The sequence below is a fragment of the Erysipelothrix aquatica genome, from assembly GCF_009828775.2.
GTDB lineage: Bacteria > Bacillota_I > Bacilli_A > Erysipelotrichales > Erysipelotrichaceae > Erysipelothrix > Erysipelothrix aquatica.
On record NZ_WTSY02000019.1, the window covers coordinates 1 to 41,247 of the forward strand.

The 41,247-nt window shown below is 38.7% G+C and carries 40 protein-coding genes and 11 tRNA genes; 43 read left to right on the forward strand and 8 right to left on the reverse strand.

What is annotated here, in order from left to right; translation table 11 throughout:
* Window positions 1-211 precede the first annotated feature (211 nt).
* The 4 genes from GVV20_RS06405 (at window position 212) to GVV20_RS06420 (ending at window position 4,214) form a co-directional block, all read left to right on the forward strand.
* Entirely contained in the window at window positions 212-1,582 is a 1,371-nt protein-coding gene (locus GVV20_RS06405) for a multicopper oxidase family protein (RefSeq protein ID WP_159740631.1), read from the forward strand.
* A gap of 127 nt (window positions 1,583-1,709) precedes the next feature.
* Window positions 1,710-2,672: an ABC transporter ATP-binding protein gene (locus GVV20_RS06410; protein WP_159740630.1), complete on the forward strand. Its 963-nt coding sequence runs from the start codon at window positions 1,710-1,712 to the stop codon at window positions 2,670-2,672.
* Window positions 2,669-3,448: an ABC transporter permease gene (locus GVV20_RS06415; RefSeq protein WP_159740629.1), complete on the forward strand. Its 780-nt coding sequence runs from the start codon at window positions 2,669-2,671 to the stop codon at window positions 3,446-3,448. The genes GVV20_RS06410 and GVV20_RS06415 overlap by 4 nt, the downstream gene beginning before the upstream one ends.
* 1 nt (window position 3,449) lies before the next feature.
* A complete protein-coding gene (locus GVV20_RS06420; protein ID WP_159740628.1) occupies window positions 3,450-4,214 on the forward strand; it encodes an ABC transporter permease in 765 nt (254 codons plus the stop codon).
* Between the two features lie 18 nt (window positions 4,215-4,232).
* Here the strand turns inward: GVV20_RS06420 and GVV20_RS06425 are convergent, their stop codons facing one another.
* Complete coding sequence (locus tag GVV20_RS06425) at window positions 4,233-5,156, reverse strand: GNAT family N-acetyltransferase (RefSeq protein ID WP_159740627.1); 924 nt, start codon at window positions 5,154-5,156, stop codon at window positions 4,233-4,235.
* Between the two features lie 28 nt (window positions 5,157-5,184).
* Window positions 5,185-6,600 (reverse strand): pyridoxal phosphate-dependent decarboxylase family protein, encoded by a 1,416-nt coding sequence (locus GVV20_RS06430; RefSeq protein ID WP_159740626.1) that lies wholly within the window; start codon window positions 6,598-6,600, stop codon window positions 5,185-5,187.
* Between the two features lie 107 nt (window positions 6,601-6,707).
* Between GVV20_RS06430 and GVV20_RS06435 the strand changes: the two genes are divergently transcribed.
* On the forward strand, window positions 6,708-7,580 hold the full coding sequence (locus tag GVV20_RS06435) for a LysR family transcriptional regulator (RefSeq protein ID WP_159740625.1): 873 nt from the start codon (window positions 6,708-6,710) through the stop codon (window positions 7,578-7,580).
* Window positions 7,581-7,600: 20 nt separating this feature from the next.
* Here the strand turns inward: GVV20_RS06435 and GVV20_RS06440 are convergent, their stop codons facing one another.
* The 3 genes from GVV20_RS06440 to GVV20_RS06450 all read right to left on the reverse strand — a co-directional run bounded on the left by GVV20_RS06440 (window position 7,601) and on the right by GVV20_RS06450 (window position 9,555).
* Window positions 7,601-7,834, reverse strand: coding sequence for a hypothetical protein (locus tag GVV20_RS06440; RefSeq protein ID WP_159740624.1), 234 nt, complete (start codon window positions 7,832-7,834; stop codon window positions 7,601-7,603).
* Entirely contained in the window at window positions 7,834-8,430 is a 597-nt protein-coding gene (locus GVV20_RS06445) for a TetR/AcrR family transcriptional regulator (RefSeq protein ID WP_159740623.1), read from the reverse strand. Before GVV20_RS06445 ends, GVV20_RS06440 begins: the two co-directional genes overlap by 1 nt.
* Window positions 8,431-8,541: 111 nt before the next feature.
* Window positions 8,542-9,555 carry an NTP transferase domain-containing protein gene (locus tag GVV20_RS06450; RefSeq protein ID WP_159740622.1) on the reverse strand — a complete coding sequence of 338 codons (1,014 nt, stop codon included), beginning with the start codon at window positions 9,553-9,555 and terminating at the stop codon, window positions 8,542-8,544.
* 115 nt (window positions 9,556-9,670) lie between these two features.
* Between GVV20_RS06450 and GVV20_RS06455 the strand changes: the two genes are divergently transcribed.
* The 5 genes from GVV20_RS06455 (at window position 9,671) to GVV20_RS06475 (ending at window position 13,530) form a co-directional block, all read left to right on the forward strand.
* Window positions 9,671-10,105, forward strand: a complete 435-nt coding sequence (locus GVV20_RS06455) for a GNAT family N-acetyltransferase (RefSeq protein WP_159740621.1) — start codon at window positions 9,671-9,673, stop codon at window positions 10,103-10,105.
* Between the two features lie 113 nt (window positions 10,106-10,218).
* The gene (locus GVV20_RS06460; protein ID WP_159740620.1) at window positions 10,219-11,481 is read left to right on the forward strand and encodes a hypothetical protein; all 1,263 of its coding nucleotides are present in this window, start codon (window positions 10,219-10,221) and stop codon (window positions 11,479-11,481) included.
* 12 nt (window positions 11,482-11,493) lie between these two features.
* Entirely contained in the window at window positions 11,494-12,627 is a 1,134-nt protein-coding gene (locus GVV20_RS06465) for an SPFH domain-containing protein (protein ID WP_159740619.1), read from the forward strand.
* Complete coding sequence (locus GVV20_RS06470; RefSeq protein WP_159740618.1) at window positions 12,614-12,970, forward strand: hypothetical protein; 357 nt, start codon at window positions 12,614-12,616, stop codon at window positions 12,968-12,970. Before GVV20_RS06465 ends, GVV20_RS06470 begins: the two co-directional genes overlap by 14 nt.
* Before the next feature lie 2 nt (window positions 12,971-12,972).
* Window positions 12,973-13,530, forward strand: a complete 558-nt coding sequence (locus tag GVV20_RS06475; RefSeq protein WP_159740617.1) for a hypothetical protein — start codon at window positions 12,973-12,975, stop codon at window positions 13,528-13,530.
* Between the two features lie 87 nt (window positions 13,531-13,617).
* Here GVV20_RS06475 and GVV20_RS06480 read toward each other — a convergent pair.
* Window positions 13,618-13,694: transfer RNA gene (locus GVV20_RS06480), tRNA-His, on the reverse strand.
* A 188-nt stretch (window positions 13,695-13,882) separates the two neighbouring features.
* Between GVV20_RS06480 and GVV20_RS06485 the strand changes: the two genes are divergently transcribed.
* From GVV20_RS06485 to GVV20_RS06495, 3 genes are all read left to right on the forward strand, one after another.
* On the forward strand, window positions 13,883-14,767 hold the full coding sequence (locus tag GVV20_RS06485; RefSeq protein WP_159740616.1) for a LytTR family transcriptional regulator DNA-binding domain-containing protein: 885 nt from the start codon (window positions 13,883-13,885) through the stop codon (window positions 14,765-14,767).
* A 124-nt stretch (window positions 14,768-14,891) separates the two neighbouring features.
* On the forward strand, window positions 14,892-15,740 hold the full coding sequence (locus GVV20_RS06490) for an ABC transporter ATP-binding protein (protein ID WP_159740615.1): 849 nt from the start codon (window positions 14,892-14,894) through the stop codon (window positions 15,738-15,740).
* The gene (locus tag GVV20_RS06495; protein ID WP_159740614.1) at window positions 15,727-16,446 is read left to right on the forward strand and encodes an ABC transporter permease; all 720 of its coding nucleotides are present in this window, start codon (window positions 15,727-15,729) and stop codon (window positions 16,444-16,446) included. Before GVV20_RS06490 ends, GVV20_RS06495 begins: the two co-directional genes overlap by 14 nt.
* Window positions 16,447-16,493: 47 nt before the next feature.
* On the opposite strand, the gene GVV20_RS06500 is transcribed toward GVV20_RS06495, so the two are convergent.
* A tRNA-His gene (locus GVV20_RS06500) sits at window positions 16,494-16,570 on the reverse strand.
* 103 nt (window positions 16,571-16,673) lie between these two features.
* On the opposite strand from GVV20_RS06500, the gene GVV20_RS06505 reads away from it, so the two are divergent.
* The 5 genes from GVV20_RS06505 to GVV20_RS06525 are packed head-to-tail and all read left to right on the forward strand — an operon-like array spanning window position 16,674 to window position 21,095.
* Window positions 16,674-17,510 carry a DegV family protein gene (locus tag GVV20_RS06505; RefSeq protein WP_159740613.1) on the forward strand — a complete coding sequence of 279 codons (837 nt, stop codon included), beginning with the start codon at window positions 16,674-16,676 and terminating at the stop codon, window positions 17,508-17,510.
* A 12-nt stretch (window positions 17,511-17,522) separates the two neighbouring features.
* Entirely contained in the window at window positions 17,523-19,163 is a 1,641-nt protein-coding gene (argS, locus tag GVV20_RS06510) for an arginine--tRNA ligase (protein ID WP_159740612.1), read from the forward strand.
* A 54-nt stretch (window positions 19,164-19,217) separates the two neighbouring features.
* The gene (locus GVV20_RS06515; protein ID WP_159639469.1) at window positions 19,218-19,577 is read left to right on the forward strand and encodes a GntR family transcriptional regulator; all 360 of its coding nucleotides are present in this window, start codon (window positions 19,218-19,220) and stop codon (window positions 19,575-19,577) included.
* Window position 19,578: 1 nt separating this feature from the next.
* Window positions 19,579-20,280, forward strand: a complete 702-nt coding sequence (locus tag GVV20_RS06520) for an ATP-binding cassette domain-containing protein (protein ID WP_159637402.1) — start codon at window positions 19,579-19,581, stop codon at window positions 20,278-20,280.
* Window positions 20,274-21,095 carry a hypothetical protein gene (locus tag GVV20_RS06525; protein WP_159740611.1) on the forward strand — a complete coding sequence of 274 codons (822 nt, stop codon included), beginning with the start codon at window positions 20,274-20,276 and terminating at the stop codon, window positions 21,093-21,095. The genes GVV20_RS06520 and GVV20_RS06525 overlap by 7 nt, the downstream gene beginning before the upstream one ends.
* Window positions 21,096-21,139: 44 nt before the next feature.
* Here the strand turns inward: GVV20_RS06525 and yfcE are convergent, their stop codons facing one another.
* Window positions 21,140-21,676 (reverse strand): phosphodiesterase, encoded by a 537-nt coding sequence (gene yfcE / locus GVV20_RS06530; RefSeq protein WP_159740610.1) that lies wholly within the window; start codon window positions 21,674-21,676, stop codon window positions 21,140-21,142.
* Window positions 21,677-21,791: 115 nt separating this feature from the next.
* Here yfcE and GVV20_RS06535 point away from each other — a divergent pair, with 115 nt between their 5' ends.
* From GVV20_RS06535 to pflB, 25 genes are all read left to right on the forward strand, one after another.
* Window positions 21,792-22,502 carry a hypothetical protein gene (locus GVV20_RS06535; RefSeq protein WP_159740609.1) on the forward strand — a complete coding sequence of 237 codons (711 nt, stop codon included), beginning with the start codon at window positions 21,792-21,794 and terminating at the stop codon, window positions 22,500-22,502.
* Window positions 22,468-24,360 (forward strand): LCP family protein, encoded by a 1,893-nt coding sequence (locus tag GVV20_RS06540; RefSeq protein WP_159740608.1) that lies wholly within the window; start codon window positions 22,468-22,470, stop codon window positions 24,358-24,360. The genes GVV20_RS06535 and GVV20_RS06540 overlap by 35 nt, the downstream gene beginning before the upstream one ends.
* A gap of 84 nt (window positions 24,361-24,444) precedes the next feature.
* Window positions 24,445-26,406 (forward strand): LCP family protein, encoded by a 1,962-nt coding sequence (locus GVV20_RS06545; protein ID WP_159740607.1) that lies wholly within the window; start codon window positions 24,445-24,447, stop codon window positions 26,404-26,406.
* A 135-nt stretch (window positions 26,407-26,541) separates the two neighbouring features.
* Window positions 26,542-27,426 (forward strand): diacylglycerol/lipid kinase family protein, encoded by an 885-nt coding sequence (locus GVV20_RS06550; RefSeq protein WP_159740606.1) that lies wholly within the window; start codon window positions 26,542-26,544, stop codon window positions 27,424-27,426.
* Window positions 27,427-27,473: 47 nt separating this feature from the next.
* Complete coding sequence (gene trxA, locus GVV20_RS06555; RefSeq protein WP_159637344.1) at window positions 27,474-27,782, forward strand: thioredoxin; 309 nt, start codon at window positions 27,474-27,476, stop codon at window positions 27,780-27,782.
* Between the two features lie 131 nt (window positions 27,783-27,913).
* Window positions 27,914-28,447 (forward strand): helix-turn-helix domain-containing protein, encoded by a 534-nt coding sequence (locus GVV20_RS06560; RefSeq protein ID WP_159649730.1) that lies wholly within the window; start codon window positions 27,914-27,916, stop codon window positions 28,445-28,447.
* 11 nt (window positions 28,448-28,458) lie between these two features.
* A complete protein-coding gene (potA, locus tag GVV20_RS06565) occupies window positions 28,459-29,508 on the forward strand; it encodes a spermidine/putrescine ABC transporter ATP-binding protein (protein WP_159649729.1) in 1,050 nt (349 codons plus the stop codon).
* Window positions 29,508-30,353 carry an ABC transporter permease gene (locus GVV20_RS06570; RefSeq protein ID WP_159649728.1) on the forward strand — a complete coding sequence of 282 codons (846 nt, stop codon included), beginning with the start codon at window positions 29,508-29,510 and terminating at the stop codon, window positions 30,351-30,353. The genes potA and GVV20_RS06570 overlap by 1 nt, the downstream gene beginning before the upstream one ends.
* A complete protein-coding gene (locus GVV20_RS06575; protein ID WP_159740605.1) occupies window positions 30,353-31,159 on the forward strand; it encodes an ABC transporter permease in 807 nt (268 codons plus the stop codon). The genes GVV20_RS06570 and GVV20_RS06575 overlap by 1 nt, the downstream gene beginning before the upstream one ends.
* Entirely contained in the window at window positions 31,156-32,205 is a 1,050-nt protein-coding gene (locus tag GVV20_RS06580) for an ABC transporter substrate-binding protein (protein ID WP_159740604.1), read from the forward strand. The genes GVV20_RS06575 and GVV20_RS06580 overlap by 4 nt, the downstream gene beginning before the upstream one ends.
* Before the next feature lie 405 nt (window positions 32,206-32,610).
* Window positions 32,611-32,684, forward strand: a tRNA-Cys gene (locus GVV20_RS06585).
* 4 nt (window positions 32,685-32,688) lie between these two features.
* A tRNA-Leu gene (locus GVV20_RS06590) sits at window positions 32,689-32,775 on the forward strand.
* Between the two features lie 47 nt (window positions 32,776-32,822).
* A tRNA-Arg gene (locus GVV20_RS06595) sits at window positions 32,823-32,899 on the forward strand.
* A 7-nt stretch (window positions 32,900-32,906) separates the two neighbouring features.
* Window positions 32,907-32,983: transfer RNA gene (locus GVV20_RS06600), tRNA-Pro, on the forward strand.
* A 26-nt stretch (window positions 32,984-33,009) separates the two neighbouring features.
* Window positions 33,010-33,086, forward strand: a tRNA-Met gene (locus GVV20_RS06605).
* A 28-nt stretch (window positions 33,087-33,114) separates the two neighbouring features.
* Window positions 33,115-33,191 (forward strand) — tRNA-Ile (locus GVV20_RS06610).
* Window positions 33,192-33,212: 21 nt separating this feature from the next.
* Window positions 33,213-33,301: transfer RNA gene (locus tag GVV20_RS06615), tRNA-Ser, on the forward strand.
* A gap of 62 nt (window positions 33,302-33,363) precedes the next feature.
* Window positions 33,364-33,440: transfer RNA gene (locus GVV20_RS06620), tRNA-Met, on the forward strand.
* A 2-nt stretch (window positions 33,441-33,442) separates the two neighbouring features.
* Window positions 33,443-33,518 (forward strand) — tRNA-Phe (locus GVV20_RS06625).
* Window positions 33,519-34,693: 1,175 nt separating this feature from the next.
* Window positions 34,694-35,725, forward strand: a complete 1,032-nt coding sequence (locus tag GVV20_RS06630) for a hypothetical protein (protein ID WP_159741172.1) — start codon at window positions 34,694-34,696, stop codon at window positions 35,723-35,725.
* Window positions 35,726-35,849: 124 nt separating this feature from the next.
* On the forward strand, window positions 35,850-37,247 hold the full coding sequence (locus GVV20_RS06635) for a Y-family DNA polymerase (RefSeq protein ID WP_159741173.1): 1,398 nt from the start codon (window positions 35,850-35,852) through the stop codon (window positions 37,245-37,247).
* Window positions 37,204-37,575 (forward strand): hypothetical protein, encoded by a 372-nt coding sequence (locus GVV20_RS06640; protein WP_159741174.1) that lies wholly within the window; start codon window positions 37,204-37,206, stop codon window positions 37,573-37,575. The genes GVV20_RS06635 and GVV20_RS06640 overlap by 44 nt, the downstream gene beginning before the upstream one ends.
* 94 nt (window positions 37,576-37,669) lie before the next feature.
* On the forward strand, window positions 37,670-38,143 hold the full coding sequence (locus GVV20_RS06645) for a hypothetical protein (RefSeq protein ID WP_159741175.1): 474 nt from the start codon (window positions 37,670-37,672) through the stop codon (window positions 38,141-38,143).
* A gap of 10 nt (window positions 38,144-38,153) precedes the next feature.
* Entirely contained in the window at window positions 38,154-38,633 is a 480-nt protein-coding gene (locus tag GVV20_RS06650) for an LURP-one-related/scramblase family protein (protein WP_159741176.1), read from the forward strand.
* 337 nt (window positions 38,634-38,970) lie between these two features.
* Window positions 38,971-41,208 (forward strand): formate C-acetyltransferase, encoded by a 2,238-nt coding sequence (gene pflB / locus GVV20_RS06655; protein WP_159741177.1) that lies wholly within the window; start codon window positions 38,971-38,973, stop codon window positions 41,206-41,208.
* Window positions 41,209-41,247: the final 39 nt, after the last annotated feature.

Genomic DNA, 41,247 nt, shown 5'->3' on the forward strand with positions numbered 1-41,247 from the left:
TAGCACCTTTCTTGGAGTGTAGTAACCTAAGTATATCGTGTTTGTCATCTATGTCTTTTATTATGTTCGAAATTAAGCATTAAAAAGTGTTGATGATTTCTCACCAACACTAGAATATGTAGAACCTGAAAATTTGAAACGACTTTAGCCGTTTCTTTTTTATGTCATACTTTTGCCCTATTTGATGTGTATGCTATTGGCGAGGTGAACTATGAAAAAAATAACGACAATATTATTACTAATGGTTTTGCTAGTGGGGTGCACCCAAAGCCAAGAAACGGAGCCTATAGAAGCACCAAAGCAAGCGGTTCAAACAAAGGAACATGATCCATATCGAATTGATTATGATACAGTCTCTGAAACAGATACAACGCATGACATCAAAGTGATTGAAACAACGCAAACATTCAATTCGCAAACTTTGAATCGTTATATGTATACCGATAAGGACAATAATGACTATCCTGCTGGTTATCCGATAGTTGTAAAGAAAGATACTGCACTAACATTGAATGTGGAGAATCAAACGCAAACAGATACGAATATTCACTGGCACGGTTTATCCTTGCCCAATGATCAAGACGGTCCTGCTTTACTGATAAACCGTCAACAGACTTTTCAATATCAGTTCACGCCTGACTATCAAGGGACCTACTGGTACCATTCGCATAATCGTCCAGTTCGAGACCAAGTTGATTTTGGGATGTATGGACCGTTGGTTATTTTGGAACCAGAAGATGCAAAGTATACGATAGATCAAATCCTAGTGATAGATGACTGGGCTGTAAATCAAGTCAGTGGACATATGCAAATCGAAGGTGATACAGATACAGTTAATGGCAAAACAGGATCTGAAATTGAGCCGATTTCTTTTAATAATACGGATTTAGTAAAGTTACGATTTATTCAGGCAGCAACTGCGAAGAGTACAGTCATCAACTTTCCATTTGAGGTTAATGTAACGCATACAGATGGGATGCCTCTTGAAACGCCTTTTAAAACAACCGTATTGGAAATTGCACCAGGAGAGCGCTATGATGTTGAATTAACCCATAAAGGAAATACAGATGAGACATTTGCAATCACCAATGATCGTAATCAAGGCTTTAAGATTCCTTTGATTTATGCGGCAAATGAGGATGGTAATCCTCATACAATCACAAATCAACAACCATCGCTTTATCAAATCGATGAAACTGCAATTCCACAACAACCCAATGTATCAATACGAATGGGTTCAACCATGAGTCGTGGCATGGGTCATGAGTGGACATTAAATGATGAGGTTTTCCCCAATACGGAATCGTTCAATCTGCAAAAAGATACTGTTTACCGTATACGTTTTACCAATGAAAATCGTATGAACAACCATCCGATGCATATCCATGGTGCTCATTTTAAAATCTTAAGTGTGAATGGTGAAGCTGTTGAAAAAACAGTGTGGAAAGATACCGTTGATGTGCCAGCGGGGAGCTATATAGATGTTGCCATCCAATTTAAAAACCCTGGTGAGTGGATGCTCCATTGTCATATTTTGGATCACGAAGACGGTGGTATGATGACAAGTATTATTGTGGAATAAAAAGATCTTGAGTGGGTTACTAAAAATATAGTAACAAGCTTAAATTTATGATATGATACTTCCACTATGGGTCCGCTTCTCGGTGTGTAATGACCCTTAATTTTGATTTAGAAATTAAGGAGGCATTATGATACAAATAGAGCATATTTCTAAAACTTATAAAGTACCTATCCGCGAGGGTGGCATCAAAGAAGCAATCCGTGCCCTTTACAATCGTCAGTACCAAATCATTCAGGCTTTAGACGATATTAGCTATACCATTCCCAAGGGTCAAATTGTTGGTTACATCGGTCCAAATGGAGCGGGGAAAAGTACGACGATTAAAATAATGACAGGTATTCTACAACCAGATACTGGATCATGCACCATCAACGGTCGTGATCCTTTTCGTTCGCGAAAAGAGCATGCCCAACAAATTGGGGTTGTATTTGGCCAACGGACACAGTTATGGTGGGATATTCCTGTTATTGATTCGTTTGAACTACTCAAAGATATCTATGCGATTTCGGATGAAGATTATCGGCAGCGATTGGCGGAGTTGTCAGCCCTTTTAGAGCTTGAACCCCTGTTAAAAATACCTACTCGACAATTAAGCCTTGGGCAACGTATGCGATGTGATATCGCAGCCGCACTTATTCATAATCCAAAGGTGCTATTCTTAGATGAGCCAACAATCGGGTTGGATGCACCTTCAAAAATAGCAGTTCGCCAATTTATTAAATCAATCAATAAACGCTTTGAAACGACAATCGTTTTAACAACTCACGATATGCAAGATATCGAATCGTTAGTCGACCGAATTATATTAATAGGTAAAGGGCGTATTTTATTTGATGGTACGATGCGCATGCTTAAAAATCAGTATGAACTTGAAAAGCAAATCAAGATTCGTTTCAATGGCATGCTCATGGAGCATTCGAGCTATGTTATCGAGTCGCAAGACGACCAAGCAGCAACGCTTCGTGTTATCGGTGCCGTCAGTGATGCGGTCCGCGTTCTAAGTGATACAGTTGATATCGTGGATATGGAAATTGTAAGCACATCTTTAGATGATATTATCGTCAAGGCGTACGAGGCATATCAAATATGAAACTGTATCTATCGTTTTTTAAAATACGTTTTAAAGCGGGTCTTCAATACCGTGCTGCAGCCCTATCGGGAATGATAACCCAATTTGCATGGGGCTTTATGCTTATTGTGATGTTAGGGGTCTTTAACGGTAGTACGATGACACCCACTGATTTATCAACGTATGTGTGGCTTAATCAAGCGTTACTTGCCTTAACTGCGATTTGGGCACTGGATAGTAGTGTATTCGAAACGATTGAAAATGGTGATGTCGCTTATGAAGCAGTCAAACCGGTGAATCTCTACACACTGTGGTTTGTTCGCAATGTGGCCCATCGGCTGTCTCGTTGTGCATTACGATTTGCGCCAATTCTTCTGATTGCAGTGTGGTTACCAGAACCCTTTACATTACGGTTACCATCAACACCTACCCACTTCTTAGGGTTTCTTCTCTCACTAGCACTTACAGTCACAATTGAAGTCGCGATAACAATGTGGATGTATGTCTTTGTTATGCATACGAAGTCATCACTGGGCATCCGAACATTCTTTGTTGCTTTGTTTGAAATGTTTTCTGGAAGCAGCATTCCCTATGCGTTCTTTCCGATTGCATTCCAAAACATCCTCAAATTAACCTTCTTTTATGGTTTGCAAACAGCTACATTTAATCTATATCTTGGGCTTGCAGATCCTCTTTCAACACTGAGCATTCAATTCTTTTGGGCCTGTGTCCTGATTGGTACGGGGTATGTTGCAATGCAGTACAAACTCAAGTCATTCGAAATTGTGGGAGGATAATATGAAACTGTATTTTAAAATTGTTGCAATGCATATTAAGTCACAATTACAACATCGAACTGCATTTCTTGCGTTATCTTTAGGGCAGGCTTTGTTAACATTCAGTGGCATTTTTGCAGTTATTATTTTAGCGACCAATGTTACGACCGTTGCGGGGTTCAGTACACCAGAAATTTTGCTTGCGGGTGCAGTTGTAACTTTATCATTTGCAATTGCAGAATGTGTCTTTCGAGGGTTTGATACATTTCCGCGGTTGTTGGGGAACGGTCAATTTGATCGTATCCTCGTCCGACCTCAAAATGTGTTGCTTCAGGTCATAGGGAGCACAATGGAATTAAGTCGGTTGGGAAGAATTGTGGTTGCGAGTATTATTCTTGTGGTGGTCTCTCAGACTGTAGTGCTGTACCATATCTGGTTACTGGCAATCATGGTTGTGTCTGGGGTCGTTCTTTTTGGTTCTTTATTTATAATTTATGGATCCTGTAGTTTCTTTACGACTGATTCTTTGGAAGTGTTTAATATATTAACGGATGGTGGTCGTGAGTTTGGACAAGTGCCATATGGTTTGTATGGAAAAAATATTCTGAAAGTACTGACGTTCATCCTACCTTTGGCATGTTTTCAGTATTATCCATTATTGGTTGTGCTTGGACGCGATGTTCCGACATACTTTCAATGGACACCGCTTGCGTGCTTTCTTTTCGTAATTCCTGCATTGTTAATGTGGCGCTGGGGTCGCCATCACTACCGATCAACGGGCTCATAAAAAAAGACTGGTATCACATTATTGTGATTGCCAGTCTTTTAATAAATAACCAAAGTAGTGAATATCATACCAAACATCATCATAGCGGAATGCTTCCCGTTTAGTTCCTTCATGCGTGAAGCCTAGTTTCTCATAAACATGACGGGCTCTCGGGTTGAAGTCAAAGACATCCAACTCAATACGATGGAGTCCTAAGGTTCCGAATGCATAGTCTAATAGAAGTTGAATTGCTTCGCTTCCATAACCAAAGTTTGCATGTGCTGGGTCCATAAGAATTCGAAGATTGCAAATATTCAGGATTTCGTCCCATTCGTTCAAAACGATTTCCCCAACAACAATTCCGTTTGCGACAATGGCTAAATCAAGTCTGTCTGTTGCACTAGGTAGTGATTGATACCATGTTGTATACCGTTGAAGATCTGCTTCGGTTGGTGCTTTTTGAGCATCCTTTGATGTAAAGGCACTTCCGGTTAAAAAGGTCACTTCGGGAATGTTGATGATTTCAATCATTCGTGGAATATCCTCAGTTTGAAAACGACGAAGTTGAATATTTTTACCGATTAGTGTTGGTTTATTTTCGAAAATAGTTTCGGTTGTTTCGCCATCAATCCGTTTTGATAACGTTAAGATGTCATCGATGGATTGAGCTCTTATATCCATCGACAGTATTGTTTGAAAGACTGATAATTCTTCTGCACTTAAAACATTAAATTCTGTCGGATAAGTGGGTGCAGTGTCCGGTACTTCAAGATACTGTTGTTTGAGGACGAGATAATGATACATCAAATTGGGTTCAATATGAGCGCCGTGTTTGATGCGTGTATCCAGTAAATCGCCAATGGTTTTTTGGTGAATTTCTCCGAAAGGGAAAACGTGCTTGAAGTAATCTTGAGCATCTTGCTCTTGTTGCTGTTTGGTTCGAAATAGTTTTTGTAAGTCCATAAGGTCACCTCTGCCTTAAGTATACAAATTATGCACTATACGCTGCAACATATTCTTGTGCATATGTATTTAAGCGATCGAGTGTACTTATAATGTCATGTTCAGATGTTGCAGGGTTGGTGCTGCACATACGAACTACTGTTTTTGATTCCAACTCAGTTGTGAACACGCCCGCATAACCAGAATCAACGATTGACTTAGCGATGCTTGCATTTAATGCATCGTTTGTTTCTTTTGAAGACTCTGGATGGTTGTAACGGAAGTTAATGATTGCGAAATGTGGTCCAGAGACAAGTTCCCAGTTTTCCATGGTACTAAGTGTTAAGGCGCCAAGTTCGGCTAATGTTTGCCCATAGTCAACACGACGGCTAAACTCATCCGTACCAAGAACTTGCAAGGTAAGCCAAAGTTTTAAGGCACGAGCAGGGCGAGTCAACTCAATTCCAAGTGATGAAAAGTCAACCGATCCGCCATCAATATCTTGAAGATATTCCGGTGTTGCACTAAAACTGTTGAGAAGGTCTTGTTTATCTTTGACGATAATCATGGCACAACTATAAGTTTGGAAAAGCAATTTATGAGCATCCCAACTGACGCTATCCGCACGTTCAATACCTTCTAGATGATGACGTTGTGTCGCGGATAACAAGAACGATGCACCGTAGGCACCATCAACGTGGAGCCAAATGCCATATGATGCTGCAATATCAGCGATGGCATGAAGTGGGTCTACAGTACCTGTGTTGGTTGTTCCTGCGGTTGCAATTATTGTCGTTGGGACAAGGCCGTTCGATAGATCTTGTTCAATCATTGTTTGAAGCTGATGGGCGTCTATTTGGAACGCACTATTTGTGGGAACAAAACGTAATTGTTTGCGCGTATACCCGATGATGTACAACGCTTTTTCTACGGAATGGTGAGTTTGGTCGGAAAGGTATACAACACCAAGATGACGATTGTCTTCGGATAATACCTTATCACGGCCAACAATAACGCCTGTCAAGTTGGCCATTGAACCGCCTGAGACAAAGACACCACCCGCTTTTTCAGAAAATCCAATCTGTTGGGCTAACCATTGGATGACGTTTTCTTCGATAGTACTTGCAGATGAACTGTTAATCCAGTTACTTGCATGGACATTAAACGCTTGCGTCATGACATCGCCTAACCATGACAATTTTGATGCAGGTCCGGGGATAAACCCAAATGCACGAGTATGGTCTTGCTTTAGAATGTGTGGGTAAACGTCTGTGAGTAATTCTTGAACGACTGCATCGACGCTTCGTCCTTCTTTGCTAAAGGTTTGGTTGGCGAAGTATGCAATGATGTCGTCAGGTGCAACACTACGCGCCGGCGCATCAGTTGTATCATTAAAATAGGTGTTGATAAACGCAAGCGCTGCCTCATAGACTGCTTGGTCTTCAGTTAGATTTAAATTTTTCATGGGGGAACTCCTTTACAATGCTTTCGATTAAATATACCATGTCCGTATACATAAGAAAAATTAAACAAATTAATGTGACATATAAATTGCATTTATAGGAGGTGCTTATGGATTTACGACACATTCAATCTTTTGTTAAGGTTGTGGAAAAACAAAGTTTTAGTAAGGCAGCTCAAGAACTAGGTTACACACAAGCAGCTATTACGATACAAATTAAGCAACTCGAAGAAACACTCGGTACGAAGTTGTTTGACCGTATTCATCGCAAAGTTCGGTTAACAGAAGATGGGGAAGCATTTATCTTTTATGCGAATGATATTTTACGTACTTTTAACCGAGCACGATCATTCAAAAATGATGAAGAGTCAGTAAAGACGATCATCCGTGTTGGAACCGTAGGGTCATTGGGAAGTCATTTTTTCCCGGATTTTATATATACATTCAGTCAACAGTATCCGTTGGTTGAATTAAAAATAATTATAGGCACGACTAAAAGTTTGACAGATATGATTCACCGCAACGAGATAGATATCATGTACACGATTGACGAACTCATTTATGAGCCCGAACTTGTAAACATGATGCGAGAACCGGAGCCCATTTACTTTGTGACAAAAGATCCAAACATTAAAGCACAAAAATATGCTTTAGATGAAATTAGTGATTATCCGTTTTTACTCACAGAAAAAGGCGAAGCGTACCGGTATGAACTCGAACGTCACCTTGCACATGAATCGGTAGATCTCAACGCGATTGTGGAAGTTGGCGAAATTGGCATCATTACAAAGGTTCTCAAAAAAGGACTTGGAATTGCATACCTTCCATATTTTTCTGTGAAAGATGATGTTGATAGTCATGCGTTAAATATTGTGGATGTAGATATTCCCAATGTCACGATGTGGCGTCAAGTTATGGTTCATGAAAAGAAATTTTTAAGTAAAGGAATGAAAGACTTTTTAGAAACAATTACAAAAAAATAAAACACCACGATAAGTGGTGTTTAGTCATGCTTGCTTTCACGATATGTGAAGTAAGATCCAATTCCGGCTAATGCAGAAAGGACAAGTAAGCCTTTTGAATTAAAGAGGACGCCAGTTCCAAGTAGAACTGTAGCAACTGTGCCATTGATTTTTGCGTGTTTTCGAAGGCTTTCGCTATCATCTTTAGGAAGCGGCATCGTAATTCCTAATTTCTTGTTAATTGCATCTACTTTTTGGTTTATTTCGCGAATCATTATTTCTTCTCCTTTGTGATGTGTGGTAATGTGGCCCGAAGCATGAGTTCATATATATCGGCTTTATTTGTTGTGGTCTCATGGCCGCTTCTAAGTGTAGAAAGTAGTGTGTTCAATGTGTCAAATGTAAAAGTATCTGAGATTATAGAGGTAAGTCCACAGGTTTCAAGCGCATCTTCAAAACTTGAGTAGTTGCTTTCAAAGAGACGATTCACTTGAAGCGGGTCAAGTTTCTTCAAGAACAGTTTAAAGTCGTGATCGTTAAACGTATACAGAAAAGGCTTTGAGTCATATTCATGATAGAGCATCATATTGAGAGCAATGAATCCTTCAAGCGTTGGTTGGCGGTGGGTGATGTCATGCGCACGTTCAGATAAATCGTTTTGAATACTCAAGAATGACTCATAAAAAAGTTCTTCCTTATTCTCAAAGAGTAAATAGAATGATCCTGTAGCAATATTGGCTGATGAGGTAAGGGCAGCGATACTTGTCTTTGTGTAACCTTTGTCAATCCAAGATTGGATACACGCCTCTACTAAGCTTGAGCGTAGTGCTTGTTTCTCTCCGTCGGTGAATCCTTTAGGTCCAGTTTTCATTGTTCCTCCAATCATGAATATAATTAATTCAATATTCATAATTAAAGTATACGATGTAATGGAACATAATTCAAGTATAAAAAAACCACCATGATGTGGTGGTTGTGTTGATTATTGGTGAGTGATTGCAGGTGTTGCGCTGTATTCATATAGGTAAGCGACACCATTGGCAGTAAATGTGAATGCGAGAGGATACGAAGAGTCTTTAACGACCTCGATGTCTTGAATATCACGAAGCGTAACATTAAGCGTGTTTATAATGTCATTAAGGATTGGACTATCTGTTGCTTCGAGGTATCGTGAGTCAAACTGTTGGAGCTCGTGTAAGGCATCAAACTCCTGAATGACACCATCTTCATAGTGCTTCACACGAAGATCGAAAGCATCGATATGTTGGATGTAGAGTTTTTCCCACAGGTTTTCACGAGTTTCGAGCTTTTCATACTCTTTAACGAGCAGCTCGGCAAACGCTGTTGAGAAAGCACGGTCATAATAGACATGGCCTAACATACACCAAGTTCCTTCACCGATGACGACATCAAGAATTTTTCCATCTGCATCAGCGTTGACATAGTACTCGCCCGCTTCAGAAACGTCATGTTGAACGACAGGATATGTTGCATGAAGTTCATATGCGTGAAAGACGTTTTCTGTAAAATAGTTATCGGATGAACAAATATAGGTGTTTTTCAATTTGTCCAAGACAAGCATGAGTGTGGATGTGTTGTTGTAGCGATTGAAATCATGATTAATGATAATCTTGACATTAAACATTTCAGCGAGGTACTCAAACAATTCATGTTTATAACCGAGAACTAGCGTAATATCTGTAATGCCAACTGCCTGAAGTTGCTTGATTTGACGTTCGATTAAAATTTCATCCTTAACATTTAGAAGTCCTTTTGGTTTTTCAAAAGAAAGTGGTGCGAATCGTGATGCCATACCTGCAGCCATAATAACGGCGTTATCAACTTTATAAGGTTCGAGTGCATTTAAACCAGCATCTGTAATGTTTCGATCAGCATCGATAAATCCCAATTCAAATAAGTGTTGTGATTGTGAATCGGAAGTATGAAGTTTGTTTTCATAAGCATTTCGTAAGTATGTAAATTCTGTAGCGTTCATAGTAACTCCTTGAGGCAGTGCCCTTGTATTCTATGGATATCTTACACCAATCAATTATGAACTTCAATCACGCATCAAGGGTCTAGTTTGATATACTGTAAGAAAGGAGCTTATCATGAAAATTGAACGTATAGAAACTTTGGGCGAACCACAAATTGCGATGCTTGTTCGGATTTGGGAACGGTCAGTCTTTGAAACTCATGACTTTCTCAAGGTCGGAGATTATCGAAAATTTAAAACGATGATTCCGACATATTTTGAACACACAGATAGTGTGATTGGGGCGTATGAGGACTCGCAGTGTGTAGGTTTTGCGGCACAGAAGGGTGATAACTTGGATATGTTGTTTGTTGATCCTGATCACTTTGGTAAAGGTATTGGTAAAAAGTTACTCTCGGCCATGGAAACGATGGGCGTAAAAACACTGGATGTGAACGAAGATAACCCCAATGCACGCTTATTTTATGAAGCGATGGGCTATCGTGTTGTACGTCGTAGTGCGGTAGATGATAACGGTAATCCGTACCCTATTCTTCATATGGAAAAATAAGCAGATTATGCTTATTTTTTTTTGTGGTGGAAGATTTTTATGTGATTTAATATTTGTCAAGATTTTGTGATATGATTATCATACAAATTAATAGTAAGTATTGGGGTAAGAATATGGGTAAAATACTGAATTCAAAAGGACGCCTTGAATTTTCATTCAAGGCCTTTAAAAAATGGGTTACGAACTATAAGCTTTTTAATATGCTCCTGGTTATTGCGTTGGTGTTAGTCGGATATACATTCTGGGATGAACGTCCCAATTCGATGCGAACACCGTTTTACAAAAATACACGCGACTACAATAATGTCACGGGAAGTTACGATTTTAATGCGTTTTACGAATTATTGTCACAAGAAAAAGGTGCATCCGTCAAAGATGTACACTTTAAGCTCGAAACACCGTATTGTTACGATACCAACGATGTTTCACTGTGCATTAAGGGATACGAACTATTTCAAACAGAAAAACATGTTCCGTTAACATCAGTCTATAAATATAATAAAGCCAGTCACTTTGTAATCGTACGTTTAGAGATTGCAAATAGGCGCGATAATCCAATATCAATAGACAATTTTTATCAACATTATGGTGATGTTTCAGATTTCACCAGACCGTTAAGAAATGAAGAATTCGAGATTCCTAACAATATAGGAAACTTTGGCCGGGACGACAAATTAAAAGTCGACCAGCATCAAACCTATGAAGGCTATTTGCTGTATCCACTCACAGCAGAAGCATACCGCCAACTCTATTTTGAGGGAAGTTACTGGATCAGTATGCCAGATGTTGTGGATACATCCAAATTAGATGCGCGAAACCTGATGGGACTATCTGAAGTCATTGAATTACCGATGGTCGAACCTGTCATGGCATCCCATCTCGAAACAGTTACGAACTTACCAACAGAACAAACGAAGCGGACATCGAGTTTTTCAAAAGTATCCACTCATTATGAACCCAATGTAACAATCACCAATAGCCAAGAGACTTTGGCTGTTGAAGTACAGGTAATTGAAGAGGGATATACTGAATACCGTCCATATTATATTTCGAAACGTAAAAACAGATCGTATTTACATGGGAAGACAAACTATCAGACTGTGAAGGTTCGCCTCACGAATTTAGGAATGCCTTCGATTGATACACAAGTTCTCACCGCATCATTGGACTTGGCATCGAGCAATTTCAAATCAACGGGTTATTTGGTTTCAACGCGAATGCAAGTTGAAGCGAATGGTACCGCAGATTTAATCTTTGAGTTTTCTAGGGATGAACGCGGGACCAATGCCCTCATTCCGAATGAAACATACCGTTTTATTTTATCAAATGACAGAAAGGACATTCTGCTTGAAGGTGAACTCAAGCTAGAACAATAGGGGGAAAATAATATGGCAATGATCGATATCGTAAAATACGAGGGTGATAATCAAGAATTCGCATGGAAGTTTCCAAATGATGCACTTTCAACAAAATCACAACTCATCGTGAATGAGTCACAAGTGGCGGTACTTTTTCGAGGTGGAAAGGCCTATGACATTTATGAACCAGGACGGCATACGCTTAATACTGAAAATATTCCGTTGTTGAATGCAATCATCAATTTACCATTTGGTAAAGAATCACCATTCAAAGCTGAAATATGGTATGTCAACATGGCACATGTATTGGATGTCAAATGGGGAACACAGACGCCTGTGAATATCCAAGATCCGAAATATGGAATTTACGTGCCAGTAAGTGCTTATGGGCAGTTTGGGATGACAATAAACGATCCGAAGACATTTTTGAAAAAGATGGTTGGAACAGTACCAAGTTTTGGTCGAGAACATATCACCAAGTATTTCAGAGGGATGTATACCAGTCATGTTAAGGATGAAATTTCGACCTACTTAATTGAAAAAAGAATTCCAGTTTTAGATTTAGGTGCATACCTGACAGAACTGTCTGCCTTTATGAAACAACAAATGATGTCAGAATTTGATGCGTATGGCATCGAATTATTGAATTTTTACGTAGAAGACATTAGTACTGATGATGACGATGAAGGCGTTGTTCGATTGAAACAGGCTTTATCAAAACGTGCTGAAATGGATATCATTGGTTATGAATATAAAGAAGAAAGAACCTTTGATGCTTTAGTTGGCGCTGCACAAAATGAAGGCAGCACCGGCGGTTTCATGGGAGCCGGTATTGGCTTGGGCGTAGGAAGTGCGGTTGGACAAAATCTGGGTGCCGCAATGAATGAAGTTACGCAAAGTGTTTTGAAAACTGAGACCCGAACATGCAGTAACTGTAACCACCCTGTGAACGAAGGAGATAAGTTTTGCGGTAATTGTGCTCAAATTCTACAAGCTCCAGAACATCGTTGTACATGCGGCGCTGTCGTAGGTGAACACCAAAAATTCTGTCACGAATGTGGACAAAGTTTGCACAATAAATGTACGGCATGTGATGCACCCCTCAAGCAAGATGCAAAATTCTGCCCTGATTGTGGAAAGGCGGTCGTAGATGATGAAGCGTAAAGCAGATGTAGCATTGATTGCGGGTATCATATGTATCGCGTTCACGGTCCTCGTGGGTGTGCTCACTGATTTACTTGGATCCAGCTTCGTTGTTTGGGTGCTGGTTGCCGAATTCCTAGCGACAGGTTTGACCTACCAATCCCTACAAAAAAATACACTTACCAAAATAGCGGTAATGCCAGTGATGCTTGTATATGTACTATTAGCAATTGTCTTTGCGACAATTATATACGCCATTCCAAATGTTAGTGAAGCTATTTTACATATTGGCGAAGCAGCACTACTTGGTGGTGTCATTATCCCTTATTTAGTCATTAGCACAACCGGGAATAATGAGGTATAGCTATGGCGAAACTCATTGATCGAAAAAAACATTTACGACGGAGTGAATCTGGTAAGGTACTTAAAAAACAGGCCCTGAGAAACTTGGGAATTGGCGTCTATGCGTTTGGTATGTTTACATGGTATCAACAAGTATTTGGTGATTATTACTATAGTTATGAGATCGGAAGATATTTTGCATTTGTCTTTATTGCCGTGGGCCTTCTCATGATATACCGAGCAACACGCTATAACTTACAAATCGATATGTATAATCAGTATTATTATTGGATTTATCAAAATGAAATGTTTACACTTCACGAACTTGCGACAGCTAGTGAAAAATCAGAAACAACAATTATTCGTGAGATTAACACATTAATTAATGATGGCTTTCTCAAAAATATTCATTTGAACACGAAAGAACGAACGATTGAAGGTGCTTTCGTGACATCGGTTAAAGAACAGATTCAACGGAAAGTAATTCGTTGCAGTGGTTGTGGTGCGCGAAATGAAGTTGTAGAAAACGAAACACGAGAATGTGAATATTGTGGTCGTAAACTTGTGTATGATCATCAATAAAAATAACCCACTCAATACCTTGAGTGGGTTGTATTTTTGCTAGAATATAAAAAAACACGCGGAATATCGCGTGTTTGAATATCATCATGGGGCGACCGACGGGACTTGAACCCGCGAGTGCCGGAGCCACAACCCGGTGCGTTAACCAACTTCGCCACGATCGCCATGTGCTTTGACATTATAGCCCAAATAAGTTGCAGTGTAAACAAAAAATACTAAAAAAATGAATGATTGTCCGTGATTTGAAAATTGATCGCGGAACGATGCTCTTGAGTGATGACCCAAGCAGAAAAAAAAGAACCATTAAGCATCCTAATATTTGATACAATAAACGATAGAATGGGGAATAATTATGACTAATTTTGATTTAATCCAACTTATTAATGAAGGCGTACCATCAGTCCATATTGAATGCGACCATGACACCTTTCTCGAAATTCAAAAAAAACTGCCACAATCAAATTTGATTACAGTAGCATTTGATGATGGCATGTATGAATTTATGAAAGTCGGAAAACTTTTGAATTTTTATAAAGATATTAATAACGCTTCTGTCGATGTTTACGATGTTATGACATGTTTTGATTTGCATCGCTATACCCAACAAAAAGTATCGAAACTTGAAGCAGGGGTTAAACGCCGGCTTATGATTGCGCAGGCTTTATTCATGAATCCCAAACTCATTCTTATTGAAGACCCTCTCGCAAACCTCGATAAAGAATCAGCCAAAATAATCGTAGGTGCACTTGAAACAATCAGTGAAACAACACGGGTCATAACCACATCCCCATCATTTCGCAATGTCTGTTTGATGCCTGGTAATTTATATTACAGTCGTAACGATACAATTATGCCAATTTATGAGTCGGTCCAAAATATCATGCCAACCATCCAAACTAACAATACGCTTGTCGTGAAGAGTAAAGGCAATGAATATGTTATTGATATTCAAGATATTTTTTATGCGGAGAGCATCGATGCAGTGACGCATCTCTATGTAAAAAACTCGCTGATTCCGACCCAGTTCACTTTGGAAGAGCTGGAGACACAACTGCAAGCATATCAATTTTTTAGATGCCATCGCTCGTATTTGGTTAGTATTCCAAAAGTTACGGAAATCCAACAATGGACCCGTAACAGTTATGTATTAGTCTTATCAGGCCAAAGTGATGTGGAAATTCCACTCAGCAAGCGCCGCTATAGTGAGTTCAAAGCCGTGCTCCACTCAGGGCAATAATGCGCCACTGAGCCGATCTTCTGCAGTATTCACTGCGTTTCTTGCGCCATTCGATGAAATAACCTTAAAAAAGAAAATGGAACCTCTATACTGGATTTAGGCAAACAAGCCAGGAGGTTTATGTATGAACAAAATCGTATCCATTAACGATTTATCAATCACATTCAACACTAAAAAAGTTTTGAAACACATGTCCTTTGATGTGTACGAAGGTGAAATATTTGGTTTCTTAGGACCGAGCGGTGCGGGTAAAACTACAACGATTAAAGCCCTAACGAAACAATTACGTGTTAGTCCAAATACAATTGAACTATTTGGGAAGCCGTTAGAAAATCATAATGCATCGGTCTATGATCGTCTTGGGATTATGACAGACAGTAATGATGTATATGATGCACTCAGTGTATACGACAATTTGAAATTCTTCGCAAATCTAAAAAATGTTGACCTAAAACAAGTCGATCAACTGCTTAGAGAAATTGGTCTTTATGATGATCGGAAAACACTGGCTAAAAAGCTATCTCGCGGTATGAGACAACGTCTTATCCTCGCTACCGCCCTCATTCATCAGCCAGCACTGCTTTTCCTTGATGAACCAACCGCAGCCTTGGATCCGAAAACAACGGCTGATATTCATATACTTTTTCAACGTATTAACCAAAATGGCACGACGATCTTCTTAACAACACATTCAATGGAAGAAGCAGACAAGTTGTGTGATCGTATCGCATTTCTTGATAACGGTACAATTGTTGAAATGGGAACATCCGAAGCGCTGAAACTAAAATATGCCCAAAATGAAGTTGTTGTTCACTATAACGACGGTACACACAAACGGGTAACTAAAGACCAACAAGGGCTCAAAGAACTTGCGAATGAAACTAAAATTATTAACACAATTCATTCCATCGAGCCTAACTTAGAAACAATATTCTTAGCAGTAACAGGGAGAGATAATTATGACAATGCGTAAATGGAAAGCACTCATTCAAAAAGACTTTAAACTAACATTCAGCAATAAAAGTTTCCTGGTCATCATGCTTATGCCAGTAATCTTTGCAGTTTTTTATACAACCATCCTACCGATGCCACCAGGACCCGAAGCCGATATGATTATCTTAATTATGATTACGGTTCTGGGCTTAATGATGCTAGGTTCCTCTTCTATGGGTATGTCCATTGCAGAAGAAAAAGAAAAAAAGACCCTACGATCACTTATGCTATCAGATGTATCAGGATTTGAATTCCTAGTGAGCAAGATGATTGTTGTCACGATCCTTTTTACATTAATACAAGTCGTGTGTTTCCTCATTGTGGGAGTTGCCATGAGTTATTTACCTTATTATATATTGTTGGTTTTTATGACAGTACTTTCATTATTGTTTATCAGCTCGATTATTGGTTTGATTGCACCAAATCAACAAGCTGTTGGAATCTATGGATTACCTGTTATGTTATTGACGGCAGCACCAATGTTTTCCATTATGGGTGATAACCCTGTAGTGTTAACAATCAGTAAGTTTTTACCGACAGGTCCTATCACACTCATGCTATTTCGTGAAGTAGACCCAAGCTTGGTGTATCCGAGTTGGTTGGGGTTTGGATCAATGATTGTATGGATTATCATCGCTGTACTCGCATTTACGACTTATTACAAACGAAAACAACTCGATAACTAGACATAATAAAAAAGCTCCCTTCTTCAAGGGAGCTTGTATTTTTATCATGGGGCGACCGACGGGACTTGAACCCGCGAGTGCCGGAGCCACAACCCGGTGCGTTAACCAACTTCGCCACGACCGCCATATGCTTTGACATTATAGCCCATAAAAAATCGTTTGTAAATAGGGTATATTAAAAATAACGAAATATGATATAGTTACTGTAATAATGGAGGAAAAACACGATGAAAATTGCAGTGATCACAGACTCATCCGCGGGAATTTCTAAGGCCCAAGCTGAAGAATACGGAATCTACGTGGCACGTATGCCAATAACCATAGATGGAAAAGAATATATGGAAGAAGAAGGGATTTCACGTGAAGACCTCATTGCAGCAATGCGACGTGGTTCAGTTGTTGGGACATCTCAGCCACCTTTAGGTGCTATGATGGAGCAATTTGAAACACTTTTGAAGACATATGACCATATTATCTTTCTACCTATTTCAAGTAAGTTGAGCGGAACATTTCAAACGGTCTCAAGTATTGTTGATGACTTTGATCGACGGATAACTGTAATTGATTCGAAGTTTGTGGCTGCTCCATTACTTTTATTATCAAAAGATGTAAAACAGATGGTGGATAACGGGATGACACCGGATGCGATTAAGCGCCATGTGGAACACAATGCGGATATGTTCGCACCCTTGATTCCGGAAGATATTCAATATCTAAAACGCGGTGGTCGAATTACGCCAACAGCAGCAGCAATTGCGAACTTACTTAAAATCATTCCGGTACTTAAAGTTGCGAATGGCGAAATTGACTTGCTAGAAAAAGTCAGAACCCATAAAAAAGCAGTGAAAGTAGGCGTTGAAAAAGTAACGGAAGGACGTAATCCAGAAGCATACCATTGGGTTGTTTTAGATGGTGACTGCGATCCAAAGTTACTCCAACAAACAATCGATGATGTTGAGAAGATAACTGGACAAACAGTTATCCGTGAACTGTTGTATCCAATCGTTTTGGCGCACACAGGACCCGGATCGATTGCAATCGCAGCGTACAAAAAAATTATTTAAAAGGAGTAAATCATGAATTCAATTGAAACAAATCTAGTTGCAGCACTAGAAAATATCATAGCTGAAGCATTTGGTATCGAAAATGAACCAGGTTTAGTTATGTTAGAAATTCCAAACAAATCAGAAATGGGAGATTATTCTTCCAATATTGCGATGCGTTTAACAAAACGAGTAGGAAAAAATCCGCGCGAGATAGCAACAATAATCACAGAAGCAATTGCGGAAAATCCAATGATCCAAAATGTTGAAGTAGCAGGGCCAGGATTCATAAACTTTTTCATGAAACCATCCGTTTTGGGTGATGTCATCAACACAGTTTTAGATGCTAAAGATAACTATGGTCGTTCAACGGTTGGTGCAGGAAAGAGTGTCTTGGTAGAGTACGTGAGTGCGAACCCAACAGGACAGTTACATGTTGGACATGCACGCGGTGCTGCCTGGGGTGATTCCTTAACACGTATCATGACATATGCAGGATACGACGTTCTACGAGAATATTACGTAAATGACCTCGGAAACCAAATCACCATGTTGAGTCATTCTTTGTTTGCGCGATATCAACAAGCATATGGTATTGAAGCAGTGATGCCAGAAGATGGATACCATGGTGAAGATATCAAACAAATCGCCCAAGATGTTATTGCACGTGAAGGTGATGCATGGCTCACAAAACCACAAGAAGAATGGGAACCATTCTTTAAAAAAATCGGTATTGAGTTTGAACTGGAGCGTATTGAACGTGATCTAGGTAAATTTGGGGTTTCATTCGACTCATGGGTCAGTGAAAAATCCGTTTATGACAACGGAAGTGTTGTGCGTCGTCTAGAAGAAATGAAAGCTAACGGCGAAACCTATGAAAAAGATGATGCATTATGGTTTGCATCAACAAAATATGGTGATGATAAAGACCGAGTCTTAATCAAATCAGATGGGTCTTACACATATCTTGTACCGGATATTGCTTACCATCTCTATAAACTGGAGCGTGGATACCAACGCTTGCTAAACCTTTGGGGTGGCGACCATCATGGATACATTCCACGTATGAACGCAGCCCTCGAATCCTTTGGATATAAAGATGTCATGGATGTTGATATTATTCAAATGGTTCGCCTTGTGGAAAACGGGGAAGAAGTTAAGATGTCTAAACGGACAGGAAATGCTGTAGGTCTTGTCGATTTAATTGATGATATTGGTGTTGATGCAGCCCGTTACTTCTTTGCAAGCCGTGCACTACAAACACCACTTGATTTCGATTTGGGTCTTGCTCGAACACAATCAAATGATAACCCAGTATTTTATGCACAATACGCGCATGCCCGTATTGCATCAATTCTGCGTCAGGCAGGAGATGTCAACCGTGTTGAAGTTATTGATCTCTTGACGCATCAAAAAGAAGTAGAATTGCTTAAACACATCAACGAATTTAGTTCAGTGGTTGCAGACACTGCCAAAAACCGTACCGTTCATAAAATAACAAATTATATTCAAGAACTAGCGGCATACTTCCATAGTTTCTATGGAGAACTTAAAGTTAATGACCCAAGCAATCCAGCATTAACACAACAACGTCTAAACTTACTTGTGGCAACACAAATTACATTAAAAAATGCACTCAACCTTGTTGGGGTTTCAGCACCTGAACAAATGTAGTTGCACATCCTAGTGTATCAGTGTATTATATAAGTATCACAAGGAGGTCATGGCATGTCGTTAAATAAGAGTACGGTAGCAATCTACCGACAAATAATTGACTACTTTCAATATGAAATAGCATCAGGCCGTGCTGTACCAGGGGAACGTATTGATTCGATTCGTAACTTAGCACTTAAGTTTAAGGTGAATCCCAATACAGTACAAAAGGGCTTAACAGAATTAGAACGTGATGGATTCATCATCACAGATAGAACAAATGGAAAATTTGTGACAGAGGATGAAGTTAAAATTCAAGAATTGAAACAGAAACTTACGCACGATTTAACCGTTGACTTTGTTCAAAGGGCGAAAGATTTAAATATAGGCAGTGAGGCACTTTTAGAAGCAGTCACACTGGTGTGGGAGGAATAATATGAATCAACCATTCTTAAGTATGCGTAATGTATCGAAACAATACGGATCATATCCTGTGCTTCGAGGCATTAATTTAGAATTAGACGGTGGTAAGATTATCGGTTTGTGTGGACCAAACGGTTCCGGAAAAACAACGATGATTAAATCCATTATGGGATTACTCAGAGATTTTGATGGCGAAATTTTAGTCCAAGGTAATGAAATTGGTGCAATTTCAAAAGCAAAAATCTCATATTTACCAGATGTAGAATATTTAGAACCAACACTTACAGGAATCAATGCAGCAAAACTGTATAAAGATATCTACCCTGACTTTGACATGGCAGTGTTAGAAGACTTGTTCTTAAAACTAAAACTGGATCCAACGATGCCAGTATCCAAAATGTCAAAAGGGATGCGTGAGAAATTTCAACTCGCATTGTGCTTGTCAAGAAAAGCTGATATCTATATTTTTGATGAACCGATTGCAGGGGTTGACCCGGCATCACGTGATTCAATTTTAGATACAATTCTTGGTAATTATGCAAACGATGCGTTATTGATTATTGCAACGCACTTAATTGCTGATATTGAGCCAGTCTTGGATGAAGTTGTTTTCCTTAAAGAAGGACAAATTCACCTTCACCGAAACTGTGATGATCTACGTGAAGAGTACAATGCATCGGTTAATGATGTATTCCGTGAGGTGTTCAAATGGTAATCAAACTTGTAAAAAACGAAATTAAAGCAACAGCAAAATCATTCTTGCCAGTGCTCATTATGACGATTATTGGTGCAGTCTTTGCAGTAATAATTGGATTCCAAATGAAAGATGTAGCTAGTGGTCTCGAACTTACGACATTCGGATCTATATTCTTGGGCGTATCGATGCTTGTAATTTATGCCATGATTATTGCATCAGTTGTACTTACCTATAAAGCAATCATTGATATGCTTTACAAAGGTATTTATAAGAAAAGTGCCTATCGCTTATTTACATACCCTGCGTCTTCAACAGAGATTTTTATTGCAAAAACAATTACAGCATCCTTCTGGAGTCTCATCTCATTTGCGGGAATCTTTGCCATTTACTTTGGAGCAATCAGTATTTTCTTCATTGATGCTTCAATGTGGCGTCAAATTACCCAAATCTTTAGTTTCTTATTCGGAGCTATCTTTGAAGGAAATGCAACCTTTGCATCATTCCTCATCGTTGTTGGGCAATTTACACAAACAATCTTATGGGTAACCGTATTATTGTTTGCAGGAAGTATTGCGAACTCAAGCCGATTCAGAAACAATCGTGGTTTGTTAACGTTTGTATTATTTATCGGAATTTACTTCTTAATTTCTATTTTGTCAAACCTCATGTTACCAGGTTCCGGATTTGACATCATCAGTATTGAAAACGGTACAGGTGGTGGAATATCAAATTCATACCAAGTAATATCATTGATTAAAGATGTCATCTTCATCATTATTAGTGGTGTTGGTACAATTTGGTTCTGGAATAACAAACTCGAAATTTTAAACTAAGATAAAAGAAAAACTCCGGTAGCAATATCGGAGTTTTTATGTGCTTAAAAATCTAAGGTCATGTAAGGTTTGTGGTCCAACGTAAGAATTGATAATGATGAATCACTAAGGTACCCGTAAGAATTGGGATGTCCGCCCTTAGGAAGTGCAATTGATCCGGGATTATACATCAGTGTTTTGCCGGATTTTTCGAGAACGGGAATGTGCGTGTGACCTGAAATGAAAATATCGGCATTTGATTGAGGACCAAACGTGTTCGGGTCTACCAAATGTCCATGGGTAATATATATCTTTTTGTTGTTGAGTTGCGTGAGTGTGTAATCTTGCATCATTGGGAAGTTCAACAACATTTGGTCGACTTCAGCATCACAATTACCACGCACCGCTAAAATCGGAACTGTGACGGCATTTAATAAGTCGGCAACAGCTTGTGGATTGTAGTCATCCAAGATTGGATTTCGTGGACCATGATAGAGGGAATCACCGACCAAAATCATTTGTTCAAAAGGCAAAGGTGTTGCTAAAACATCCTGCAACCGTTGGTGACTTCCGTGGATATCGGAAATAATTAGTGTATTCATCGTAATACCTCCTAAAACTATTATAAAAGAAAATGTGAAGTCGTGTAACACAATTCACGAAATTGACATAAACTACAAGTCTTAGTATGCTAAAATAACTACAGGAAGTGAACATATGAAAAATACAACCAAACAGTCAAAAGGACTTGTGCTCTTTATAACAATACTATCACTTGCAATTATGGGTGTTGGGGGCTTTTACATTATGAAGGGATTTCAAGGAAACAAGAATAATTCCGGTGTGGGAACCGTAAGTCAGAATAATTTTTACACATTACGTAAAAACGCGACACCACATCAAAAGGAAATCTATGATCAATTATCAGATGCATTAAACCAAGACGTACGTGATGATCAAAAAATTGCTGGGCTTGTAGCTCAGAGTTTTGTTGCGGATTTTTACACATGGACAAACAAAACAAAATTTAACGATGTTGGGGGACTCCAGTTTATTCACCAAGATATTCGTAAACCAGTGTTTGATCAAGCGCTTGATAATATTTATGGTGATATGAACTATTACCTTCAAAAAGGAGATATTGCCAATACGTTGGAGGTCAATCAGTCAACGACGAAACCAACAAAGAATGTCAAATTCTTAATGCAAGAAGAAGAAACAGATTCAGACGGTGAAATCTCGAAGGAAGCCATCACAGTTGATGCGTTCCAAGTCGAAATCACATGGACTTACAAAGATGCGACTGCAGTGAAAACCGCAGACTTCCAAAAATCATCAACCATAACAATCGTAAAAGATACCGATGGCTTATACTCAATCGTGGAGGTAACTGATGGACAACCAACAGACACCAACAACCAAGCCTAAATTTTCATTATGGAATAATGTATACGTTGGTATGGGTGTAGCACTCATCGCTAACGGGCTTGTTATTGCATTACTCTTTATTGTGGGTAACTATATGAAGATTCATGCGGAGTACTTTACGTGGGCAGTAGGAATTCTTGTAATTCTTGCATTACTTCTTAATATTACATTCCTTGTGGGATATGCAAAAAATAAACGCGTATTTCGCATCGTAACGGTTGTCTTTGGGTTAATTCTAATAACCGTGGGAAGTGTTGCAACATACTACCTTTACCGTACGGATTTCCTCATTAATCAAATTGTTAATACGACAGGTCAAGAAAATGTCGAATATGTCGTCGTATCTATTGATGGTACGTTGACAGAAAATGATTTAGATGGAAAACGTGTTGGCTTTGTTACAAGTACAAATCCAGAATTTGCTCCACTTATGCAAGATACAGTTCACCGTTACTCACGGACAGTCGAGTTCGTTGAGTATCCAAGCAACAAAGAACTCGTACAAGCAGCAATTGATAAAGAAATTCCATTTGCTGTATTACCAAAAAACTATACACGTGTTGCGGAAACAGTCGATGCACCGGTGAATCCGTTTGAACAATCTAAAGCGATTATTCAATTTTCAACATCGATAACATCAGATATTTCTAGTGTCGATGTTATTAAAGAACCGTTTACCATGCTTATGCTGGGAAACAATGACAACTTATCTGACTCAATCATTCTTGCAACATTTAATCCACAAACAATGAAAGCTACGATGACAAGTATTCCTCGTGACAGTTATGTTCCAATTGCATGTTACCCTGGACAGTCATCAGATAAAATCAACCATGCCCGAGGCATCAGCCGTGAATGTATGATTGATACTGTGGAAAACTTCTTAGATATCCAAGTGGATTTCTATTTCGAAACAGACTTCTATGCATTAGTTAAGATTGTGGACGCCTTAGGCGGACTTGACATTGAATCACCGCATCAATTTGCAGGATCATTCCCAATTGAAGGGTCAAATCCAGTAGAATATGACGATATCACAGTACCTGAGGGTCTCAATCATTTAGATGGTAAGCAAGTTGTTACTTTTGCGCGTGAACGTCATACGTTCCCTGATGGTGACTTTGCGCGTCAACGAAACCAACAATATGTAATTCAAGAAGTTGCAAAGAAAATTATCAACACCAGAAATCCAAATACACTTGTAAATGTTCTTGATGGTGCAAAAGATAACATTTCGACGAACATGTCAGTGAGTGATATGACAGGTCTCATGGGCTATGCAATTCAAAGCATTCAATCATCACCACTTGAACCTATGGATACATTTAGAATTACACAATCACAAGTTTTAGGGATTCCAGATTTCGTGGGGGATGCGTCTGTTGTTCGTCCATACTCCACATATGTCAATAACACTCGCACATTAATCGATCAGAATATGGAAAAAGAACCGCGCTTGCAAAATGATACATCCTTTGGCTTTACATTCTTAAAGCCTTATGATGCCTTCACTCAGAATCCAGATTTAGAACCATTTGATGGACTATTCTGGTCACCAAACGGTCCGACAGGATTGCCAGTGTCAGAACGTGAAGAAACGACACAGCAAGAGCAAACTCGAGAACCACAAACAAATAATCAGAACGGCTCTCAACAGAATACACAAACAGAACGTCCGACTGATAACGAAGAAGAGGCGGTGGAAGAAACAAAACCGCCAATTACGAAGCCAACAGAACCGGAAACCGATCCTGATACGGACAATGAGAATCAAAAACCTGACGATAACTCAGGTACAGATTCAACAAACAATAATTCAAGCTCGTCTAATCAAGCTCAAAAGCCAACGAACCGTTAGCACAGAAATTGTAATTTAATGAAAGCAAAACCGTCGTGTGCACGTCATTGCAGCGATGGTTTTATTTCTATAAGGAGGCAACCGATGCGACACCGAAAACAACCCAAAGCCAAGCGTTTTTTTGATGCACCATTCTATGGTATTCTCATAACCTTTGCAACTAACATTGTAATAGCGATGATGATTGTTCTTGCAGGTAATTATATGAAAATCCATTCGGAATACTTTACGATGGGAATTGGCATATTGGTTATTCTAGCACTTGTCTTAAATATCACGTTCTTAGTCGGATACGCAAAACGTGTTCGATTCATGCGAACTATCAATGTTTTCTTCGGGATTGCTTTACTGATAGTGAGTGGAGTTGCTACTTATTATCTATATAAAACAGATTCTTTAATAAACCAAATTATCAACATTTCGGGTGAGGAAAATATTGACTACGTTATTGTCTCAATTGATGGAACGAAAACAGACAAAGATCTAGCTGGCGCTAAAGTAGGTTACATTCAAAGTGTCAATCCAGAATTTGAAACGCTTATTCAAGAAAGTGTACAGCGATACTCACGCACTTCGGAACTGGTCGAATACAAAGATACCAAGAGTTTGGTGGATGCAGCCCTAAATAAAGAAATTCCGTTTGCGGTACTTCCAAAGAACTACACGCGACTTGCTGAAACTGTTGACGCACCCACGAATCCATTTGAACCATCAAAAAGCATCGCAAACTTTTCAACATCTGTATCATCAGAAGTATCTAAAGTTGATGTTGTAAGTGAGCCCTTCACCTTACTCATGCTTGGTAATAATGATAATTTATCTGATTCCATTATTCTCGCGACATTTAACCCGAATACGATGAAAGCGACGATGACAAGCGTGCCTCGTGATAGCTATGTTCCTATAGCATGTTACCCAGGGCAAACGTTTGATAAGATAAATCATTCACGCGGTATTAGCCGTGAATGTATGATTGATACAGTGGAGAATTTCCTTGATGTTGATATCGATTTCTACTTTGAAACTGATTTTTATGCACTTGAGAAAATTGTCGACGCGCTTGGGGGACTCGATATTGAGTCGCCATTACAATTCGCGGGTTCATTCCCAATTGAAAACTCAAATCCAGTAGAATATGAACCAATAACTGTGCCTGAAGGTATGAATCATCTTGATGGTAAACAAGTTGTTACATTTGCCCGCGAACGCTACAGCTTCGCTGATAATGATTTTGCCCGTCAACGAAACCAACAGTATGTCATTCGAGAGATTGCGGCAGCGATTATTAATACTCGTAATCCCAATACACTCGTAAACATTTTGGACGGAGCCAAAAACAATATTTCAACGAACATGTCTGTTAATCATATGACATCTCTGATGGGGTATGCAATCACAAGTATCCAAACGTCGCCATTGGAACCGATGGAAACGTTTAGAATTATCCAATCACAAATACTTGGAGAACCCGATGAAGCACCGAATGGTGCAAGCGTAATTCGTCCATATACTACGTATGTGCATAATACGCGAACACTCATCGATCAAAATATGGAGACAACTCCACAGCTTCAAGGTGATACCGCCTTCGGTTTCACGTTTTCAAAACCGTATGATGCGTTTACTCAAAACCCTGACTTGGAAACATTTGATGAACGCTTATGGTCGGAGAATGAGTTAAAGAGTAATCGAGATCGTTCAAAAGACAAATCAATTGCGAATCAAGAAACGAAGATAAATGGTACCAAAGATTCGAAAACGTCACAAACGGACTCCAAGAATTCACAAAGCTCAAAGAGTACGAAAAACGAAAATATCGATAGTATGACTGCTAATGGCGAGGTTATAGTGCCAGACTTTAGCACGATGAGTCGTGATGCTATCAATAAATGGGCAACAAAGCATAAAATTGACATCGAATTTGCACAATCAGAACAAAGTTCAGACATGTTTAATGACGGACAATTTTGGTCGCAATCGAGTCTTGAGGGCGATGTTCTTCCGCAAGGGTCAACGATTGTGATTCATTATGTTGTGAAATCATAGAAATATGTTTACAATTGTAATCGATTATGCAAGAATAAATAGAGAAGATAAGGAAGTGATGCCACTTCCTTTCGTCTTTGTTGAAAAGAAAGTCGGACTGTACGATAATAGTAACGTTAAAACAGGAGAAGTTTTATGAAACACGTATTTATTATTAATCCAATTTCAGGACTGGGGAATGTGAAAGATGTTGCTGGTTGGGTTCACGAATATTTTGAAAAATGTAATGAAAGTTATGAAATTCGTTTTACGGAATCTGTTGGGCATGCACAACGTATTGCGTCTGAATATACTGAAGCAGTGATCTTATATTCTGTCGGTGGAGATGGCACAGCTCACGAGATTCTAAACGGAATGAACTTTGACTCACAACTCGCAATAATTCCTGTGGGGACAGGTAATGATTTTTGGCGGATGATCGCAGCGGATAAAAAGAATATTAAAGATGTACTTTATCGAACAATTGAAGGTGAAGTCCATAATATTGATATTGGAATCGCAAATGGTCACTATTTCCTAAATTGCTTAAATATTGGAGTAGACGCGGATGTGAACAAACGCGTTAACGCAGTTCGTACAACCATCTTTCCCCGTTCACTTGTATATATCTATAATGCAGTCATTGCACTTGCGGTAAAAAAGAAAACGCATTTGGATATTACGATGAATGGTAAGACACAACGATTCGATACGCTCCTCACTTCAGTTATGAATGGAAAGTGGTACGGCGGAGGGTTCAAGAGTGCTCCCTTAGCAGATATTGAAGACGGATTGTTGGATGTGACCATTGTGAGTGATGTACCTTTTTGGAGATTGCCAAAATTATTTCCGATGTACTACAAAGGAAATCACTTGGGGTTGGATGTTGTAGAGACGCAAAAAGTTACAGAATTACATATTCATGCAAATCATCCGGTAGCAGTCGGATATGATGGAGAAGTCTTTGAATATACGGATATTGCGATCAAAGTATTACAAGGAAAACTCAAATTTAGAATGCCCGTGGGCAACAACACTTAATTTTTGAGTAGTTGTGGTATAATATACAAGCTTAGGAGGTAATACACATGAAAAACTTAACAAAAGCTAACTTCAATGAAGAAATTTCAGATGGCGTTGTACTAGTAGATTTTTACGCTGACTGGTGTGGACCTTGCAAGATGATCTCCCCGATTCTTGCTGAACTATCAGAGGTACATGCTGATAAAGCTACAATCGTTAAAGTTAACGTAGATGAGGAAGGCGAACTTGCACAACGTTTCGACGTTATGTCAATCCCAACGCTTATCTTGTTCAAGGATGGAAAACCTGTTGGTCGCAAAACAGGATTCATGCCAAAACCAGAACTCGAAAAATTCATCACATCAGCTGAATAATTAAAACACCAACAATTTTGTTGGTGTTTTTTTTCATATGTATTGCATTTCAAAAATGAATATGTATAATAAAACTTGTGTTTAAGGTTACTAATATATTTGTTTAGCAATACTAAACGATCGAGGTGTACATGGAAATCGGGAAAAAACTCAAACAATTACGCATAAAAAACGGACTAACATTAGAAGAGCTAGCAAGTCGCAGCGAACTGTCGAAAGGCTTTTTATCGCAATTGGAAAATGATTTAACATCGCCATCAATCGCAACGCTTAGTGATCTTGTAGAAGCGTTGGGCACGGATTTATCAGCATTCTTTAAACAAGAAAAAGAGGAACAGATTGTTTTTAAATCAGATGACTACTTTATTGATGAGAATGAAGACCATACAATCCACTGGATTGTTCCCAATGCACAAAAAAATGAAATGGAACCCATCATGCTTGAACTTAAAGCAGGTGGTGTATCAAATACAATCGAACCCCATGAAGGTGAAGAATTCGGTTATGTACTGCAGGGAAAAATACTTCTTAAGTATGGTGAGGAAGAGCTCACCGTATCTAAAGGACAAACATTTTATATTAACGGGAGCAAAACGCACGTGATTGAGAATCCGTACCAACAAACGGCTCGACTCATTTGGGTATGTACCCCACCGATTTTTTAAGGAGGAAACGCATGGAAAACAAACCATTGATTCAATTTCGAAATATTGTTAAGAGCTTTGATGACCAACTCGTCTTAAAAGGAATTAACCTTGATATTTTTGAAAATGAATTTGTAACACTACTGGGACCATCAGGATGTGGAAAAACAACATTACTGAGAATTCTTGGAGGATTCTTAGAACAAAATTCAGGAGAAGTTTACTTCGATGAATTGGAGATTACAAAACTTCCCGCCTACAAACGTGAAGTCAATACAGTTTTTCAACGGTATGCACTCTTTCCACATTTGAATGTCTATGAAAATATCGCTTTTGGGCTTCGCATCAAAAAAGAAGACGAAAGCATCATTAAACAAAAAGTTGAACGGATGCTTGAACTAGTAGGCCTTGTAGGCTATGAACACCGCAGTGTTACAGCAATGTCCGGTGGACAACAACAACGGATTGCGATTGCGCGTGCGCTTGTTAATGAACCAATGGTTTTACTCCTTGATGAACCTTTGGGAGCACTCGATTTAAAACTACGTAAAGAAATGCAACACGAACTCAAAGCTATTCAGCAAGATGTTGGGATTACTTTCGTTTATGTTACCCATGATCAAGAAGAGGCATTAACAATGTCAGATAAGATTGTAGTCATGAATGCAGGTGAAATTCAACAAATCGGGACGCCAACAGATATTTATAACGAACCAGAAAACCGCTTCGTTGCGAACTTTATTGGTGACTCAAATATCTTTGAAGGTATCATGATTCGCGATAACCTTGTTGAATTTGACGGCACTCAATTTGAATGTGTTGATCACGGATTCGATGAAAATGAAAAAGTCGATATTGTTATTCGACCTGAAGACATCGATATTGTAGATGTTGAACTTGGAAAATTAACAGGTATCGTTGATTCGATTCTCTTTAAAGGTGTTCACTATGAAATAGTCGTAAAGACAGACAATCGTGAGTTTATTATTCATACAACCGATATATCTGAAGTAGGAAAAGAAGTAGGCATCCACTTCTTCCCTGAAGATATCCATGTTATGTACACGATGGAGTCTTATTAGTGAAAAGCTATCGTAAGTTAATCACACCTTATGCTGTCTGGATGTCACTTTTCGTAGTACTACCGATGTTTATCATCTTAATCTACGCATTGACAACAAAAGGCAATGATGTTGTAACGCTACAATTATCATTTGATAACTTCAAAAAATTCTTTGATCCAGTCTTTATTAAAGTCTTACTCGAATCCCTGAAAATTGCGACAGTAACAACCGTTATTTGCTTAATTATAGGATACCCACTTGCATATATCATTTCGCGCCGAAGCGAAAAGATGCAAACCCTCTTAATTCTCTTAGTCACGTTACCAATGTGGATTAATATGTTAGTTCGAACCTATGCTTGGATTAGTATTCTGTCAGATGTTGGTATCATTAATAATATTCTTGGATTCTTTGGTATTCCACCAATTAAAATGATGTATACCGACTTCGCCGTAATTTTGGGTATGGTATACAACTTCTTACCATTTATGATTATTCAAATTTATACCGTGTTATCCAAGATGGATGAGTCACTCATTCAAGCAAGCCACGATCTTGGGGCAAATCGATTCCAAACATTCAGAAAAGTCATTTTCCCATTATCACTTTCAGGTGTTATTTCGGGAATTACATTAGTGTTTTTACCATCATTATCAACTTTTATTATTCCGAAATTTCTCGGAGGCGGAAGCTACGTCTTGATTGGTAACCTTATTGAGAACCAATTCATTAATATTGGAGATTACAACTTTGGATCAGCTATCTCACTCATTATGGCAATTCTCATCCTCGTTTCGATGCACTTTGCACAACGTGCCGACAAGTCGAATACTGATGAAGTGATGAAGGGAGGGAAAATCTAATGAAAAAAGAACGTAAATTTGGAAGTGTCTTGACTCTTGCAGCGATGCTAATCTTCTTCTACGGTCCAATAATCGTTATGATTATCTTCTCGTTCAATAGTTCGAAATCATTGACATCATGGACAGGTTTCTCAACAGACTGGTATTCCAAACTATTTGAAAGCCGCGATATCATGGATGCAGTCTCTAATTCGGTAAGCATTGCAATTATCGCAACAATCATCTCAACAATCGTAGGAACTCTAACAGCAATTGGTATTTCACGACACAAACCACTCGTTCGTAAAATTTACCTTAACATCAACAATCTTCCGGTGCTTAACCCAGAGATTGTTACTGCGATTGGGTTAATGCTACTCTTTATATCCATGCCGATGCTCGACAAAGGATATATGACAATGCTTATTGCCCATATTACATTCTGTACACCCTATGTAATACTAACCGTACTGCCAAAGCTTCGATCATTAGATCCAAGCATCGCAGATGCAGCTATGGATCTGGGTGCAACACCCTTTGCAGCACTACGTAAAGTAATTCTGCCACAACTAACACCAGCAATAATTTCCGCTGCACTAATTGCCTTTACCATGTCATTTGATGACTTCGTGATTTCATACTTTACAACAGGTAATGGTGTTAGCAATATTTCAATTTATGTCTATACAATGTCAAAACGTATTAATCCAATGATTAATGCACTCTCAACAATTATTGTTGTTATTATCACGATAGCCCTCATTTTAATAAACGTACTCCCACTCATCGTGAAAAAGAAAGATAAACGAAAGGTCGAAACAATATGAAAAAAATTCTAGTAGGACTTGCAGCACTAATTGTGCTTGCAGGATGTGCATCCGGCACATCAAAAGAAACACAAACACTCCGTGTATTTAACTGGGGTGAGTACATTGATGAAACACTTATCACTGAATTCGAAAAAGAATTCAATGCAAAAGTAATCTACGATCGTTTTGAATCAAATGAAGCAATGTATACAAAACTTCAAGATGGTTCAAGTTACGATATCTTAATTCCTTCAGACTATATGACACAACGTATGCGCGAAGAGGGGTTGCTTCAAAAAGTTGATTACTCTAAAATTCCAAACTACGCAAATGTTAATCCAAGTCTAAAAGGACGTCACATGGATCCCGATGATGAATATACAGTGCCATACTTCATGGGAAGTGTTGGAATTGTCTATAATAAGAACAATGTTGACCAAAAGGATTTAGATACACTTGGATGGAACATTTTCATGGATCAAAAATATGCAGGTAAAACATATTTCTACGATTCAGAACGTGATGCATTCATGGTGGCTCTAAAAGCAAATGGATACTCCATGAATACGACAAACCCAGAAGAATTAGAAGTAGCATACAACTGGTTAGTTGAAATGCGCCAAACAATGTCACCAATTTATGTAACAGATGAAGTTATCGATGGAATGGCTACAGGGGTCAAAGACCTTGCTGTAGTGTACTCAGGAGATGCAAGCTATATTCTATCAGAGAATCCTGATATGGCTTTCTATGCACCGTTACAGGGAACAAACGTATGGTCAGATACAATGGTTATCCCAACCAACGCACAAAACCCAGAACTTGCGCATGAGTGGATGAATTTCATGATTAGTGAAGATGCATCAACACGGATTTCAGAAGAAGTTGGTTATACAAGTCCGTTGCCTTCAGTTGTTGAGGCGTTAACAGCACCAGGTGCTAAATACGCTGAGGTTAGTTCATACGTGCCACGTGATGGTTATGAGAAGGATGAAGAGTTCTTCTATGACGCAAACATGAAAGTTATTCTTTCAGATTACTGGCAAAAAATTAAAGCTGTTTAAGTAGTAATGTGAGAGTTATGCACTGGAGTTTATGTGTATAACTCTCGCTTTTTTTAAGCGAATCAAAGATCACCAATTAAATCATGAAAATAAATGTACAACCTATTAAATGTAATACATACAAATGTGCGTTTGGCTCGCTAAAATAGCGGATATATTAAATATTCAAAATCTCAATTCAAGATTGCAAATCTCCCCAAAATTATAAAAAAATTAAATAATTATTTATCGTATCAGCAAGCTCAAACGCACTGTTTAGTGGGTTATTGATAGTGTTGGGAAAATATTGCTAAAAAACGTAATTCTTTTTCAATAATATGCTTGCATTTTGTTTCTGTTATTGTATAATGTAAAAGCAGTCAAGGAAACGGCAAGTCAATCGCAAGATTAAAAGTCGCTTAAAATGGTTCCTTAGCCAAGTGGTAAGGCAACAGACTGCAACTCTGTCATCGTCGGTTCGAATCCGATAGGAACCTCCAATATGGGGATGTGGCGGAATTGGTAGACGCAACGGACTTAAAATCCGTTGAAGGCAACTTCGTATGGGTTCAAGTCCCTTCATCCCCACCATTACTTTTTAATTGGTGGATCCACAATTCAATAAACGATGTACATTCGCGCTCGTAGCTCAACTGGATAGAGCACTTGATTACGGCTCAAGAGGTTATGGGTTCAACTCCTGTCGAGCGCGCCATATTAGTCGGGATGTAGCACAGCTTGGTAGTGCACCTGGTTTGGGACCAGGGGGTCGCAGGTTCGAATCCTGTCATCCCGACCATTTTATTTTAAAACACATTTATACATGGCGGGTTAGCTCAGTTGGCTAGAGCGTCCGGTTCATACCCGGAAGGTCGCGAGTTCGAATCTCACACCCGCTACCATTTATCTAAAACAAACTACTGTAGTATTGGACCCTTAGCTCAGTTGGTTAGAGCTACCGGCTCATAACCGGTTGGTCGTAGGTTCGAGTCCTACAGGGTCCACCAAATAAAACAAAATTTCCTTATGGAGGAGTACCCAAGTGGCTGAAGGGACTGGTCTTGAAAACCAGCAGACGTGAGAGCGTGCGGGAGTTCGAATCTCCCCTCCTCCGCCATAAATTTTGCTTGATTTGTTAAGTAAATGTGATATAATGGTGTAGCAGTAAAAATTACATATCGCGGGATGGAGCAGTCTGGTAGCTCGTCGGGCTCATAACCCGAAGGTCGTAGGTTCAAATCCTTCTCCCGCAACCAATGGCCCTGTAGCTCAGTCGGTAGAGCAACGGATTGAAGCTCCGTGTGTCGCCAGTTCGATTCTGGCTGGGGCCACCATGACACAAACGACAACCACTCAATTATGAGTGGTTTTTTTGTCATCTAATCCATTTTTGGATTTCTATTGTTTACTGTTTATGATTACGTCATTCTCATACAACTTTAAAAGAAAGTGATTTTCGCGTAATAAACATATCAAAGTAACACTTTTCTGAGAAATGAGCCGTAAACAAATGACGGTATTGTACCGCTAAGGATGGTGTATTCATCGTCAAAGGCTTTGATTTTATGAGCGATGTAACGTAAGCATGTAATAAGGTGTATAAGTTTTGATGTTTCTTTAATTACGAAACTTTTTAGAGCTTGATTATTTATACAATAGTCTGAGCATGACAATCGAAATTAAACCATAATATTATCATGACATTAGGGTATAAACTAAAATGAGAAAGATATTGTGGAAAAAAATTACTGTACAGTTTATAGTCTGAAAAATGTACTGGATTTGCTTTGACAAATAGAGTGATAAATTACTAGGAGATGTAGGATATACAAAAGAAGCGATAATCAAAATGAATAGAGATCCTAGAGAACTCGATTAAAGTAATGTACTCATTACAATTAGGGGATAATCTTACTAGCAAGACCTACTTCGATAATAACTTCCCTGAAAAAATCTTCTCCTTTGCTGTAAAAGAAGATGGTAATGATTTCTACGCAACAATAGATTTTGAAATTGGTTTAAGGTATAAAAAAATAATACCGTATTCAGTGTGATTGATACTGAAAACAACACTGATTCTTTTCGGATAAAAAACTAAAAGAGCCAAATAAGTAAAACAAAGGTTGGTTCTAATACTTCGGTATTGGACACCAACTTTTTCAGCATAAAGATACTCTATTATAAAGAATATTCTTCACTTTCTTTGCGATAAAATTACTTTATAGTATCTATAATTCAATCAACATTAATATTTAAGTTTGGGGATATATAAAAGTTAAATCATTTGTATATCCGTGAATCTATATTTGGGAGTGTGTACTGAATGTCTGGGTATTGTTGAACGTTTAACACATGCTGCTTAACGTATTGATTAGAAAATGTAGAGTAATTGTACATGGATTTAAGTTTTATTGCTGACTTACGCAAAATTACATAATATCATCGCTTTATAAATCAATCTTGGGTATGATAAGAGCAGTGTGAAAATGTAATTTTCTGTGGAGGACAAATGAAAAAGAAGTTACTAAAGTTGAGTGTCATCATGGGAGTTTTAACGATGATGACAGTATTGCCGGTATCTGCGACGTCAGGTAAGTTAAAGGGCGGAAGTATCATAAGTTGTGGAGACACATACTACGGTCACCATGGCGATGGGCACTGGCATGTGGCGGCTGATCGTGGGTCGGGATGGTACCCTCAAGGAGGGTCATTAGGCTATGATAATCCTTGCGGTGGTAATGTTGCGCAATCACGACAAGAAGATACGCGAGCACAAGAACAAGAGGCAAAGCGAATAGAAGATGAAAGAGTTGCTGCAGAGACTGCGGCTGCAAAGCAGTTAGAAGAAGAACGTAAGATCAAAGAAGCAGAAGAAGCCAAAGCTAAAGAAATTGAACTAGAAAAACTTAACAACACTTCAATTGATGCAATCAGTTTTGGTGGAACTGAGTTTGGTGGTTCAAAATCAAAGAATGCATCCCCACTTCAACTTTTAGCTAGTGAAATAAACTTAGATTCGTTTTCTGTTGCAACGAAAAATGGACAAGCTACCAGTACGATAAGCTTTGAAAAGGATTTAAAACCATTTATGGGTAACACTTTAAAAGTCAAAGTACAGTCGGAGAATAAAGAGAAGGATCAAATCCACGACTTTAAAGTCTTTATTTTTGGTACAGCAGAGGAGTTTGTAAATGCGACCTATGACGCTAAAATCTCGTATGGAAAAGACAAAACGATTGAGTTAACAAATACATCAGTCTCTGAAATTCGGGGCTCTGACCTCAATGAACTTTCGGAAGGTACGCTTTCGAGTATATCAGTTAATGGTTACTTGGTCGAAGATGTTTCGTATCAAGTGAAGCAGGAAGATGAAATAGCGATTAAATTATATACTAAGGACGGCGTATTCTTTGGAGAAATTCCTCTTAAAGAGAAGAATACTACAGGTGAAACTATTCTGGGAGCAGCAATCTTAACGGGTGCAGGCGCCGGGGGATATGCATTAATCCGTAAACGAAAAAAAGCAAAGATAAACGTATAACAATTACCAATTATAAATAATCAAAGGCATCATACGATGTCTTTTTCCTTGTTAAACAAAAAGTCGTGGTCACCTTCTGTCGTATATTTAGAGTATAATAATGGTAAATGGAGGGATGATATTTATGCCGGCAACTGTGAAATTTGACTACAATAAAGAACCATCACGTGATATTCTCTGCATCGATTGTAAGAGCTTTTACGCGTCGTGTGAAGCAGTTGATCGCAAATTGCACCCACTAAAAACCAAGCTTGTTGTTATGAGTTATCCCAGCGATAGTGTGAACGAGCGTGGAAGTGGTTTAATACTTGCATCAAGTCCAGCTGCTAAGAAGGCTTATGGGATTAGTAATGTTAGCCGAGCGCGCGACTTACCATTTCCTTATCCTGATGATTTAGTTATAGCAGCGCCACGGATGCATATGTATATGCAAATGCATCGTAAAATTAACGAAATTTTTCGAAAGTATGTTGATGATGAGAATATTTCGACGTATTCCGTTGATGAAACATTCTTAGATGTGACGGATTCACTTGAATATTTTAATTGTGAGAGTGCATATGAAATTGCGAAATTAATCCAAACTGAAGTATATCGTGAAACTAAGATTTACACGACGGTTGGAATTGGTGATAATCCCTTATTGGCAAAATTAGCACTTGATAATGAAGCGAAGGATAATAAAGACATGAAGGCCGAATGGCGTTATGAAGATGTTGCCTCTAAATTGTGGAAAATCGAGTCCATGACTGATATGTGGGGAATTGGTCATCGAGGTGCGATTCGGTTGCAAAAACTAGGAATCTTTAGCGTTTACGATTTGGCTCATGCCAACTACGATATGTTGAAAAGTAAACTAGGGGTATTGGGAACACAATTATACGCACATGCATGGGGAATTGATCGTACATTCTTGGGTGAATCGTATGTCCCTAAATCTCGTTCAATCGGGAATTCGCAAGTATTGAACCGTGATTATACAAGTAGAAAAGAAATTGAAATTGTAATTCGTGAAATGGCCGACCAAGTTGCGACGCGTCTACGAAAAGAAGGTGTCAAAACGAGCAACGTAAGTTTGTGGGTGGGCTATTCATTAGGGTTTGTTGATCGTGATGGAAAGACTGGATTTAATAAGCAAAAGAATATCGAAATGACGAACCAGAGTCATAAACTTGCTGAAGTTCTCATTGATATTTTTGAACAACATTTTGATCATCAAACAGTGCGTAATATTGGTATAAATTGTTCTAAGCTAAGCCATGACAAGCCGGAGCAAATTAATATCTTCGAATCGGTAGTTCAAAAAGAAAAGAATCACAAATTTGATGAAGCGGTAGACACTGTTCGCGAGAAATTTGGGTTCACCAAAATGGTCTATGCGAGTAGCCTTATGGAAGGCGGTCGTGCCATTGCACGGAGCTCTTTAGTTGGTGGGCATGCTGGTGGTCTAGAGGGTATGGAAAGTGAGGAACGCATTCGTGCCGAGAAAAAGGACAAAAAAGGAATTCAAAAACTACAATGAGTATCAAGATCGGCCTTTTGGTTTGAAGTGGGGAACGGCTTTCGCACTTGCGGAGCTTACTAAATCGATTGATGCAGGGAAAAGTGACGCACTTAAAGTCGTGCCAGCCTTACCGCAAATGGAACGTGAGGAAATCGATGCAGTCCTACAGCTTGCATTTTTAAAATCAAAGGTGATATCGATTCAGGTAAATATAATGGATGATCACCAACGTCTCAAAGAAAGTGTGATTGGGAAGTTCGAAGGGATGGCGGATGCATCATTTTTCTATGTTGAAGATTACGCAATTAGCTGGGAAATCGTAAGGAATGTATCCATCGTTGAGTAAAGAAAAACTTAAAATATCAACTAATGGAATAGGGTGCCCATTTAATAAATGAATCGATATGTGTTACTATCGAAGTATATCAGGGGGGAACGATATGAAAAAAATTGCTATTGTACTTTTGGTGACGATAATACTTGCTGGGTGTTCGACGAAAGAGAACCCTTCGCAAACACTTTGTGAGTTAAAAGATGATGGACCGATAAGTTACACATACATAATTGATGCGAATGGGAATGATGTTACGAGAATGGAAAATGTGCTTCGTATGAAAGGTTCTAATGAAGGATTTGACTTTGTTGCGAATGAGTTCCAAAAAGCGTTTGATGCAAGCAAACAAACTTGGGCTGAACGCGCGGGGAAAAAGGATATCCCAGGCCTCGAATTCAAAGTAGATAAAAGCGATAGTATGATTGCATTGATTCAGATTCAGACGATGAAGGATATCGACTTTGAATTGATGAATCGCATCAAATTTTACGAAGGGTATGATCGTGTGGTTAAAGGGTTATTCTTAGATGAGGAAGTAAATGCATTACAGCAGAATGGCTATACCTGCACGAAAAAGTAGGAGAAACAACATGAAGTTATATATCAAACAAAAAGTATTTGCATTCAGTGAGAGGTTCACGGTTAAGGATGAAACTGGAGTCGATAGATTTGTCGTCGAGGGAAGTTTCATGAGAATACCCAAGAAATTTATAATTCGAAATGAATTTGGCGAAATGGTATCGGAAATTGAGAAACAAATGTTCCGAATTTTTTCACGCTATGATATTACGACACCAACCACAGATCATGTTGAACTTGTGCGAAGATTTTCATTCTTCAAAAGTAAGTTCGAGATAACAGGGAAACAATGGGAATTGCGTGGCGATATTTGGGATCACGATTACAGTGTCGTCTATGGTGATAGGCCTGTGATGTATCTGAGAAAGCACTGGTTTACATGGGGTGATAGTTATGAACTGACAATTCCTGATGAACGTGACGCTGTGCTTGCATTATCCATCGCAATTGCTATCGATAAAGAAATAGCGGATGATCAACAATCAAATTAAAAGTCTCGAATCGTGAGACATGCATTAAGGCAGCACATCAAAAGGGCTGTCTTTTGTATGTATATTACATCAACATCATCATTAATATTTGTGAATTCTGTAATTAATAAATTGCATAGAGTTGGTATCGTAGTTTGATATAATGCAGTTAAACAGAGCTTGTGAGTGTTTTGTAATTATTATCAAACGAACCGACAATATGTTATTTATAAATAATATGTTATATATTTCACGACAAATACAATGAATATACACCTCAAATGATAACCACTATTGATATACTTTAAGGGTAATACATTAGATATGGGGATTTGATTCTAATAAAGGAGGTATCTTGATGTATAATCAATGGAATGGTTTCAAAGGAAACTATTGGAAAGAAAATATTGATACGCGTGATTTTATCAAACAAAACTACACAGAGTATCGTGGAGATGATGAGTTCTTAGAAGGACCAACACAAAATACAATTGATCTTATGGAACAATTGGAAACTATGAATGCTTACCAACGTGAGCATGATGGTGTCTACAACATGGATACTAAAATTGTATCAACTGTAACATCACATGGACCAGGTTACATGAATAAAGACTTGGAACAAATTGTTGGTTTCCAAACTGACGAACCTTTAAAACAAGCATTCATTCCTTTCGGAGGAATTGGAATGGCTGTTAAGTCATTGGAAAGCAATGGTTACGTTGCTGATGAAGAGCTTGTAAACATTTTTACAAAATGGCGCAAAACGCACAACCAAGGTGTCTTTGATGTTTATACTGCAGAGATGCGTGCAGCTCGTAAAAATAAAATAATCACAGGGCTACCAGATGCATACGGACGTGGACGTATTATCGGTGACTACCGTCGTGTAGCTTTATATGGTATTGATCGTTTAATTAAAGCGAAAAAAGATGACCTCAACCATGCAGGTTATCGAACAATGACGGATGACGTCATTCGTCTTCGTGAAGAAATTAATGAACAAATTCGTGCATTAGCTGACATGAAAGAAATGGCAGCAAGCTATGGTTTTGACATTTCACAACCAGCTGCAAATGCTAAAGAAGCTGTACAATGGTTATACTTTGGATACCTTGCAGCAATCAAAGAAAACAATGGTGCAGCGATGTCTATTGGACGTATTTCTGCATTCTTAGACATCTACCTACAACGTGATTTAGCAGCAGGTACTATTTCAGAGCAAGAAGCTCAAGAGTTGATTGACCACCTCGTTATGAAATTGCGTATGGTCAAGTTTGCTCGTACACCAGAGTACAACTCACTCTTCAGTGGATACCCAATTTGGGCTACACTTTCAATTGCTGGGATGGCATTTGATGGACGTTCATTAGTCACAAAAACAGACTTCCGTCTCTTGCATACACTCATTAACATGGGCCCATCACCAGAACCAAACTTAACTGTTTTATACTGTGATGCATTACCAGAAGGTTTCCGTACTTTCGCTTCACGTATCGCAATTGAAACATCTTCAATTCAATTTGAAAATGATGAATTGCTCCGTGAAAAATGGGGTTCAGATGATGCAGCGATTGCTTGCTGTGTTTCAGCAACAGTTATTGGTAAAGATATGCAGTTCTTCGGAGCACGTGCTAACTTAATTAAAGCATTGCTATATGCAATCAACGGTGGTGTTGATGAAATTACCGGTGCGCAAGTTGGACCACGTTACCGTCCAATTTCATCAGAAATCTTAGATTTCGAAGAAGTTAAGGTCGCTTACCAAGATATGATGGACTGGTTAGCAGAACTATATGTTAATACATTGAACTCAATCCACTATATGCATGATAAATATGCATATGAGAAATCACAACTAGCATTAATGGATTCAGATTTAAAACGTACTTTTGCAACAGGTATCGCTGGTATCTCACACGTAGCAGACTCATTGTCAGCGATTAAATATGCTAAAGTTAAACCAATTCGTGATGAAAATGGTGTTGCAATTGACTTTGAAATTGAAGGTGATTTCCCACGTTATGGAAATGATGATAACCGTGCGGATGATCTTGCTAACTGGGCACTTCAATACTTTATGAAACAAATCAAACGCCACCATACATACCGCAATTCAACACCAACATTAAGCTTGCTAACAATCACATCTAATGTTGTCTATGGTAAAGCAACAGGAAATACTCCAGATGGTCGTGGAAAAGGTGTTCCATTGGCTCCAGGAGCTAACCCATCATATGGCGCAGAACGTAACGGTCTTCTTGCATCACTAAACTCAACTGCTAAGTTAGACTATAACTGTGCGTTAGATGGTATTTCAAATACACAAACTATTGCACCAATCTCATTGGGTAAATCAGATCCAGAGCGTGTTGCAAACTTACGAGGCATCATGGATGGATACTTCTCACAAGGAGCATATCACCTCAATGTTAACGTCTTCGACAATTCATTGTTAGAAGATGCTATGGCAAATCCACTCAAATACCCGAACTTAACAATTCGTGTTTCTGGATATGCAGTTCGTTTCGTTGAACTTACGAAAGAACAACAACTCGATGTTCTAATGCGTACAGCTCACGAACGTACAGTTTAAAATTACTTATAATCAATAAATAGTAAAGCTGTTAAATTG

Coding starts and splice junctions, on each gene's coding strand:
- GVV20_RS06405 (WP_159740631.1), top strand. CDS start 212: ATGAAAAAAATAACGACAATATTATTACTAATGGTTTTGCTAGTGGGG.
- GVV20_RS06410 (WP_159740630.1), top strand. CDS start 1,710: ATGATACAAATAGAGCATATTTCTAAAACTTATAAAGTACCTATCCGC.
- GVV20_RS06415 (WP_159740629.1), top strand. CDS start 2,669: ATGAAACTGTATCTATCGTTTTTTAAAATACGTTTTAAAGCGGGTCTT.
- GVV20_RS06420 (WP_159740628.1), top strand. CDS start 3,450: ATGAAACTGTATTTTAAAATTGTTGCAATGCATATTAAGTCACAATTA.
- GVV20_RS06425 (WP_159740627.1), bottom strand. CDS start 5,156: ATGGACTTACAAAAACTATTTCGAACCAAACAGCAACAAGAGCAAGAT.
- GVV20_RS06430 (WP_159740626.1), bottom strand. CDS start 6,600: ATGAAAAATTTAAATCTAACTGAAGACCAAGCAGTCTATGAGGCAGCG.
- GVV20_RS06435 (WP_159740625.1), top strand. CDS start 6,708: ATGGATTTACGACACATTCAATCTTTTGTTAAGGTTGTGGAAAAACAA.
- GVV20_RS06440 (WP_159740624.1), bottom strand. CDS start 7,834: ATGATTCGCGAAATAAACCAAAAAGTAGATGCAATTAACAAGAAATTA.
- GVV20_RS06445 (WP_159740623.1), bottom strand. CDS start 8,430: ATGAAAACTGGACCTAAAGGATTCACCGACGGAGAGAAACAAGCACTA.
- GVV20_RS06450 (WP_159740622.1), bottom strand. CDS start 9,555: ATGAACGCTACAGAATTTACATACTTACGAAATGCTTATGAAAACAAA.
- GVV20_RS06455 (WP_159740621.1), top strand. CDS start 9,671: ATGAAAATTGAACGTATAGAAACTTTGGGCGAACCACAAATTGCGATG.
- GVV20_RS06460 (WP_159740620.1), top strand. CDS start 10,219: ATGGGTAAAATACTGAATTCAAAAGGACGCCTTGAATTTTCATTCAAG.
- GVV20_RS06465 (WP_159740619.1), top strand. CDS start 11,494: ATGGCAATGATCGATATCGTAAAATACGAGGGTGATAATCAAGAATTC.
- GVV20_RS06470 (WP_159740618.1), top strand. CDS start 12,614: ATGATGAAGCGTAAAGCAGATGTAGCATTGATTGCGGGTATCATATGT.
- GVV20_RS06475 (WP_159740617.1), top strand. CDS start 12,973: ATGGCGAAACTCATTGATCGAAAAAAACATTTACGACGGAGTGAATCT.
- GVV20_RS06485 (WP_159740616.1), top strand. CDS start 13,883: ATGACTAATTTTGATTTAATCCAACTTATTAATGAAGGCGTACCATCA.
- GVV20_RS06490 (WP_159740615.1), top strand. CDS start 14,892: ATGAACAAAATCGTATCCATTAACGATTTATCAATCACATTCAACACT.
- GVV20_RS06495 (WP_159740614.1), top strand. CDS start 15,727: ATGACAATGCGTAAATGGAAAGCACTCATTCAAAAAGACTTTAAACTA.
- GVV20_RS06505 (WP_159740613.1), top strand. CDS start 16,674: ATGAAAATTGCAGTGATCACAGACTCATCCGCGGGAATTTCTAAGGCC.
- argS (WP_159740612.1), top strand. CDS start 17,523: ATGAATTCAATTGAAACAAATCTAGTTGCAGCACTAGAAAATATCATA.
- GVV20_RS06515 (WP_159639469.1), top strand. CDS start 19,218: ATGTCGTTAAATAAGAGTACGGTAGCAATCTACCGACAAATAATTGAC.
- GVV20_RS06520 (WP_159637402.1), top strand. CDS start 19,579: ATGAATCAACCATTCTTAAGTATGCGTAATGTATCGAAACAATACGGA.
- GVV20_RS06525 (WP_159740611.1), top strand. CDS start 20,274: ATGGTAATCAAACTTGTAAAAAACGAAATTAAAGCAACAGCAAAATCA.
- yfcE (WP_159740610.1), bottom strand. CDS start 21,676: ATGAATACACTAATTATTTCCGATATCCACGGAAGTCACCAACGGTTG.
- GVV20_RS06535 (WP_159740609.1), top strand. CDS start 21,792: ATGAAAAATACAACCAAACAGTCAAAAGGACTTGTGCTCTTTATAACA.
- GVV20_RS06540 (WP_159740608.1), top strand. CDS start 22,468: ATGGACAACCAACAGACACCAACAACCAAGCCTAAATTTTCATTATGG.
- GVV20_RS06545 (WP_159740607.1), top strand. CDS start 24,445: ATGCGACACCGAAAACAACCCAAAGCCAAGCGTTTTTTTGATGCACCA.
- GVV20_RS06550 (WP_159740606.1), top strand. CDS start 26,542: ATGAAACACGTATTTATTATTAATCCAATTTCAGGACTGGGGAATGTG.
- trxA (WP_159637344.1), top strand. CDS start 27,474: ATGAAAAACTTAACAAAAGCTAACTTCAATGAAGAAATTTCAGATGGC.
- GVV20_RS06560 (WP_159649730.1), top strand. CDS start 27,914: ATGGAAATCGGGAAAAAACTCAAACAATTACGCATAAAAAACGGACTA.
- potA (WP_159649729.1), top strand. CDS start 28,459: ATGGAAAACAAACCATTGATTCAATTTCGAAATATTGTTAAGAGCTTT.
- GVV20_RS06575 (WP_159740605.1), top strand. CDS start 30,353: ATGAAAAAAGAACGTAAATTTGGAAGTGTCTTGACTCTTGCAGCGATG.
- GVV20_RS06580 (WP_159740604.1), top strand. CDS start 31,156: ATGAAAAAAATTCTAGTAGGACTTGCAGCACTAATTGTGCTTGCAGGA.
- GVV20_RS06630 (WP_159741172.1), top strand. CDS start 34,694: ATGAAAAAGAAGTTACTAAAGTTGAGTGTCATCATGGGAGTTTTAACG.
- GVV20_RS06635 (WP_159741173.1), top strand. CDS start 35,850: ATGCCGGCAACTGTGAAATTTGACTACAATAAAGAACCATCACGTGAT.
- GVV20_RS06645 (WP_159741175.1), top strand. CDS start 37,670: ATGAAAAAAATTGCTATTGTACTTTTGGTGACGATAATACTTGCTGGG.
- GVV20_RS06650 (WP_159741176.1), top strand. CDS start 38,154: ATGAAGTTATATATCAAACAAAAAGTATTTGCATTCAGTGAGAGGTTC.
- pflB (WP_159741177.1), top strand. CDS start 38,971: ATGTATAATCAATGGAATGGTTTCAAAGGAAACTATTGGAAAGAAAAT.